The organism is Mycolicibacterium parafortuitum (genome assembly GCF_002086815.1).
Lineage (GTDB): Bacteria > Actinomycetota > Actinomycetes > Mycobacteriales > Mycobacteriaceae > Mycobacterium > Mycobacterium parafortuitum.
Map to the genome: position 1 here is coordinate 55,127 of NZ_MVID01000023.1, position 55,313 is coordinate 110,439.

Consider the following 55,313-nt stretch of genomic DNA (forward strand, 5'->3'; position numbering starts at 1 on the left):
GATGCGCAGCCCGAGCAGGGGCGCTTCGTGGGTGGCGGTGACGTGCTGCCCGATCAACGCGCGAATGCTGTCCGCGTAGCCGGGGTCGCCGTCGTTCAGTGCGCCCGACGGCGTCTCGACGGTCGGCATCACCTCGCAGGTCAACACCGGGTTCTCGGCAGAGTTCAGGTGAGCAAACGAGAACTGCACGTACCCGCCGTTGAAGTGCACCGATTGCAGGTGGTAGCCCACCAGCCGCGACAGCAGTGCGTTGTACTCGTACTCTGTCCGGCTATGCCGTGATGCGGTCGATCGATCCTGTTGGTTCATCTGCCGATGAGCTCGCCGTCGGTAGTCGCGTTCAGAGTCTCAGCCATCTATGTATCCCGCATTGTCATTGCGTATCGAACCATAAATTGTATTAAGACAGTAACTTAACGATCCGTCCTTGTGTGCGTCAGCTAAATCTGTGAACAAGTTGTAAAGGAAACGAGCCGTGCTCGGCTCAGAACGGCGGCAGGTCGGCGCCGTTGCTAGGCGGTAACGGCTTTCCTTCGCGGCGGTGTTTCTCCGCCGCAGCGGCGTCGGCAGCGCGTTGCCGTTCGAGGGCGCGGCGCATCGCGTTGTGGTCGCGTTCGGCGTTGATTCGCGCGGCGACGTCGGCGGCGCGGGTGCGCGACCGAGTGGGCATGCGTTTCTCGCGGCACTCTGCGGGCGGCGGCTGAGCCGTCGGGGGTAGCGCGGCGGTGGTGACCCCCCAGGCAGGGAAGAAAAGTCGGCTGCCGGGCACGGTGGTGTAGGTGTGCCCGGTCGGGGTGGTCCAGATCAGGGTGCCGTCGGGGAGCTGGGTGTCACGCCAGCCGTCGACGAAGGTCTTGGCCAGGTGGTGGGTGCGGCATTTGCAGCTCAGATTGGACGGATGGGTGGGTCCGTAGGGCCACGGCACGACGTGGTCGATGTCGCAGCGCTCGGCGGGCACATCGCAGCCCGGGAATCGGCAGAACAGATCACGGGCACGCACGAACGCGGCCAACTTCGCCGACGGTTGATAGTGCGGTTCCGCTTCGGGGCCGGGGGTCCACAGCGGCTTGATGCGGGCGCCGCCGCGCAGGGCCTCCGCCAGAGCCGGAGTCGGCATGATCGTGGCGCCGGGCAACAACGCCACCCCCGAATCCGCCGGCGGGGCGGGCTCAGGAGCCTCCTCCTCTTCCCCCGAGTTCTCGACGTCCTGCGGTTGCCGTGTGGCGTGCAGGCGTTCTTGTTCGCGGTCTTCGGCGGCGATCAGCTCGTGCGCCGCGGCCAGCGCGGCAGGGTCGGCGAGCACCGAGATCACGATCGGCGAGACCGGAGCAGCGGTAGGTGCCGGGCACGTCGGGGACCCACACCGGCAGGCAAGCACCGTGTCCCCGCGCAGGTACGCCCCGACCGCATCGGAGCGTCGCACCCCCGCGCTGCGCGGATCCTCAGCACACAACCCGTTGAGCATCGCGGTGACGCGAGCCTTGAACACCGCGGCGTCCCCGGCCATCACGTGCCCCCAGATCGCCACGATCTCATTCGGGTCGTCGGCCGCGCCGATATGCATATCGCGGGTCTTGACCACCTCACGAGCCCGGCGCACCGCATCCGGGTCGTGCCGATCGATGACCGCATCGAGAGCTTTGCCCAGGCGGTCGTCCGACAACGGCCCCCACCGGGTGGCCTTCTCGGCGATGTCGGCGTCCACCTCGGACAGCACTCGATCGTCGGTGATCAACGACGTGCGCCAGGTGATCTCCGAAACCACCGCGGCGCCAGCCGGCCCTGCGCGAACAGTGCAGCGACCTTCGGTAGCCGCTCGCGCAGCGCGACCGCGATCCGCATCTGCCCCGACGCCCGTCGTGTCGACATCGACAGCGCCGCGCCGACCACCCCGGCACAGTCGGCCCACGAGTCGTACACGTAGTAGTCGCGAACCTCGTCGTAGGTCACCGTGGCGTGCACCAGTGCCGCGATCGCCGCGGCCTTGCGGGCCGCCGCCCGAGCCTCGTCGCGCGCGGCCCGTTCGATCTCATCCACGAGCTCACCCGGAGCCCTTGCGGCGAATTCCCGATCGAACATATGTGCGATTCTACCCTCGCACACCGACCTCGGACGCACCGATCCTGCCACCTGGGGATCAATTCCTGCCTGGGGAAATGTCTGGGCTGACCTGCTGGTTTAACCAGTCAGACCACCAAGAATCACCACCGCAGGGAAGAAGAGCGATCATGAAGAACCTGACCATCGCCACCACCGCCGCCGCCGCTCTGTCCGCCGCGTTCCTGGGCCTGGCCGCCCCCGCCCTGGCCGCCCCGTCGGGCACCGGCGACGCGCAATCCACCATCGCCCAGCTCGAATCCCAGGGCAACCGGGTGATCGTGAAGAAGCTCTCCGACGCCCCGCTGAAGGATGCCAACGTCGTCGGCGTCAACCGGGGGCCCGCCATCCGCGGCACCGTCCAGGACAACTTCAACGACCGGCTGTACCAGAACACCATCACCGGGCACGTCTACTACGTCAACGTCCGCTGACTTCCCTGGGCAGTAAGGCCACCTCCGCGCGGAGGTGGCCTTACTGTTTGCGGGCCCAGGCGTGCCACGTTCGTGACCGGTTTGCGACTGCCGGCGGGCAAGGTGGTACCGATGACGGCGTTCGGCGTGCTCGTGGCATTGGCCGCTGCAATGTGTCTCGGTTATGCGATCGGGTACCGCCGGGGAGCGCGGACCCCTCCGTGGCGCAAGCGCATGAGCCGTCCCGCGCTCGCCCGCCAGGCGGCCGGCTTGATCACGCTGGCCGCGCTGAGCCAACTGCAGCGCGTCGCGCACCGACGGCTACCGATGCGCCCGCGAAGCCGAGCGCGGTAGGTTTCCCGAATGCCGTTGCGCTACGTCGACCCTCACCGCCGACGCGGTCCTCAGTACGACAAAGGGGTCCGCATCGGACGGTCTCCGATCGGGCAGTTCATGGCGCGCCACATCGCCCGGCGAACCGACCCCATCCTCTTCCGCCTCACCAACGGCCGGATCAACATGGGCCCGATCGTCAACGCGCCGCTGCGGACGACGGGCGCGAAGTCCGGTAAGCCGCGCGAGGTTCAGCTGACCTACTTCCACGACGGCTCTGATGTCATCCTCGTCGCGTCGAACTTCGGCCAGGACAAGCACCCACAGTGGTACCACAACCTGAAAGCCAACCCGGACTGCACTTTCGGCCAGGAGCCCTTCACCGCCGTCGAGGTGACAGACCCTCAGGAGCGCGCGCGCCTGTACGGTCTCGCGGAGCGCGTGTACGCCGGTTACGGCGACTATCGCGAGATGACGGCGGCCACCGGACGCGAGATCCCGGTGTTCCGGTTGAAACCGCGGTGACACGTCATTTCGTGTAGGGCTCCAGCAGCGAACCCCAGCCGTAATCCAGCTTCTCGTACTCGTCCTCGCACAGTTCGGCACGGTCGGACGGCAGCTCACCGTCGTCGACGATGCCCGCGTTCCCCGTAGGGTCGGCTCCGTAGGCCCAGCACAACAGGTTGTACATCCGCGTCTGATTCAGCGAGTGGCCACCCGCGAAATCGGAATCGCCGACCTCACCCTGTTGTTCGGCGAAAGCCCGGAATTCGCCGGCGAAATCGCGGATCACCTTCACCGAATCCGCGTCGACGACACCGTCGTCGTCCGGTGACAGCATCACGAACGCCGCCAACTGATCCGCGACATCTTCCTCGCGGCCGGTGATCGGCAGATCGTAGACGTCGATCAGCATGTGTCCCAGCTCGTGATAGAAGCTGCCCACTTCGGCGTTCAACGCCGCGTCGACCGGATCGGGATCTCCGTCCCGGGCGAACACCGACTCGGCGAAATCCGCATCCTCGTAGCAGAGCACGATGGCCTGCTCGTTGGGATCGTAGAACGCGTTCGCCTCTCCGCATTCCTGGCCGAGGAGCTGGAAGTCGTTGGGCAGGTTGAACATATCGTTCACCGATGCCGCGAGATCCTCGAGAAGCCCGGTGGATTCCATCAGCTGCCGGCCGTTCTGCGCCTCCGGGGTGGTCGCGTCCTCGTACGTGGCCGTCATGTCACCTTCGTCGGCCCATTCGTCGAGCACCGTGTCAGCCGTAGTGGACGAGGCCGCCGCGCCGGAATCCGTCGTGGCGCCGGCGTCCTGATCGGAACTTGCGCCGCATCCCACAACCACCAACGCGGCAGCCGATGCCGCAGCGATGCGCCAAGCGATCACGTACGTCCCCCTCAGTGTTGCCGCGCAGCCCGGCAGTTTGCCGATGATGCTAGCCGCCGATCTGCGCGCGGATGACGTCCCTGCCGATCAGGCGTCGACGGCGATCGTTTCCGGCGTATAGCGAAGGTCGATTTCGCGACCGGACCCGGGAGTCACATCCCAAACTTGGCGCGCGCCTCGTCGGTGACCGGGGTGAACAGGTTGACGAGATTCCCGTCGGGATCGCGGAACAGCAGCGCGCGATTTCCCCACGGCATCGTCGTCGGCACCGTGACCACATCGCCGACGCTGCCCCCGAGTCGCTCGTACTCCGCGTCCACGTCATCGACGAGGAATTCGACTATGGCGCTTCGGTTGGCGGCCGGCTCAGCCGATCCCGGCCCGAACAGCGCGACGGTCTTGTCGCTGCCGATGGCGAGTGTGCCGACCGGTGTCGGGATCTCCGCGAACAGCTCGTTGCCCCAGACGGCGGCGGTACCGGTGACCATCTCGTAGAAGGTCACCAGACCGCGCACGTCTGCGGTGATGATGCGGGTCGACACGAACTTCATCAGACATCTCCTCGGGGTGCTGCGGGGAAGATGCCGATGCTAGGCGCGCGCACCGACAGGTCGACGGGGCGTGACGCCAGGCGGTGATGCTCGGTCACTCGATCGCGGCGCGGACAATCTCGGTGACGCGCTTTTCGGTGACCTCGTCCAGGTCATCGAAGAACCAGGCGGCAGGTATCAACTGTCCGTCCCTGCCCCCGGCGGGCTTCAGTGTCGCTTTTTCGCTCAACCCCAGGCTCATCAGGTCGTCATTGCGGATGAAGACGATGACAGGGGTGCTCGCGGATCTGGCATAGCCCGGCATGCCGTACCAGATTCGGGGCTTGAGTTCCGGTGCCGCGGCAAGGATTACATCGTGCATGCGCTGCATGATTCCCTTCCTCGGCTCGTCCATTGCGGCGATCTTGTCGAGGACCTGCTGGAGGTTCTTGTCGTCTTTGCTGACCACTGTCATGTCCTTCCGTAAGCCGATATCGACTGTCGGCGAGATGGTGTCGGCGCACCCAAAGGTGCAGCACCCCATCCGGACATGTTCTGAACGAGAACCCTCCGCGACGATTCAGGCGATGAACACCTGGAAGCGCGCACGCACATTAACACGCTGGAGATCGAATCGGCCACGGGTTCAGCGTGGTCCGGGACTACGACTTTGAAGCGCTACCCGAGCTCTAGCGTGATTGCCGAAACCCAGACAGGTCGACGCGAAGACGAGCGCAGCCGCGCCACCTAGAGTCGGCCTCGTGACGGAAGCTGCTGTCAGGCGACGCTATGCCGAGGTTTCTGACGTCTACACACGGATGTTCGGCGCCGTCGCAAGTGTCCATCCTGACGACCTCCGATTCCTAGAACGCAGTTTCAGGCGGTGCGACGGGACGATCCTCGATGCCGGCTGCGGACCCGGCCATCTGACCGGTTACTTGACGAACCTCGGACTCAAAGCGACGGGTTTGGATCTGGTCCCCGCGTTCGTCGAAACCGCCCGCGCAAACTGGCCTGAGGTCGACTTCGCCGTCGGCTCGATGTATCCCCTCGACCTACCGAGCGGTTCGCTCGGCGGGATTCTGGCGTGGTACTCCCTGATCCACTACGAACCCGCCGTCGTCACAGAAGTTCTTCGATCATTTCGTGCCCCGCTGTGCGACAACGGAATTCTTGTGATCGGCTTCTTCGAGGGTGATGACGTTGAACCCTTCGAACACAAGGTCACAACCGCCTATAGGTGGCCCGTCGACACATTGTCAGAGATGCTGTCGGTGGCCGGATTCGTCGAGGTGGATCGCTTACGTCGGCCGGGTACCGATCAGGTCAGATCGCACGCCGCTCTCGCTCTCCGGGCCCGATGAGATCAAGACGTTGAACGGGAGTCCGCCTAAACGTTGAACCTGAACTCGACCACGTCACCGTCCTGCATGACGTAGTCCTTGCCCTCCATTCGGACCTTGCCCGCGGCCTTCGCCGCGGCCATCGACCCGGCCGCCTTCAGGTCCTCGAACGAGACGACCTCGGCCTTGATGAAGCCCTTCTCGAAATCGGAGTGGATCACCCCGGCGGCCTTCGGCGCGGTGTCGCCCTGGTGGATCGTCCAGGCGCGCGCCTCTTTCGGGCCCGCGGTCAGGTAGGTCTGCAGCTTCAGCGTGTGGAAACCCGCCCGCGCCAACGCATCCAGGCCCCGCTCGGTCTGGCCGATCGATTCGAGTAGCTCGGCCGCGGACTCTTCGTCGAGCTCCTGCAGTTCGGCCTCGATCTTCGCGTCGAGGAATACCGCATCGGCGGGTGCGACCAGCTCACGCAGCTCGGCGATCCGCTTCTCGTCGGTCAGCACCGACTCGTCGGCGTTGAACACGTACAGGAACGGCTTGGAGGTCATCAGGTTCAGCTCGCGCAGCAACGTCACATCGGTGCCCGCGGAGAACAGCGTCTTGCCGGTGTTGAGCACCTCGCTGGCCGCGACCGCGGCGTCGTAGACCGGGCGGCGGTCCTTGTGCGTCCGCGCTTCCTTCTCCAGCCGCGGCAACGCCCGCTCCAGGGTCTGCATGTCGGCGAGGATCAACTCGGTCTCGATCACCTCGATGTCGGACTTCGGGTCGACCCGCCCGTCGACGTGGACCACGTCATCGTCGGCGAACACGCGCACCACTTGGCAGATCGCGTCACTTTCGCGGATGTTGGCCAGGAACTTGTTGCCCAGCCCCGCCCCTTCGGACGCACCCTTGACGATGCCGGCGATGTCGACGAACGTCACCGGTGCGGGGACGATCTTCTCCGAGCCGAACATCTCGGCCAGTTCGTTCAGCCGGGGATCAGGGAGCGCCACCACCCCCTCGTTCGGCTCGATCGTCGCGAACGGGTAGTTCGCTGCCAGCACGTCGTTGCGTGTCAGCGCGTTGAACAGAGTCGACTTGCCCACGTTCGGCAGTCCGACGATTCCGAGATTCAGTCCCACGGGGTCCACAGTGTAGGGAATGTGATCGGCACGCCACCGTTCCCTTGCAACGTCACATAGCGACAGCCGGTACGGTCGACATGTGTCAGGACAGCGTGCGCGATCGGCCGTGGCCGCCGATCACCGCTCCGTGCACCCCGATATCGCAGGGATTCCGTGGTGGGGCGCCATTCTGAGTGCGGTTGTCGCATCAGCCATCGGCTTCGCCTTCGATGCCGGTTCCGGCAGCGGCCAGCTCACCACAGCGTTCTCCACGCTGTATGTCCTCGGCTGTCTGATCGCGGTCCTGGCCGTCCAGCAGGCCAGCCTCTTCACAGCTGTGATCCAGCCGCCCCTGGTGCTGTTCGTCACAGTGCCCGGCGCGTACCTGATGATGCACGGCAGCCAGATCGAGGGCATCAAGGATCTGCTGATCAACTGCGGCTACCCGCTGATCGAGCGGTTCCCGTTGATGTTCTTCACCGCCGCGGCGGTGCTGCTGATCGGGCTGGCGCGGTGGTACTTCGCCAAGTCCGCGCCCGCCGCCCCGGCGTCCGGCGACGAGTCACCCCGGCCGCGACGCGGCGGTGGGCTCGCCGAAAAGGTGTCGGCACTTGTCGGCGGGATCACCAAGGGCGCGCAGAAGGCGGATGCTCCGCCGAAGCGGGCGCGTCGGGCCCCCGATCGCCGTCGCGCCGGTGCGGCCAAGGCCGCCGCGAGCAGGTCTGCGCGCGACGGACGAGACCCGGCGAGGCGCGATGCGCCACGGCGGCGGCCGCGACCGGCGGAGACCGAGATCATCGAGCCCGTCGTCGACGACGTTGCGCCCCGGCGCCGCCGTCCCAGAACAGACGACCGCCCCGCCGGCGAGCCGCGCCGCCGTGCCCGGCCCTCGTCCTCGGCCCGCGAGTCGCGGGAACCGCGCGAGCCCCGCGAACCGCGGCAGCCGCGGGAACGCCGGGCCCGGTCCGAACGCGACGACCGCTACGAGCGTCCCCGGCCCGAGCGTCGCCGCCCGTCACGCTACGACGATCGCCCCACCCGCTACGGCGACCACGAGCCGTTCGATCCGTACACCGCCGACGCCGGCTCGCATCACCCGGTCTCGCGGGTGCGCTACCGCGGCGAGGAGTCCGGGGAGCGGGCCGAGTACCGCAACCGCAGGCGCGATCCCCGCGAAGCGGACCACTGGGAGTACGACATCTAGGAGATCGCGCGCAGGAATCCGCCCGCCGCGTCGACCGCGGGACCCGAACTGCCCGCGTCGCCGACGAACACCGCGAGCGCGAGGTCGCCGCGAATCCCGACGAACCAACCGTGTGCCCGTTGTTCGTCGGCCTGGGAATTGACGTACTCCGCGGTGCCGGTCTTGCCGAGCATGTCGGGGATGTCCTGGAGCTGGGTGGCGGTGCCGCCGGTGATCGTCTCGCGCATCATCGCCCGCACCTGCTCGTCGACGCTCGGCGGCAGCGGCTCCGGGGTGGTGTCCGAAACCCCGGGCGCTCCCTCGACGATCGCGGGCGCGGGCACCGACCCGCGAGCCAGCGTCGCGGCGACCAGCGCCATCCCGAACGGTGACGCGGTGACCTTGCCCTGTCCGATGCCCTCTTCCACGCGCAGCGCGGGCGTGTCCGCGACGGGCACCGAACCGGTGACCGTCGTCATGCCGGGGGCGACGTAGTCGATCCCGAGGCCCAGCTGCGCGGCGGCCTTGGTGAGACCGTCCGCCGGCAGCCCGACCGCCAACCGTCCCATCGTGGTGTTGCACGACTTCGCGAACGCGGTGTGCAGCGGGACGTCGCCGAGTTCGAAGTTGTCGTCGTTGGGGATCTGCCTGCCCTCGATGTTCTCGGTGCCCGGGCAGCCGACGATGCTGTCCGGGGTGACCTGGCCTGCCTGCAGCGCGGCCGACACCGTCACGGTCTTGAACGTCGAGCCCGGCGGATAGAGGCCGGTCAGCGCGATGGCGCCCTGCGCGTCGGCGGGCGCGTTCTGCGCGACGACGAGCAGGTTGCCCGTCGACGGCTGGATCGCCACCAGCGCGGCGGGGGTGGTCAGCGGCGCCAGCGCGGCCTCGGCGGCCAGCTGCATGCCGATGTCGAGGGTGCTGGCGATGTCGCCGACCGGCGACGCATCCTGGCCGCCGACATGTTTGGCACCGGCCGGGGTTTCGGCGAGGACCGCCCAGCCGGTCGCGGCGTCGGTGCGCTGCTGCCACAGCTCACCCAGCCCCGCCAGGGTCGGCGACGTCAGGGCACGATCGGTGGCCAGCAGCCGGGTCTGCGGTCGCAGCGTCACGTTCGCCAGTGCGGAAAGCGGCTCCTGGATCGGCGCCAGGTCCTCCTCGCGCAGCGTGATCGCGGTGACGGGCTTGCCCGCGGCCTCGGCGAGATCCTCGGCCAGCGACTGCGCGGTGATGGTCGGCGCGATCGGATTGAGCAGGGCCGCAACGGCGTTCACGTCGGCGCCGGGCGCGAGGTCGACGACGGTGACGATGTGCTGGGTGAGCAGTTCGCCGCCGGTGCGGTCCAGGACGCGCGCGGCCGGCTGCGGGGCCAGGTTGGTGTAGGACAGCGGGCCCGCGTCCAACCCGGGCGCGACGGTCGCCGGGTTCCAGTCGACGACCCAGTCGCCGTCCTTCTCGGTCGCGGTGCCCTCGGTGGTGTAGGTCCACTCGTTGGCCTTCTCGGGACCGAACTTCCAGGTGGCGGCCAGCGTGAACCGCGCCGAGTTCTCCTCACGCGAGACCGTCGGCACGTCGAAGCCGACCTCGTTGCCGAGGCTGGAGAAGAGATCGGTCAGGGTCGCGGTGGCGCCGGCGGAGTCCGACGTCAACGCCGCGGCGGCTGCCGCGTCGCCGCGGCCGAGAGCGTCGGCGAAGCCGCGCACGGTGTCGGCGAGGCGGTCCTCGGCGTCGCCGCAGCCGGCGAGCACCAGCAGCAGGACGGCCAGCAGCGCTCCGCCGGCCCTGCGACGCACGAGGTTCACGCGCGCGCCGGGCGGATCTCCCGCGGCAGGGCGAAGACGAGCGTCTCGTTGGCGGTGGTCACCGGCTGCACGGTGTCGTAGCCGTAGTCGGCCAGCCGGTCCAGCACGCCGCGCACCAGGATCTCGGGCACCGAGGCCCCGGAGGTGACGCCGACCGTGGTGACCCCGGAGAACCAGGCCGGGTCGATGTCCTCGGCGTAGTCGACCAGATGGGCGGCGGCGGAACCGGCGCCGAGGGCGACCTCGACGAGGCGCACCGAGTTCGACGAGTTCTTCGAGCCCACGACGATCACCAGCTCGCACTCCGGCGCCATCGCCTTGACCGCGACCTGACGGTTCTGGGTCGCGTAGCAGATGTCGTCGCTGGGCGGGTCCTGCAGCGTCGGGAACTTCTCGCGAAGCCGGCGCACCGTCTCCATCGTCTCGTCGACGCTCAGCGTGGTCTGCGACAGCCAGATCACCTTGTTCGGGTCGCGCACGGTGACCTTGTCGACGGCGTCGGGGTTGTCGACGACCTGGACGTGGTCGGGCGCCTCACCGGCGGTTCCGACGACCTCCTCGTGACCCTCGTGGCCGACGAGCAGGATGTCGTAGTCGTCGCGGGCGAAACGCTTGGCCTCGTTGTGCACCTTGGTGACCAGCGGGCAGGTGGCGTCGATGGTCTGCAGATTGCGTGCCGCCGCCTCCTCGTGCACCCACGGCGCGACACCGTGCGCGGAGAACACCACGATGGCCCCCTCCGGGACCTCGTCGGTCTGCTCGACGAACACCGCACCGGCCTTGGCCAGCGTGTCGACCACGTAGCGGTTGTGCACGATCTCGTGCCGGACGTAGACGGGGGCGCCGTGCTTCTCCAGAGCGCGTTCGACGGTCTCCACGGCGCGGTCCACGCCCGCGCAGTAACCGCGGGGTTCGGCGAGGAGAACGCGTTTACCTGCCGTCCGTTCGACTACTGAGCTCGCGGCACCAGGGATGCCCATGTTGACAGTCGGCGGCATGAGTCCAGGGTACTTACCGGCCGGCCGAACCGCCCAGCCGTAGGCTGTGCGCATGTCAACTGCACCGTATGGCGTCCGGCTGCTCGTGGGTGCGGCAGTGACCGCCATCGAGGAGACCCGCAAGCTCCCCCAGACCATCCTGATGTACCCGATGACGATCGCCAGCCAGATCGCCCAGCTGGTCATGAAGATGCAGCAGGATGTCGCGGAGATGGTGATCAAGGGCGACGAGACGCTGGAGTCGATCTTCCCGCCCAAGGACGAACAACCGGAGTGGGCGACGTTCGACGAGGACCTCGGGTCCGGCGGCAGGGACGGCACGGACGGCGGTGACAGCGGGGATCTCGGGGACGTCGTCGACCTTCCCGTACGCGACGGGGAGCGGCTGACCGAGGGACGGTTCGCGCTGTTCAGCGGGGATCCCGACATCGCGAAGCCCGAATCGGTGACCGACGAGCCCGCGGCGGCCGCCGACGCCCCCGACATCGCGGCCGAGATCGAGTACGACTCGCTGACGCTGGCCCAGCTGCGGGCCCGGCTGACGTCGCTGCGCGTGCCGGATCTGGAAGCACTGCTCGCCTACGAGGAGTCCACCAAGGCGCGCGCGCCGTACCAGACGCTGCTGGCCAACAGGATCACGCGCGCGTCGGCGAAGTGACCTCGGCGAGGGCAGACGGCGACCCCGGACAATCGGCGGACAATCCGTTCCCGGTCCGCGGGGTGGCCATCCGCGTGGCCGGGTGGATCGACAAGCTCGGCGCGGTGTGGGTCGAGGGCCAGATCGCCCAGCTGACGCTGCGCCCGAACTCCAACACCGCGTTCATCACGCTGCGGGACCCGGCAGCCGACATGTCACTGTCGCTGACCTGTCCGCGCGACCTGGTCGTCAACGCGCCGGTGAAGATGACCGACGGCACCCAGGTGATCGTCTACGGCAAGCCGAACTTCTACACCGGCCGCGGCACGTTCTCGCTGCGGGTCAGTGAGATCCGCGCGGTCGGGATCGGCGAACTGCTGGCCCGCATCGAGCGGCTGCGCCGCCTGCTCGATGCCGAAGGGCTGTTCGATCCACGGCTGAAACGACCCATCCCGTTCCTGCCGGGCACCATCGGCTTGATCACCGGCCGCGCGTCGGCCGCCGAGCACGACATCATGGCCGTCGCCTCCGGCCGATGGCCCGCCGTGCGGTTCGCGGTGCGCAACACCGTGGTGCAGGGGCCCAACGCGGTCCCCCAGATCGTCGAGGCCCTGCGCGCGCTCGACGCCGACCCGGAGGTCGACGTGATCGTGCTGGCGCGTGGCGGCGGCAGCGTCGAGGATCTGCTGCCGTTCTCCGACGAGACGCTGTGCCGCGAGATCTCCCGGTGCACCACGCCGGTGGTCAGCGCGATCGGACACGAACCCGACAACCCGCTGTGTGACCTGGTGGCCGACCTGCGTGCGGCGACGCCGACCGACGCCGCGAAACGGATCGTGCCCGACACCGCCGCCGAACAGGCCCTGATCTCGGATCTGCGGCGCCGCAGCGCCCGCGCGCTGCGCAACTGGGTGAACCGCGAGGCGCACGTCGTCGCGCAACTGCGCAGCCGGCCGGTGCTGGCCCGGCCGCTGGCGGCCATCGACGCCCGCGCCGACGAGGTGCACCGCGCCCGCGCCGCGGCCCGGCGTGACATCACCCGGCTGTTGACGAGGGAATCGGAGCGCATCGGGCACCTGTCGGCACGGCTGTCGACGCTGGGTCCCGCGGCGACGCTGGCACGGGGTTACGCGGTGGTGCAGACGATCCCGGACTCGGGTGAACCGCAGATCCTCGGATCGGTCGCCGATGCCCCGGCGGGCACCAGGCTGCGGGTGCGGGTCGGCGACGGCGCGATCACAGCGACGAGCGAGGGGGAACAGTGAAGCCTATTAGTCAACTCGGGTACGAAGAGGCGCGCGACGAACTGATCGATGTCGTGGAGCAGCTGGAGCACGGTGGCCTCGACCTCGATTCGTCGCTGAAACTCTGGGAAAGAGGCGAACAGCTGGCGAAACGGTGCGAAGAACACTTAGCCGGCGCTCGGGAGCGAGTCGAGAAGGCACTGACCTCGAACACCGACGAGGATGGGTGAACCGGGAGCGGGTTTTCCACTCAGCTCTCGAAATTGGAACACGTTTCAGTTAGTCTGCCCGCATGGGTGATGCCTCGCTGCGCACAGAACTGGGCCACGTGCTGGTCACCGGCGGCTCCGGGTTCGTCGGCGCCAACCTGGTCACCGAACTCCTGGAACGCGGCCTGCGGGTGCGCTCGTTCGACCGGGTGCCGTCACCGCTGCCGGAACACCCCCGGCTCGAGGTGTCCGTCGGTGACATCACGAACGCCGACGATGTCGCCCGTGCGGTGGGCACCGGCGCAGACACGGTGGACACCGTGTTCCACACCGCGGCGGTCATCGACCTGATGGGCGGCGCGTCGGTCAGCGAGGAGTACCGGCAGCGCAGCTTCGCGGTGAACGTCACCGGAACCGAGAACCTGGTGCGGGCCGCGCAGAAGGCAGGCACCAAACGGTTCGTCTACACCGCGTCCAACAGTGTCGTGATGGGCGGGCAGCGCATCGCCGGCGGCGACGAAAACCTGCCGTACACCCAGCGTTTCAACGATCTCTACACCGAGACCAAGGTGGTCGCCGAGAAGTTCGTGCTGTCGCAGAACGGAGTGTCGGGCTTGCTGACATGCTCGATCCGGCCCAGCGGGATCTGGGGTCGCGGCGACCAGACCATGTTCCGCAAGGTCTTCGAGAGCGTGCTGGCCGGCCACGTGAAGGTGCTGGTCGGCAGCAAGAACGTCAAACTCGACAACTCCTATGTGCACAACCTGGTGCACGGCTTCATCCTGGCCGCCGAGCACCTCGTCGACGGCGGGACCGCACCCGGTCAGGCGTACTTCATCAACGACGGCGAGCCGATCAACATGTTCGAGTTCTCCCGGCCGGTGGTGGAGGCCTGCGGGCAGCCGTGGCCGTCGCTGTGGGTGCCCGGCCGGCTGGTGTGGGCCGCGATGATGGCCTGGCAGTTCCTGCACTTCAAGTTCGGGCTGCCCAAGCCACTGCTGGAACCGCTTGCGGTGGAACGCCTTTACCTGGACAACTACTTCTCCATCGCCAAGGCCGAACGCGATCTGGGCTACCGCCCGCTGTTCACCACCGAACAGGCGCTGGCGCAGTGCACGCCGTACTACGTGGAGTTGTTCGAGCGGATGAAGACCGAGACGGGGGCCCCGGCCGTCCAGGCCGCCGCCCCGGTCCCGCCGAAGGGCTGACACACTCGGCGCATGCCGGAGTTTCGCTTCACCGAGCGCGCCGGCGCGCGCCTGCGTTATCTGGACTCCGGCGGTGACCACCGGGGGGCGCCGGTGGTGTTCGTGCCCGGGTTCACCTGTGTAGCAGACGATTACGCCGAGATCCTGCCCGTCCTGGGCAGGCGGGCTGTCGTCGTCGAACTGCGGGGCCACGGCCACAGCCACGCGAGGTCCGGCCCTTTCGACTCGGACACCCTCGCCGGTGATGTCGGCGCCGTGGTCGACGACGTCACCAACGGTCCGGTGCACGTGATGACGTTCTCGCGCGGGACCCCGTACGCGCTGCTGTGGGCGCTGGCCAACTCGGACCGGGTGCGCTCGGTGTCGATCGGCGACTACGTACCGCAGGAGATCGCGCTGTCCGACGACGTCGTCACCCGCCTGCTCGACGGGCGCTGGCGCGGAACGCCGGTCGGTGACCGTGTCGACCGCGAGGCCGGATTCGCGACGATCCGCGCGGCGCGGGCGCAGTCGTTGTGGGAGCCGATGACGCGCTGGCAGCCGCCGCTGCTCGTGGTCCGCAGCCCGAACGCGCCGATCGTCGACGACGCGGCGTGGGCGCGCTACCGCACGGACTTCCCCACCGCGACGCTGCACGAATTCGCCGACTCACCGCACGACATCTTCCGGCCGGACCGCGGCCGGTACCCGCGACTGGTCCGCGGGCACATCGACGCGGCGGATGGCGCGGGATCGCCGTAGCGCGTGGCCCCGATCGGTTCCGCTCGGCGACCGAGAGGAGGACGATCGAATCATGAGCGAACCGCAGAGCCCTCAAGCACCGGATGCGGCCCCCCAGGGGACTGTGCCGCCACAGTCGGCGACGCCGCCGCCGGGCCCCCCGCTGCAGCCACCGCCCCATCAACCGCCGCCCTACGGCGCGCCGAACCGGCCCAACCGCGTCACCCATATCGCGGCCTGGATCGGCATCGTCGCCGGGTCGCTGTTGATCGTCGCCATCATCTTCCTCCTGGGCTTCGTGGTCGGCCAGAGCGCAGGCGGGGACGACGACCGGGACTGGCACCGCGGCGACCGGCCCTTCCACCACGGCGGATCCTGGGGCCCCGGCATGTACGGCCCCGGCATGCAGGGTGGCCCCGGTGGGCCGGGCGGGATGATGCCGGGCATGCAGGGCGGCGGCATGATGCCCGGCATGCACGGCGGGATGATGCCCGGGATGCAGGGCGGCGGCATGATGCCGGGGATGATGCCCGGCGGCATGATGCCCGGCGGCATGATGCCCGGCATGCAGACACCGTCGACGACCGAGCCGTCGACGAGGCCGCCGGCTCCGCCGCGGCCCTGACCGCGCGACCCTGCTCAGCGGTGCTCGGCGGGCAGGCCGACCAGCTCCGGGACCGCGGCGGCCTCGATCGGCCTGCTGAAGTAATAGCCCTGGGCGAGGTCGCAGTTGCTGTCCCGAAGCCACGCGACGGTGGCCTCGTCCTCGACCCCCTCGGCCACCACGACGCTGCCCAGGTCGTGGGTGAGGTCGATGACGGCACGGACCACCACCGCGGTGCGCGGGTCACTCGTCACCGTCGAGATGAACTGGCGGTCCAGCTTGATCTCGTCGATCCGTAGTTCGCGCAGATAGGACAGCGCCGAGAAGCCGCTGCCGAAATCGTCGATCGCCACCCGGATGCCGAGGCCGCGCAATTGGGCGAGCACCCCGGTCACCACGTCGAAGTCGTGCAGCACGAGATCCTCGGTGATCTCCAGGGTCAGCAGGTCCGCAGGCAGACCATGACGCCCCAGTGCCTGGCCGAGAGCGGCCGGCAGCCCAGCGTCCCGCAGGAACGGGGCGAACAGGTTGACCGCCACCGGCATCGGCACCCCGCCGGAGATCCACCGCGCCGCATCAGCCAGAACCTTGTCGAGCACCGTGTCGGTGACCGGGCGCATCAGTCCGTGCTGGCGGACCAGGGGCAGGAAGGCATCCGGGCTCAGCAACCCCAGCCTGGGGTGCAGCCACCGCAGCAGCGCCTCCACCCCGACGACCGACCCGGAACGCAGGTCCACCTTCGGTTGGTAAACCATGCGGAGTTCGTCGTCGTCGAGGGCGCGGCGAAGTTCCCCGAGCAACCGGATCTTGGCGGCGCCGTCGGGCCAGTTCTGCACCGAACCGCTTTGGGGTGCAACGATATCCGGCTCGGCAGACTCGCAGGAGGCATCGAAGACGTGCACCCGCGAGGACCGAGACCGCTTAGCCGTCCGCATCGCGGTCTCGGCGCGGCCGACCAACGTGTGCGGCGCGATCTGCGCCTCCCGCGTCGCGGCCGCCGCAACCCCGACGCTGGGGCGCAACAAGATCTGTTCCCCGTGCACCAGGAAGGGTTCGTCGAACGCGTCGACGACGTGTTCGGCGATCAGCTGCGAATCGTCGTGCTCGCCTTCGAGCAGCAGCGCGACTTCGTCGCCCCGCATCCGGGCGACCGTGTCACCGGCGCGCGCGCAGTCGGCGATCCGTTGCCCGACCTTGACCAGCAGCCCGTCCGCTTCGGGATGGCCGACGCTGTCGTTGACCAGCTTGAAGTCGTCGAGGTCGAGGAACACCACCGCGACCCGGTGTCCGTGGCGGGAGCTCAGCATCAGCGCGTGCGCCAGCCGGTCGTAGAACAACGTCTGGTTCGCCAGTCCGGTCAACGGGTCGCGGAAAGCCTGCTCGGCGGCGGCCCGCAACAGCTGCCGGTTCTCCCATGCCGCGACCATCTGCCGCAGGCACACCGCGACGACGATGACCGGGACGAGGTAGCGCTCCAGACCCGACATGATCAGCAGCGGTCCGATCGTCCCCGCCAGCAGCAGCGGCACGTAGGGCGCCCACAGCGCGGTGTTCGACGGCACCAGCACGCTCGGCATCCGTGGGGGCGCGTTTCCGCGGCTGAGCACCGAGGCGAGGCAGATCGCGACGAGCGCGCCGGCCCAGCCCAGATCGATGAAGCTGCCCGTCTGATAGCTGCCCGCCGCGACGGCGTACGAGAACGCGCTGTCGGTGACCGTCATCAGGGCGAACCCGAGCACGAGCAGCGCGGGCACCGCACGATGGGCCGCGTCGACACGGGCCAGCACCGCGACGGCCACCGCGAGGATCACGATGTCGGCGACGGGATAGAAGAACGCGAGCCCGAGCGCGAACTTGTCGTCGCGATACGTGTCATAGACCGGCTGCAGCGCGAAGATCCACGCCAGAAGGAATGAGCACAACGCGACGGTCAGAGCGTCCAGCGTGATCCGCAACGTGGCCTGGCGCCGGGACCACACGTCGAACTGCGCCATGCCCAGCACCGCCGGGATCGCGAGAACACTGAAGGCAAGATAGAAGACGTCCGCCGGGGACGGATACGGATCGATGTGCAGCACGTGCTCGCAGATCAGCCAGATCAGGTCCGCGACCGCCCAGGCGCCGATCGCGGCCGCCATGGTGGCCCACGCGCGGCGCTGCCGCCCCTCCGCGGATTTCGCCGCCATCCCCGCACACGTCGCGGTGAAGCTGGACAGCGCCAGGATGAGGGCGTCGTCGACCAGATGCAGCCAACCTTTGCCCTGGCCGGCGGCCAGGGCCACCGCCAGCGCGCCCGTGAGCACGAACGGCACCGCCACAAGGCCCCCCGGAACCCGGGGTCGTCCATCGTTCACGGCGCTCCCATGCCCGCTGACACCGCTGACGATCCGACGCTAGCCCAGATCGAATGCGCTCAGGCGCCGTTTGCTCGCCGTGGTCCTCGGCGATCCGGCTCAGTGCGCTTGGGCAGCCTGCTTGATCGCCGCGAGGGTCGCCGGGATGCCGGTCCGTGCCGCCTCACTGCGGTTGGCGATCTCGGCGTCCGCGGTCTCGCCGTAGCGTTCGCGAAAACCCGCCACCCCCTTGGGTAACAACTCCCAGGATTCGGTGAGACGGGTGCCGCCGTCGGCCTCGGTCATCTCATAACCCCAGTACACCCAGCCGTGGTTGACCTCCCAGGCGAACTTGCGGCCGGGCTCGGCGGCGACGACCTGCGAACGCGTCTCCCACGTCCGTTCCGGGGTCTCGTTGCGCCCCGTGAACCACGCGCCCTCCTGTGGGCCGGCCCCCTCGTCCCACCAGCACGCCGCGCAGATCGGGCTCCACTGCCCCATCCGGGTGATGTCGCTGATCAGCGCGTAGACCTGATCGGGCGTCGCGGCGACCTGGATCGACTCGGACCTCTTCAACTCGGTCATCGGCCCGAGTCTGCCAGTCCGGCTCCGGCTATTGCGCTTTCGGGTTCGGGGTGTGACTTTAGAACGCGTTCCTGTCGTCGTCGAAAGGCCAACTGGATGAACAACGGTAGCGGGCGGACGGCGGTCATCGTCGGCGGAGCCTCCGGCATCGGCTGGGCGAGCGCCCAAGCCCTCGCCCGGCAGGACTGCCACGTCACGATCGCCGACCTGAACGCCGACGGCGCCGCCGAACGCGCGGCCGAGCTGGGCCCGGGGCACTCCGCCGCCGCTGTCGACGTCACCGACGAGGACTCGGTACAACGGCTCTTCGACGGGGTCGGCCCGCTCGACATCGCGGTGAACTGCGCGGGTTTCAGCAACGTCGGGCTGATCACCGAGATGCCCGCCGCGGATTTCAGAGCCGTCATCGACGTGTGCCTCAACGGTGCGTTCATCGTCACCAAACACGCCGGCAGGCACCTGCGCCCCGGCGGCTCGCTGGTGCAGATCAGCTCGCTCAACGGCAGGCAGCCCGCCGCCGGGATGAGCGCCTACTGTGCGGCCAAGGCCGGGCTGTCGATGCTGACCCAGGTCGCCGCGCTGGAGATGGGACCGCGCGGCATCCGGGTCAATGCCGTGGCTCCCGGCTTCGTGCACACCCCGCTCACCGCCGCGGCCGCGTCGGTGCCGGGTGTGGTCGAGGACTACGTGGACAACACCGCCCTTGGGCGCGCCGGCACTCCCGAGGACATCGCCGAGGCCGTCGTCTATCTGTGCTCGCCCGGGTCGTCGTGGCTGACAGGTGAGGTGCTCGACATCAACGGCGGCGCCCATCTGAAGCGCTATCCGGACGTGATGGGCCACGTGATGCGGTTGATGGAGCCCTCCACGTGAGCTTCACCGGCAAGCAGGCGATCGTCACCGGCGGTGGGTCGGGCATCGGCGCGGCGCTGTGCCGCGCCCTCGACGATGCGGGTGCGCACGTGGTCTGCACCGACATCGACGAACTCGCCGCGAACCGGGTGGCGGCCACGCTCAGTCCGCGGGCCCGCGCCGCGAGGTTGGACGTCACCGACGGCGCAGCCGTGCAGCAGGCGGTCGACGACGTCGTCGCGCGCACCGGGCGGCTGGACCTGATGTTCAACAACGCCGGGATCGTCTGGGGCGGTGAGACCGAACTGCTCACCCTCGACCAGTGGAACGCGATCATCGACATCAACATCCGCGGCGTCGTGCACGGCGTCGCGGCCGCGTATCCGCAGATGCTGCGCCAAGGCCACGGTCACATCGTCAACACCGCGTCGATGGCCGGCCTGGCCGCCGCGGGGCACCTGACGAGCTACGTGGCCACCAAGCACGCGGTGGTGGGGCTGTCGATGGCGCTGCGGTCGGAGGCCGTCCCGCGCGGGGTCGGCGTGCTGGCCGTGTGCCCGGCCGCCGTCGAGACCCCGATCCTCGACAAGGGCGCGGTCGGGTCGTTCGCCGGGCGCGACTTCTTCCTCCGCAATCAGGGCGGCCGGGCCTACGACCCGGACCGGCTCGCCGCCGACGTGCTGCGCGCGATCGAACGCAACAAGGCCATCGTGGTCAAACCCGCTGTGGCGCATGCGCAATGGGTGCTCTCACGGATGGCGCCGGTGATGCTGAACCGGCTGGCGATGAAGTTCTTGGCGACACCGAGTCCACCGCGGGTCAACACCGGATAGTGTGCGCCCATGAGGGACGACTTCACCGTCACGCAGAAGCGTGCGCTGGCGGTGCTGACGGTGGTCGCCCTCGCTTTCGCCGCGTACTTCCTGCGCGGCTACCTGCTGCTGATCGCGGTCGCGGCCGTGCTGGCCTACCTGTTCCGGCCGCTGTACCGACGGCTGCGCGGCCGGTTCAACGTGGGCCTGTCCGCGACCATCACGCTGCTGGCGTTGATCGCGACGGTCGCGCTGCCGCTGTCCGGTGTGGTGTTCCTGGCCTTCCTGCAGATCAGCCAGATGGTCACCGGCATCGGCCACTGGGTCGAGGAGACCGACTTCACCGCGCTGGCGCATCGGCTGCTGAACTCGGCCAACGAACTGCTGGCCCGGGTCCCGTTCGTGGACTTCACCCTCACGCCCGAGTCGGTGCGCGACGCGATGACGACGGTCGGCCAGAAGGGCGGGGAACTCGCGCTGAACTTCGCGCGGGAATCGGCGGGCAGCATCGTCTCGACGGTGACCGGCCTGATCATCTTTCTCTACGTGTTCCTGGCGCTGCTGACCAACGGGCCCAAGGTCGTCGAGCTGTTCCGCGACCTGAACCCCCTCGGCGAGGAGGTCGCCGACATCTACCTCGCCAAGGTCGGCGCGATGGTCAAGGCCACCGTCCAGGGGCAGTTCATCATCGCGGTGTGCCAGGGTGTGGCCGGGGCGGCCTCGCTCTACATCGCCGGCCTGCACGACGGCTTCTTCATGTTCGTGATTTTCCTGACCGTGCTGTCGTTCATCCCGCTGGGCGGCGGGATCGTGACGATTCCGGCGGGCATCGTCATGGTGGTGTTCGGCAACCCGGTGGGCGGCATCTTCGTGGTGCTGTTCCATCTCCTCGTGGTGACCAACATCGACAACGTGCTGCGGCCGTTCCTGGTCCCCCGCAGCGCGCATCTGCAGCCGGCGCTGATGCTGCTCGCGGTCTTCGCCGGGCTGCAGATGTTCGGGTTCTGGGGCATCGTGCTGGGACCGGTGCTGATGATCGTGATCGTGACGACGATCAGCGTCTACCGGGTGGTGTATCGGGACGCGCCGATGGAGTCGATCACCGGTACCGGCGGGGAACCCGAGGACGACGCGGCGGCGCGGAAGGTCCCGTGGTGGCGCCGGATTCTGCCGGGACGCCCGAAGCAGTCCTCCGAAGCCGCTAAACCAGCCGCTCGGTGAGGAACTCGACGACCCGCTTGCGCGCCTCGTAGGCCGGGTGCCCCGCGAACTCGCGGACCTCCAGCGTCAGCACCGAGTGCGCGCTGCGCCCGAACCCGTGCTCGTTGCCTTTCTTCGAGTCGATCTCGATGACCTCGAACGCGTCGCCGAGACGCTTCTTCAGCGTCGCGAACCTCGCGCGCGGGGCCAGCGGGTCCTCGCTGAACCGCAACCCCAGCGCACACAGCCCCTCTTCGGCCGCGCGCCGTTCGACGATCTGCAGCTCGGCCTCCGAGAGCCCGGGGTCGGCGCGATGCCTGGCGGTGATCCCGAGCGGTAGCGACGGCTGGCTCAGGACCGGGGCGAGCACGCTGTCGTCGACGGCCGCGGCCAGCGCGAATCCGCCACTCCAGCATTCGCCGATCACGCCGACACCCTTGCCGGGTGTGCGTTCGTTGAGGTCGCGGGCCAGCGCACGCAGATAGTGCGCGACCGGCCGGTCGGCGTTGGTCGCGAACGCGGCGAATTCCTTTGCCACACAACCACGAATCATCACCGGCACGGCGCCCGGACGCACCGACGGTGCCCCCGGGGTGCCGTACAGCGACGGCGCCGCGACGGTGAAACCGTTGTCCACCAGGTGGTTACCGAGCGCGAGCACACCGGGGTGCAGACCGGGCATCTCCGGGATCAGCACCACGCCGGGCCCGGCGCCCTTGCGGTAGACGTCGTAGGTGTATCCGGCCGCGGTGAACGGCTCCGCGGACCATCCGGTCAGGTCCGCTTCCGGAGCCGCACCGGCGGGGACATCCGATTTGCGCCTGCTCATGGCGTCTCCTGGCGTCAGGTCACCGTCAACGGCGGCTGCGATTGCGTCGCCGCAGCCAGCGTACGGTACTCGTCGGTACCCCCGGCCCCGCTCACGGCAAGTTGCGCGGGCCCGGTCGGGCCGGGCACCTCGGCCGTCCACACCGGCTCGTTGAGCTTGCCGTCGCGCTCGCCGCCTTCGTAGACCACCCATCGCACGCCGTCGACGTCCTGCACTCCGGTGGGCACCAACTCCGGGCTGAACGACGCGACCAGCTTGTCCTCGTCGGCGTTGGACTGGGTGAGGCTCATGTACATGCCGCTGGGCGTCAGGTATCCGACGACAGAGCCGACAGCGCGCGCCGGTTGCCCGGTCACCGGATCCCGGCGGCCGGCTTCGATGCCTTTGCGGCTGCCGGAATTGGCCTGCCATCCCTCGGGCAGCTGCGGAACCCGGATCGGGATCTTCAGGGCGTCCGCATCCGCCTGCAGCCCGGCCGGTGCGTCGTACTGCGGGGCCGGACCGACACCGGGCCCTTGCGGGGCGAACGAGCACATACCCAGCAGCCCGGCGAGCACGACGCAGGCGACGACCAGCGGACCGACCGACCAGAACATGTCCCGGCCGTCCTGCAGAAGGCGGGCTTTGGCGGGTTTCGCGACCGGGACGGTGTAGGTCGTGTCCTTATCGCCGGCACCCGGCTGGCCCGGCTCGGGCGGCATCGTCATGCCCGCCAGTATCCCAGCTCCCGATTGTGATCCCGCTAATGGGAGAATCACGCGCATGACGACTCCTGATGCTCTTCGCGCAAGCGGCTCATCGTCACGCCGCGAAGCACCCGACCGCAACCTTGCCCTCGAGCTCGTCCGCGTGACGGAAGCCGGCGCGATGGCCGCAGGCCGCTGGGTCGGGCGCGGCGACAAGGAGGGCGGCGACGGCGCGGCCGTCGACGCGATGCGCCAGCTGGTCAACTCGGTGTCGATGCGCGGTGTCGTGGTCATCGGTGAGGGCGAGAAGGACAACGCCCCGATGCTCTACAACGGCGAGGAGGTCGGCAACGGCGACGGCCCCGATTGCGACTTCGCCGTCGACCCCGTCGACGGCACCACTCTGATGAGCAAGGGCATGCCCAACGCGATCTCGGTGCTGGCCGTCGCCGAGCGCGGCGCGATGTTCGACCCGTCGGCCGTCTTCTACATGAACAAGATCGCCGGCGGTCCCGATGTCGCCGACTTCATCGACATCACCTCGCCGATCGCGGCCAACATCCAGCGCATCGCGAAGGTCCGCAAGGCCTCGGTGTCCGATGTGACGGTGTGCATCCTGGACCGGCCGCGCCACTCCAAGCTGATGGACGAGGTGCGCTCGGCGGGCGCCCGGATCCGGCTGATCTCCGACGGCGACGTCGCCGGCGCCATCTCGGCCTGCCGGCCCGAGTCCGGCACCGACCTGCTCGTCGGCATCGGCGGCACCCCCGAGGGCATCATCGCCGCGGCCGCCATCCGCTGCATGGGCGGTGAGATCCAGGCGACCCTGGCGCCCACCGACGACGACGAGCGTCAGCGCGCCATCGACCGCGGGTACGACCTGGAGCGCGTGCTGACCACCAAGGACCTCGTCGCCGGTGAGAACGTCTTCTTCTGCGCCACCGGTGTCACCGACGGTGACCTGCTCAAGGGTGTGCGCTACTTCGGCGGTGGCTGCACCACGCAGTCCATCGTGATGCGGTCCAAGTCCGGCACCGTCCGGATGATCGAGGGCTACCACCGGCTGACCAAGCTCAACGAGTACTCCGCGGTCAACTTCACCGGCGACAACACCGCCGCCTATCCCCTGCCGTAACCCGATTCCCAACGAGACGAACAGGAAGCCAGATGGCCGACAAAGATGTCGAATACCGCATCGAGCACGACACCATGGGTGAAGTGCGGGTCCCCAAGGACGCGTTGTGGCGTGCCCAGACCCAGCGCGCGGTGGAGAACTTCCCGATCTCCTTCCGGCCGTTGGAGCGCACCCAGATCCGCGCGCTCGGCCTGCTCAAGGGCGCGTGCGCACAGGTGAACAAGGACCTCGGCCTGCTGGCTCCGGAGAAGGCCGACGCGATCATCGCCGCCGCGGCCGAGATCGCCGACGGTAAGCACGACGACCAGTTCCCGATCGACGTCTTCCAGACCGGCTCGGGCACCAGCTCGAACATGAACGCCAACGAGGTCATCGCCTCGATCGCGGCAGCCAACGGCGTCACGGTGCATCCGAACGACGACGTGAACATGTCGCAGAGCTCCAACGACACGTTCCCGACCGCGACCCACATCGCGGCGACCGAAGCCGCGGTGCGCCACCTGATCCCGGCGCTGGAGGTGCTGCACGAGTCGTTGGCCACCAAGGCGCGCCAGTGGCGGACCACGGTGAAGTCCGGCCGCACCCACCTGATGGACGCGGTACCGGTGACCCTCGGCCAGGAGTTCGGCGGCTACGCCCGCCAGATCGAGGCCGGCATCGAAAGGGTCAAGGCCACCCTGCCCCGCCTCGGTGAGCTCGCCATCGGCGGCACCGCGGTCGGTACCGGCCTCAACGCCCCCGACGGCTTCGGACCCAAGGTGGTCGAGGTGCTCGTCGACCAGACCGGCATCGCCGAATTGCGGCCCGCGCTGGACAATTTCGAGGCCCAAGCCGCCCGCGACGGCCTGGTCGAGGCGTCCGGTGCGTTGAAGACGATCGCGACGTCGCTGACCAAGATCGCCAATGACATCCGCTGGATGGGCTCGGGCCCGCTGACCGGCCTGGGCGAACTGCAGCTGCCCGACCTGCAGCCGGGCAGCTCGATCATGCCGGGCAAGGTCAACCCCGTCATCCCCGAGGCCGTCACGCAGGTCGCCGCGCAGGTGATCGGCAACGACGCGGCCGTCACCGTGGGCGGGCTGTCCGGGGCGTTCGAGCTCAACGTGTACATCCCGATGATGGCGCGCAACGTGCTGGAGTCGTTCACGCTGCTGGCCAACGTGTCGAAGCTGTTCGCCGCCAAGTGCATTGACGGTCTGGTAGCCAACGAGGACCGGCTGCGCGAGCTCGCGGAGTCCTCACCGTCGATCGTGACGCCGCTGAACTCGGCGATCGGCTACGAGGAGGCCGCCAAGGTCGCCAAGCAGGCACTGGCCGAGAAGAAGACGATCCGGCAGACGGTCATCGACCGCGGCCTGATCGGCGACAAGCTGTCCGAGGAAGAGCTCGACAAGCGGCTCGACGTGCTGGCGATGGCGAAGGTCAAGCCGGGCGACTGACGAGCGCTTGCGCGAGGAAGCGACAAGCACGAGCGCGAACTTCGTCCCCGGGAGATCTGCCAAACGCCTGACGAATCGTCAAGACAGGCACAAGATTAGAGAAAGCCTCTAATTCCCAGGTACGAAAACAGGAGTCGCGGTGACCGCCACCCTCGAACCCTCGTCGTCTGCCGCCCTGGTCACGACGGCCACCAGCCAGCCCGCCCTGAAGACCGGTTTCGTCATGCTCGGACTGGCGTCTCTGGTGGATCTGTCGAAAGCCAAGCGCGGGTGGGGTGCCGACCGCATGCTGGCGGTGTCCGGCGCGGCGGCCGCCGGCTGGTTCCTCGTCGAGGGCCGTCGGCACCGCTAGCCGGTCACGCCCGCTCGCGACTGCCGTAGAGGACGCCCGGCGGCAGCGGGCCGAGCATCTGGGACACGGTGACCAGGTGGTAGCCGTCGGCGCGCAGCCGCGGTATCAGCTCGGCCATCAGGTCGACGGTCTCGTGCACGGTGTCGTGCAGCAGCACCACCGCGTTCGGCCGGATCTGCGCGAGCAGTGCGGCGCGGGTCGCGGCGGCGTCGTTCGCCCAGTCGCGCGGGTTGACGTCCCAGTTGACGACGGCCATCCCCTGCCTGCCGGCTTCGGCGAGCACCTCGTCGTCGACGGCACCGAAGCCGGCACGGGCCAGCGCCGGCCGCTGCCCCGTCACGGCCGCGATCACGTCCGCCGCCCGGCGGAACTGGTCGGCGACGGCATGCGGCGGCAGGGTCGTCATGTCGGGGTGCGACCAGGTGTGGTTGCCGACTTCCATCCCCGCGTCGGCGATCCGCCGGGTCGCCCCCGGATCGGCGGCCGCCTTCTCCCCGATCAGGAAGAACGTCGCCTGCGCGTCGTGAGCACGCAGGATGTCCAGCAGCCGGTCGGTGTCGGGACCGGGCCCGTCGTCGAAGGTCAGCGCCACGCACTTCATCCGCGCGCAGTCGACCGGGTCGGCGTGCGCGGGCGCCGCGGCGACCCATGCCGTCATCAGCAGGGCCGCCGCGAACGCGCACCACGTCCTCATGTCAGGGCAGCGCGTTGGGGCTGATCTCCTCCAGCATCTCGGTGACCAGCGCGGCGATCGGCGACCGCTCGCTGCGCAGCAGCGTGATGTGGGCGAACAGCGGGTGCCCCTTGAGCTTCTCGATCACCGCCGCGACGCCGTCGTGGCGGCCGACCCGCAGGTTGTCCCGCTGGGCCACATCGTGGGTCAGCACCACCCGGGAGCCGGCACCGAGCCGGGACAGCACGGTGAGCAGCACGTTGCGTTCCAGCGACTGCGCCTCGTCGACGATCACGAACGAATCGTGCAGCGACCGGCCCCGGATATGGGTCAGCGGAAGCACTTCCAGCATGCCGCGGGAGAGCACCTCCTCCAGCACGGCCGGGCTGGCGAGGCCTTCGAGGGTGTCGAAGACGGCCTGCGCCCACGGCCCCATCTTCTCGCTCTCGCTACCCGGCAGGTAGCCGAGGTCCTGGCCGCCGACGGCGTAGAGCGGACGGAACACCACGACCTTGCGCTGGGTGCGCCGCTCCAGCACCGCCTCCAGACCCGCGCACAACGCCAGCGCGGACTTGCCGGTGCCCGCCTTGCCGCCGAGCGACACGATGCCGACCGACTCGTCGAGCAGCAGATCGAGTGCGACGCGTTGTTCGGCGGACCTTCCCCGGAGGCCGAACACTTCGCGGTCACCACGGACCAACTGCACCTTCTTGTCGGGATTCACCCGGCCGAGAGCGTGAGAGGTGCTGCCCAACAACCGAACTCCGGTGTGGCACGGAAGGTCGCGGGCGCTCTCGAGGTCGATCTCCCCGTCGGCGAACAACTGGTCGATGTCCTCGCCCGCGACCTCGAGCTCGGCCATGCCGGTCCACCCCGAGGTCACCACGTCCTGGGCGCGGTACTCGTCGGCGAGCAGGCCGACCGCACCGGCCTTGACCCGCAGCGGGATGTCCTTGCTGACCAACGTCACGTTCTTACCCTCGGCGGCCAGGTTGGCGGCGACGGTCAGGATGCGCGCATCGTTGCTGTCGTTGCGGAAGCCCGCGGGCAGCACCGTCGGGTCGCTGTGGTTCAACTCGACATGCAACGTACCGCCTTGTGTCCCAACGGGAATCGGCTCGTCGAGGCGTCCGTGCTCGAGGCGCAGATCGTCGAACAGGCGCAACGACTGCCGCGCGAACCACCCGAGTTCGTGGTGGTGGCGCTTGGCCTCCAGTTCGCTGATGACGACCAGCGGGACGACCACCTCGTGTTCGGCGAAACGGGTGATGGCCCAGGGGTCGGACAGCAATACCGAAGTATCGAGCACGTAGGTCCGGGTGATCGAATCAGTCACGTAGCGCTCCTCGAGGCTGCGCGTGTTCATGCGACCCCACACGAACTACTCGGTGGACACACGCGGTCTCAGGACCGGGGCCGGCCCTCCGTGAATCTGGACCGCCCGGATAGCAGAGCATGTCGCTAGCCATCGGAATCGACGCTACTCCCGCCCCGGCAATGCGGGCTTGCAGGCGCGCCGAGCGTGTGAGTCGAGCGCGTTAAGAGCTGATGAACTGCTGGAGCTTGGGCTCCTCGGCCAGTCCCCACGCGGTGATGCGATCGGCGATCACCGAATTCAGCGCGGCACGGTCGAAGATGCCTCCGTCGGCCACCGCGGCGACCTTGTCCTGGTACGCGTCGATGTCACCGCCGACGACATCCAGACCCGCGGCGCGCGCCGCGATCGCGTCGATCGTCTCGTCGCGGTTGTAGTCCAGGCAGTGGGCGACCAGGTTGGCGAAGAACACCTCGTGGCGCTCCTCGTCCTTGGCGATGCGCCCGATCAGACCTTTCAGGGTCGGCTCGGTGACCTGTGCCTCCAGGTTGCGGCAGAACACCGCGTGCGCACGCTCCCAGAACGCCATGAACGCCAGCGTCTCGATCTGGCTGTAGGTGTCGGCGCGGTAGCCCTTCATCACGTGCTCGACCCGGACGTCCTCGTTGGCGGCGGGGTCGATCTCGCGGGTCACGACGAGGTAGTTGCGCAGCGCGATCGCGTGCAGATGCTCCTCGGCGGTCCAGCGGCCCATCCAGCGGCCCCACTTGTCCTCGAGGATGAAGTGCTCGACGAGCTCGCGGTGGTACCCGGCCAGATTGTCCTTGGTGATCAACAGGATCTCGAGGGCGTCGGTGACGTGCTTGGGCAGCGTCACATCCGACGGCTCCCAGTCCCGCCCGCCGAGGAAGGCGAAGTTCTCGCCCTGGTCGAACGGGACGTAGTCGTGGGCGAACCAGATCTCTTCGGAGTCGAGATGACGCCGAAGCTCCTGCAGCACCACGGGCTCGAGTTCGAGGGTCAGCGCATTAGCGACAGGTTTCTGTGCCATGCGGTTACAGTAACCCAATTCTGTGGGGATCGTAAAATTACCGGCCCCGACACTCCGGGGCTGTCAGAGAGTCAGACCGGGGTACAGCGGATTGGCGTCCAGCAGCTCGGATGCGGCGGCGTGCACGCGCTCGGCGACCCCGTCGGCGATCGTGTACTTGGCCTTCGACGGGCCGTTCGGGCCGGCGGCGGGCTGGGTGTTGCTGAGCACCTCGACGACCAGTTCCGCGACGCGGTCGAACTCGTCGGTGCCGAAGCCACGCGTGGTCAGCGCCGGGGAACCGAATCGGATCCCGCTGGTGTACCAGGCGCCGTTCGGGTCGGCCGGGATCGCGTTGCGGTTGGTGACGATGCCCGAATCCAGCAGCGCCGACTCGGCCTGGCGGCCGGTCAGACCGAACGAGGTCACGTCGAGCAGCACCAGATGGTTGTCGGTGCCGCCGGTGACGAGCGCGGCATCGCGCTTGACGAATCCGTCGGCCAGCGCCTGGGCGTTGTCGGCGACCGCCTGGGCGTACTCGCGGAACGCGGGTTGACGCGCCTCGGCCAGCGCGACGGCCTTGGCGGCCATCACGTGCGACAGCGGTCCGCCCAGCACCATCGGGCAGCCCTTGTCGACGGCGGGTGCGAATTCCTCGGTGGCCAGCACCAGACCGCCGCGCGGCCCGCGCAGCGACTTGTGCGTCGTCGTGGTGGTGACGTGGGCGTGCGGCACCGGGTCCTCGTCACCGGTGAACACCTTGCCCGCGACCAGGCCGGCGAAGTGCGCCATGTCGACCATCAGCGTCGCACCGACCTCGTCGGCGATCTCGCGCATCTTGGCGAAGTTGACCCGGCGCGGATACGCCGAGTAGCCGGCGACCAGCACCAGCGGCTTGAACTCGCGGGCGGCCGCGGCGACGGCGTCGTAGTCGATGAAGCCGGTCGTGGGATCGGTCCCGTACTGGCGCTGGTGGAACATCTTGCCGGAGATGTTGGGCCGGAACCCGTGGGTCAGGTGGCCGCCGGTGTCCAGCGACATCCCGAGCAGCCGCTGGTTGCCGAGCTTGGCGCGCAGCTTCTCCCAGTCGGCCTCGGACAGGTCGTTGACGTGCTTGGCGCCCATCTCCGCCAGACCGGGGGCCTCGACCCTGGTGGCCAGGATGGCCCAGTACGCGACCAGGTTGGCGTCGATGCCGGAGTGCGGCTGGGCGTAGGCGTAGGGCGCCCCAAACAGCTCGCGGGCGTGTTCGGCGGCCAGCGCCTCGACGGTGTCGACGTTCTGGCAGGCGGCGTAGAACCGGTGCCCGACGGTGCCCTCGGCGTACTTGTCGGAGAACCAGGTGCCCATGGTCAGCAGCACCGCCGGCGAGGCGTAGTTCTCGCTGGCGATCAGCTTCAGCGAATCCCGTTGGTCGGCAAGCTCTTTACGTGTCGCGTCGGCGACTCGCGGCTCGACGGACTCGATCACCCGCAGCGCGGCCCGATAGGCCTCGCTCGCGGTGGCGGCGTACTCGGCGCCCTGACCTGAGGCGGACGTGGAAGTCATGGTGGTGAGCCTATCGGTCAGGCGGCCCGCAACGACGACGGGATCAGCGGCTCGTCGAGCAGCGTGCCGAACCGTTCGGTCAGCGTGACCCCGTCGGGCCGGGCGTCCAGCCAGCCGCGCAGCAGCCGGTACCCCTCCACATAGGTGCTCGTGTAGGCCCGCCACAGGGGCGAGGACAGGAACCGCAGCATCTGGCGGGCCCGCTCGTCGTTGACCAGCAGCCATTGCTTCAGGAACGCGACGACGTCGTCGACGTCGCGGTGTTCGTCGTGCAGCATCAGCGCGGCGTCCTGGCGGACGTCTGCCAGCGCGGCCGTCGCCTCCGAGATCGTCGCCGCGCGCTCACCGTCGAACCGCAGCCCGAGGTCGGCGTAGATGTCGGAAGCCCAACCGCCCCAATCCGGCCCGACCGCGGCGTAGAGCGCGAGATCGGCCAGCCCCTCGGCCATCAGGCACTGCGGGGTGTTGACCAGGAAGATCGTCTGCTCGGCCTGACCCTTGCCCTCGACCAGGCCGGCCTCTTTGCGGCAGTGCTCGGTGTGGTGGCCCGGATAGGACTCGTGGGCCACCAGCCGGGGCAGGTTCGACATCTGCTGCTTGAGGTCGGCGTTGACCGCGACGGTCGACTGGTAGTCGCCCTTGTAGTAGTTGAACCCCGACCACGGCTTGTCGGTCACGACCTCGTAGGTGATGGTCTCGCGGGGCGGCAGCGGGAAGGTCGCGCGCACCCGGTCGCGCAGCGCGCTGGAGAACGCGTGGATGGCCTCTTCGAGGCGCTCCGGCGGGATCTCCTCGGAAGCGCGGTAGGCCTGGATCCGCTCGGCCAGCGGGCCGGTGCCTCCCAAGGCGTCGTCGAGCTTGGCGTGGGCCTCCCGGTAGCGGTCCGGATCGCCCTTGCCGATGCGGACGTCGAAGTACGCCTCGACCTCGTCGACGAACCCGACCTCCTCACCGGCGAATTTGCGGCCCGCGCAGGCCAGGGCACGCAGGTGCGCGCCGACGAACGCGGCGCGCGGCTCCGCCAGCCCGGCGGGCAGTTCGGCGAGCAGCCGCTCGGCCTGGCGGACCAGATCGGCAGGATCGGGCTGGGGTTCGGAGGCCACGATCTGCCGCAGCGCCGGGTCGCCGGTGAACGAGTCGACATAGCCTTCCTCGACCCTGTCGAAGCGCAGCCCGAGCATCAGGTATTCGCGGATCAGCCGGCTTGAATCCATACCTAGGTCCATGTCTGCATACGCTAACTGCAAGACTGTGCGCATGGCGCGGCTGAGCGAACCCAGCCCCTACGTGGAGTTCGACCGGACTCAGTGGCGGGCACTGCGCATGTCGACACCGCTGAAGCTGACCGAGGACGAGCTTGTCCGGCTGCGGGGTCTCGGCGAGAAGATCGACCTTCTCGAGGTCGAAGAGGTCTATCTGCCGCTGGCCCGGTTGATCCATCTTCAGGTCGCGGCCCGTCAGGCCCTGTTCGCGACGACCGCACACTTCCTGGGCGAACCGCAGCAGAACCCGGACCGCCCGGTGCCGTTCGTGATCGGCGTCGCGGGCAGTGTCGCGGTGGGCAAGTCGACCACCGCGCGCGTGCTGCAGGCGCTGCTTGCGCGCTGGGAACACCACCCCCGCGTCGACCTGGTCACCACCGACGGCTTCCTGCACCCGAACGCCGAGTTGGCCCGGCGGAACCTGATGCACCGCAAGGGTTTCCCGGAGAGCTACGACCGCAGGAAACTGATGAGGTTCGTCACCGCGGTGAAGTCGGGATCCGACGTCGCCTGCGCGCCGGTGTACTCACATCTGCTCTACGACATCGTGCCGGGTGAGAAGCAGATCATCGAGCACCCCGACATCCTGATCCTGGAGGGCCTCAACGTCCTGCAGACCGGTCCGGCGCTGATGGTGTCGGACCTGTTCGACTTCTCGGTCTACGTCGACGCGCGTATCGAGGACATCGAGAACTGGTACATCTCGCGGTTCCTGTCGATGCGCGAAGGCGCGTTCGCCGATCCGGCGTCGCACTTCCACCACTACTCCACGCTGACCGACGAGGCGGCCGTGTTCGCCGCCCGCGACATCTGGCATTCGATCAACCGGCCCAACCTGATCGAGAACATCCTGCCGACGAGGCCGCGGGCGACGCTGGTGTTGCGCAAGGACTCCGATCACTCGATCAACCGGCTGCGCCTGCGCAAGCTCTGACCCTAGAGTCGCCGCAAACCGACGTACTGCACGGTGCCGATCGCCGCGGTGTAGAGCGCGATGGCGAGCAGCAGGCCGACACCCCAGCCGGTCAGTGGCCAGATCCCGGCGACCTCGGCGCCGACGAAGCCGACGGTGAACAGCGCGTTCGCGGTGATGGTCGCGATCGCGCCCGGACGGACGCGGTCCAGCCCGGCGAGCCGGTACACCACCACGCCGTAGACCAGGGAGAAGACGCCGACGCCGTACTGGACCGCGACCGGGATTCCGGTCAGCGACGACAGCCAGCCGGCCGCCGCGACGAACGGAATCCCGGTGATGCCGACGAGCACCGCGTCCAGGCGCATCGCGAATCGGAGCAGTCCGCTGCGGTTGTCGGTGGCGGGAAGTGTGGTTGTGGTCATCGAACATTCCTTTGTTGAAGGGTTTCCTGGGCGCCGGTACCGGAGTCGACGCCACGACCTCGTGTGGCGGCGACTCCGGACCGGGGTCATGTGGGGATGCGGCGCACCCCGAGGTACTGCAGCCAGGCGAAGCCCACCGTGACGACGGTGAACGCGACGGTCACCGCGACACCGAACGCGGTCAGCGGCAGCAGGCCCGCGGCCAGCACGACAGCGACTCCGATGCTGAACAGGACGCTGCCCGCCAGGACCGTGACGCCGGCACGGCGGATGTCGGGCACCCGGGCCAGGCTGTAGAGGGCCACGCCGTAGGCGACCAGAGCGGCGCCGGCGATCCACTCGGCGGTCGCGGTCAGCCCGGTCAGCCGCGACAACGGGTCGGCGGCCATCGCGACGAAGAGCCCGACGCCGCCGCACACGGTCGCGTCGGCGCGCATCGCGAACCGCAGCAGCTGCGTATCCGACTGCGGGGCCCGGGGGTGGCGGGTGGTGACGGCGGTCATGTCACCTACGGTGCGCACCGCGCACTGCCAGGTCTGCCCCTGACGCTGCCAGGTACTGCCAGCCGCAGGTCAGCGCGCTGTGACGAGGTTGCTCCGGAGGTCGGTGGCGATCACCCGGGCGGCCGCGTTCTGCCAGTTGTGCAGGGAACGCTGCGGCACCTCGGTGACGAGCCACTGCCAGGCCCGGCGTGCGACCGGGTCCAGACCGGCCGGTGTCGCGTTCTGGGCGTAGGCCCGCACCCCGGCGACGTACGGGAAGTACAGGGAGTTGTAGTGCCGCCACTGCTCGGTGGTGCCGAAATCGGCGCCGTCGCGCGGTTTGAGGTTCGCGATGCGCTCGGCGAGCAGCGCCCGCAGCTCGTTGGCCCGCTCCAGAGGCTGGTCCGGCGCGCCGCGCCGCTCGAGCCGCTCGTCGATCGTCGGCAGTGCCGTCAGCGGGCTGGCGACGAGCTTGGACAGATCCCCGAAATGCCCGAGTGCGCGACGGGTGACCCGGACGAACGTCTCCTCGTCCATGTCGTCGAGCGGATTGGCCGACCGCCGCGGCAGCGCCGCCTCCGTGCCGCGCAGCGCGGCCCGGTCCGCGCGCAGGCCCGGCGATTGCGAGAACACCACCCGGTCCAGCAGTCCGGCCAGTGGGTCGGCCAGCACGTTGATCGCGATCGCGACGGCGAGCGTGGTGAACACCAGCACCACGAGGGTGGGGCTCTCCCCCGCGGCCGCCAGCGCGACGAGCAGTTGTGCGCCGAACAGCACCGCGACCACGGTGGTGCCGACGAACGAGCGCAGCATGTCGCGGCGCAGCGCGTGGCCCTCGTCGAACGCGTCGCCGATCGCGACCGCGACCCCGAGCAGCGCGACGTCGAATCCGGTGGACGCCAACGCCAGCCAGCTCGGCACCAGGCCCAGCGGGATCACCAGGATCGCGTTGCCGAGCGCGAAGAACAGCGTCGCGATCACGACGAAACCGACGACCGGGCGGGGCTGCGCGCGCCGCAGGACCGCGTGCACCATCGCCCCGAGCGCGGGCACCGACACCGCGGCGAACAGCACCCAGTGGCCCAGTCTCAGTGGGCCCTCGACTCCACCCGCCATCCACGCGCCGAGGAACGCGACACCGGCCACCACGCCGACCAGACCGGCCTCACCGGCGCGGCTGCGCCACGAGTCACGGGGCTGCGAGAGTTCGAGCAGCACCGCGAACCACGCGATCCCGGGCACCGCGACCAGATAGATCTCAACCTGACTGAGGGTGGCCGAACCGGTCGTGACCCGCACCGCGTCCAGCGCGACCACCAGCGCGAAACCGGTCAGCCCGACCGCGGCACACACCAGCACGGCTTTGCGCGGATCACGCGCGAGCAGATACAGCCCTAGCCACCAGCTCAGTGCGAACACGACCGCGGACAGGGCAACCATGGCCGGCGCTCTCTTACCGGCCGTACCGTCGGTGCCGGGCGCTGTAGTCGCGCAGCGCGCGCAGGAAGTCGACGCGGCGGAACTCCGGCCAGTACGCCTCGGTGAACCACATCTCCGAATATGCGCTCTGCCACAACAGGAATCCGGACAGCCGCTGCTCACCCGAGGTGCGGATCACCAGGTCCGGATCGGGCTGGCCGGAGGTGTACAGGTTCTCCGAGATCGCCTCGGCGGTGACGGATTCGACGAGCTGCTCACCGGTGGCGCCGTTGGCCAGCTCCTTGCTCAGCAGCGCGCGCACCGCGTCGACGATCTCCTGACGCCCGCCGTAGCCGACGGCGACGTTGACGTGGAATTTCCCGCCGTTGCCGTCGGTGGAGGACACCGCGTCGCGCAGCCGCCTGGCCGGTTCCTGGCCGAGCAGTTCCAGGTCGCCGACGGTGCGGACGCTCCACTGCTTGGCCGGCGCGCAGATCTCCTCGACGACCTCGGTGATGATCTCGATCAGCGCGGCCAGCTCGTCGGCATCGCGCTGCAGGTTCTCGGTCGACAGCAGATACACCGTCGCCATCTCGATGCCGGCGTCCTGGCACCAGCGCAACATCTCGGCGATCTTGCGGGCACCGGCCCGGTAGCCGTAGGCGACGTCGTCGTGACCTGTCTCACGGGCCCATCGGCGGTTGCCGTCACACAGAACGGCAATATGCCTGGGTAGCTCTGATCGCTTGAGCGACAACCCCTGACGCAGCCGCAGCTCGTAGAGCCGGTACATCGGCTCCTTGAGGCGCCGCGGAATGAGGTCCACGATAGTCCAGACTACTGTGGCGCACAGTTGCCCCAATGCCACTCACCGGAGATGAGATGCCGACTTCTCTTGAACCGTGGTACACCGCTGAGCCGGATCGAGAACCCGAGGACTTCCCCGAAGCCGTCGCCGAGGGCGTCGCGCAGTTCTTCGGTAAACCCCGGCTGCGCGGCTGGATCCACGTCTATTCCGCCGTCATCGCGGTCATCTGCGGAGCCGCGCTGGTGGCGGTGTCCTGGTCGCTGCAATCGACCCGCGCCGGGATCGCCACGCTGATCTACACACTGACGATCGTGGCGATGTTCACCGTCAGCGGCACCTATCACCGGGTCAACTGGAAGTCGGTGACCGCGCGTAAATGGATGAAACGCGCCGACCACTCGATGATCTTCCTGTTCATCGCCGGCAGCTACACGCCGTTCGCGCTGCTGGCGCTGCCCGAGAACGACGGCTGGGTGCTGTTGTGGATCGTGTGGTGCGGCGCGCTGGCCGGGGTCGCACTCAAGATGCTGTGGCCTTCGTCACCACGCTGGCTCGGGGTGCCGCTATACATCCTGCTGGGCTGGGTCGCGGTGTGGTTCATCGGCCCGATCATGCAGGGCGCGGGGGTGGCCGCGGTGGTGCTGCTGATCGTCGGCGGCGTGCTGTACAGCATCGGCGGCGTCCTCTACGCCCTGAAATGGCCGAACCCGTGGCCGGCGACGTTCGGCCACCACGAGTTCTTCCACGCGTGCACCGCCGTCGCGGCCATCTGCCACTACATCGCGATGTGGTTCGCCGTGTTCTCCGGCTAGAGCTGGGTCAGGTTCTGCGGGCCCCAGTAGGCCTTCATCGACGTGATCAGGCCGTCGGCGTTGAAGGTCATGATCTCGATCGGCTCGATGCGCATCGCGCCGCCCACCGTGATCGCGAACAGGAACGCGGCCTCGTGGCCGCCGGCCCGGAACGTCAACAGTTCGGTCTTCACCTCGGCGCCCGAGATGTTGTTGTAGAAGCCCGCGATGGCCTTCCGGCCGATGTGCACCTCGCCGCCACCGACCGGGTCCTCCAGCGTGGCGTCCTCGGCGTAGAGCGCGGCGACCTCGTCGGCGCTGCCGCTGACGACCGTGTCGAGATAGCGCTGGACAAAACCTTGCAGGACATCGGGCTCGAAGCTCATGACCGGCCACGCTACACGGAGGGGCCCATTGCGGTCGCAAGTTCCTCGACGGTCGTGACCGGAAGGTCACACACCCGTCCCCGGCACACGTAGGCGGCGTCGGCATCGCGCACCCGGGGCCGGTCCCGGAGCAGCGCAGAGGAATCCGTCGCACCGCCGATCACCACCGCGCCGCCGGGCGCCAGGGCGCGGGCCGCGGCCAGCAGTGCGGAGTCCGGACTCTCGCAGGCCACGGCGATCTGGATCGGCCCGCGCACCGCCGCCTCGGCGACCGCAAGCCAATGCCCGGCCGCACGCGGGGAACGCGCCAACAGCACCGCCGCACTCGACAGCGTCGCCTCCGCCGCCGAGGCGTAGCGCGGTGCGGCGTCCTCGTCAGTGAGATGAGCTGCCAGCTGCAGGGATTCGGCGATCAGCGAGGCACCCGACGGGGTGGCGCCGTCCACCGGGTCCGACGGCCGCAGCAGCAGCTGCTCGGCGTCGTCGGCGACGTCGTACCAGCGGCCGGGCTCATCCGGCTCGGCGAAGTGGCGCACCGCGAGGTCGAGCAGCGCGGTGGACGCATCGAGCCAATGCCGGTCTCCCATGGCCTGATACAGCGTCAGGAGTCCGGTGGCCAGTGCGGCATGGTCCTCCAGGATCGCCACGGCGTCCCCGACCACCCCGCCGAGACTGGAGCGCCGCAGCCGGCCGTCGACGACGTGCAGGTCCAGCAGCCGGCGCGCGCATTCGGCTGCGGCGTCGAGATAAGCCGGTCGGCCCAGCGCGAAAGCCGCCTCGGTGAGCGCGGTGATCGCCAGGCCGTTCCACGCGGTGACCACCTTGTCGTCACGCGCGGGCTGGGGACGCTCGCGCCGTGCGGCGAGCAGCGCGGCGCGGATCCGCTCGAACCGGTCGGCGTCCCCTGGGTCGCGGCGCAGCTGCAGCACCGATGCCCCGTGTTCGAACGTCCCATCGGCGGTGACCCCGAAAACTGTTGCCGCCCATTGTGCGTCGTCGGGCCCGAGCGCGGCGGCGAGGTCGTCGGGCGACCACACATAGGTGAGCCCCTCGACCCCGGCGGAGTCGGCGTCCAGCGACGAGACGAACATTCCGTCGCGGCGCAGCTCGTCGAGCAGGAACCGGGCCGTCTCGTCGGCGATCCGGCGCGGCAGCGGATCGCCGGTGCGCCGCGCCCAGTGCGCGTAGAACCGCAGCAGCAGCGCGTTGTCGTACAGCATCTTCTCGAAATGCGGTACCACCCAGGAAGAGTCGACGCTGTAGCGGGCGAACCCGCCCGCAAGCTGGTCGTAGATCCCGCCGCGGGCCATCGCGGTCCCGGTCCGTGCCGCCGCGGCCAGCGAGGCCGGCGAGCCGGTGCGCTCGTGATGGCGCAGCAGCGCCTCCAGCAGTGCCGACGGTGGGAACTTCGGGGCGCCGGACGGGGTGTTCGCGAAGCCGCCGCGCTCGGTGTCCTCGTCCATCAGCACCGCGGTCACCGCGTCGTCACACAGGCCGGGGTGCACGGGGGCGCCGCCACCGGGCAAACCTGCTGCCATAGCCCGTAATTCACCCGCGACGTGGTCGGAGGTCTCCTCCACCTCGGCGCGGCGGGTGCGCCACGTATCGGCGACCGCGGCCATCAGTTGAAGGAACGTGCCCTTCGGGTAATAGGTGCCGCAGAAGAACGGCCTGCCGTCCGGGGTCAGGAAACACGTCATCGGCCAGCCGCCCTGGCCGGTCATCGCGACGGTCGCGTTCATGTAGACCGCGTCCAGATCGGGGCGCTCCTCGCGATCGACCTTGATACACACGAAGTTTCGGTTCGCGACGACGGCGACCTCGGCGTCGTCGAACGATTCGTGGGCCATCACATGGCACCAGTGGCAGGCCGCATACCCGATCGACAGCAGGATCGGCACGTCGCGGCGGGCCGCCTCGGCGAGCGCGTCGGGCGTCCACTGCTGCCAGTGCACCGGGTTGTGCGCGTGCTGCCTCAGATACGGACTCGTCGCGTCCGCAAGGCGATTGGCCGAACCGTCAGCCGTTGGACTCACGTTTCGTTCCGTCGGCCGGGTCCTCGGTCGAGGGGTCGGTGTCTGCGTCCGCGTCGGCGCCGAAGGACTTCGGCAGCTTGCGCAGGTGCCGGTTCATCGACCACACCAGCCCGAAGACGGCCACCAGCAGCAGCACCACGATGATCAGCCCGACCGGGCTGGCCTTGCCGAAGTCGGGGCCGGTCTGGCGGGGTTCCTCCTGGGCGAGCAGCTCCATGCCCAGCAACATCAGATCACTCACGTATGTCCTTCGATCCCGGCGAACAGGTCGGTCTCGGGGAGCACCACCGGCACCCGGGACCTGGCCAGCTCGAACTCCTCGGTCGGCCACAGCCGCTGTTGCCACTCCATCGGAGTGGTGAAGAAAAAGCTCTTGGGGTCGATCTGGGTCGCGTGCGCCAGCAGCGCCTCATCGCGCTGCGCGAAATACTTCGAGCACTCGATCCGGGTCGTGACCCGCTTGTCGAGGACGTCGTCATCGGGATCCCACTTCTCCAGCCATTTGGCGAAGGGGCCCTCCTCGCCGTGCTTGGCGAACTCGTCCTGCAGCACCTGCATGCGCTGCCGCAGGAACCCGTGGTTGTAGTACAGCTTCAGCACGTTCCAGGGCTCGCCGGCGTCCGGGTACAGCAGATGGTCTCCGGCGGCCTCGTACGCGGCGACGGACACCTGGTGGCACCTGATGTGGTCCGGGTGCGGATAGCCGCCGTTCTCGTCGTAGGTCGTCATCACATGCGGTTTGAACTCCCGGATCACCCGCACCAGCGCCTCGGTGGGCCGCTCCAGCGGCTCGAGTGCGAAGCACCCGTCCGGCAGCGGCGGCAGCGGGTCACCCTCGGGCAGCCCCGAGTCGACGAAGCCCAGCCAGCGGTGCTCGACACCGAGAATCTCGGCGGCGCGGGCCATCTCGTCGATCCGGATCTCGTGGATCCGCCCGTGCACCTCCGGCAGATCCATCGCCGGGTTGAGGATGTCCCCGCGTTCGCCGCCGGTCAGCGTCACGACCATCACGCGCACGCCCTCGTCGACGTAACGCGCCATCGTCGCGGCACCCTTGCTGGACTCGTCGTCGGGGTGCGCGTGTACGGCCATCAACCGGAGTTCGCTCAACCTGGTCCTTCTCAGCTGTTCGCTCGCGTGGGGACTCACGCTTGGGTTCAACAACGCGCGTGGTCCTATAGTTCCAGGTCTAGTAGACCCATCCGACCGACGGGCATGCAAAACGAGATGATCGAGCGTCCCACCACCCGCTATGGCGGAAAACAGCTACCGCGGCGCACCCGCCGATGGATCGTCGTCGGTCTCTTCGCGCTGGTCATCGTCGCCGGCATCGTGATCGCCACGGTCGCGTTCAGCCGCTTCGGCACCGGCGACGTCAAAGGCGAGATGGCCGGATACCGGCTGGTGGACCCGCACACCGTCGATGTGACGATCAGCGTGACCCGTGACGACCCGGCGCGCCCTGTGGTCTGCATCGTGCGCGCCCGCAGCAAGGACGGCGACGAGACCGGGCGCCGCGAGGTGCTCGTCGGACCGTCGACCGAGAAGACGGTGCAGGTCACGGCCACGGTCAAGTCGAGCAGGCCCGCCGTCATGGGCGATATCTACGGGTGCGGCATCGACGTGCCGTCGTACCTGGTCAACCCCTGATAGGCGGGTATCCGTCGGAGATCGGCCTGCGAAATTCCGGATTCCCGGTATCGCGCCGGTGGTATGGTTGGCGGATACACGGTTCCTGCTGGGGCCGTGTATTGCTGCATTTTGGAGCTCAGAACCGAAGCTCGACTGCGGCAGTACACGTTCGACAGCCCCGCCCGTGGCGAAACCTCCACAACGCGACATCTGCACATCTTCACAAAAGCGACACAGCGCCAATCAACCAAGACAGGAGCGCGACATGACTGACACCCAGGTCACCTGGCTCACCGAGGAGTCCTACGACCGGTTGAAGGCCGAGCTCGATCAGCTGATCGCCAACCGCCCCGTCATCGCCGCCGAGATCAACGACCGCCGCGAAGAGGGCGATCTGCGCGAGAACGGCGGCTACCACGCCGCCCGCGAGCAGCAGGGCCAGGAAGAGGCGCGCATCCGCCAGCTGCAGGAGCTGCTGAACAACGCCAAGGTCGGCGAGGCGCCCAAGCAGTCCGGCGTCGCGCTGCCCGGCTCGGTCGTCAAGGTCTACTACGACGACGACGAGAACGACACCGAGACGTTCCTGATCGGCACCCGCGAGCAGGGCGTCAGCGACGGCAAGATCGAGGTCTACTCGCCGAACTCGCCGCTCGGCGGTGCGCTGATCGACGCGAAGGTCGGCGAGTCCCGTACCTACACCGTGCCCAGCGGAAACACCGTCAAGGTCACCCTCGTCAGCGCGGAGCCCTGGCACGGCTGACCGAGCCCTTCATGGCCCGGATCGCAGAGGACTTGTTCCTGCTGCTGCTGGACAACGCGACCGCGCAACCGGGACTCGATTCCCCGCGCCGGGAGCATGTGCTCGCCGCGGCGTCGCTGCTGGATCTCGCGCTCGGCTGTCGGGTCCGCCCGGCGGTCGACGGCGAAGCCGTCCCGGCCGGCCGGGGTGGCGAAGCCGTCCCTGCCGGCCGGCTCCTGGTGCTGGCCGCGCCCGGACCGGTCGACCCGCTCGACGCACCGGCCCTGGCGCTACTGCAGAGCCGGCCGCTGAGTCCGCGGACGGCGATCAAGAAGCTGTCCACCGACATCCAGAAGCGGCTGACCGACCATCTGGTGCAGACCGGTCAGATCCGCCGCACCGTGCAGTCGTCGCGGCTGTTCAGCAAGACTTACGCGTACCCGCTGACCAGCCGCGATCGTGTCGGCCCGGCCCGCACGGCGGTGATGGCCGCGTTGTTCGACCGCACCCCGCCCGCGCCGCCGACGGCGGCGATCATCACCGTGCTGCATGCGGTCGACGGGCTCGGCGCGTTGCTCAGCCTCAACGACCGCGGCTGGCGCTGGGTGCATGCCCGCGCGGGTGAGATCGCCGCGGGCAGTTGGGTCGACGAGTCGCCGACGGGGGTGCCCGAGGTCAACCTGGCGGTCACCGCGGCAGCGGTCCGGCAAGCGCTCGCGCAGCTGACCTGACCCCAGGTCAGAAACGCTAGGCGAGCGCCTGCTCGACATCGCCGAGCAGATCCGCGACGTCCTCGATGCCGACCGACAGCCGCACCAGGTCGTCGGGGACCTCCAGCTGCGAGCCGGCGGTCGACGCGTGCGTCATCGCACCCGGGTACTCGATCAGCGACTCCACCCCGCCCAGCGACTCGGCGAGGATGAAGATCTCGGTGCGCGCACAGAAATCGCGCGCGGCCTGCGGCCCGCCGCGCAACCGCACGGAGACCATCCCGCCGAAACCGCTCATCTGCCGGGCCGCCACGTCGTGGTTCGGGTGCGACGGCAGCCCCGGGTAGAGCACCGTGCCGACGGCGGGGTGCCCGTCCAGGAACTCGGCGATCGCCGCGGCGTTCTCGCTGTGCCGCTGCATCCGCAGCGGCAGCGTCTTGAGGCCGCGGATGGTCAGGTACGCGTCGAAGGGGCCCGGTACCGCACCCGCGCCGTTCTGCAGGAACGCGAACTTCTCGTCGAGCGCCTCGTCGTTGGTCAGCAGCGCTCCCCCGACGACGTCGGAGTGCCCGCCGATGTACTTCGTGGTCGAGTGCAGCACGATGTCCGCGCCGAGCGACAGCGGCTGCTGCAGCGCGGGTGAGGCGAACGTGTTGTCCACCAACACTTTTGCGTTCTTGGCCGCGCCGATCTCGGCGATCGCCGCGATGTCGGCGATCGACAGCAGCGGGTTGGTCGGCGTCTCGATCCAGATCAGCTTGGTGCGGTCACTGACGGCGGCGCGCACGTGGTCGAGGTCCGACAGCGCGACCGCGGTGTAGCTGATGCCCCACAGGCTGAACACCTTGTCGATGAGCCGGAACGTGCCGCCGTAGGCGTCGTCGGGGATCACCAGGTGGTCGCCGGGGCGCAGCACCGCGCGGAGCACGCAGTCGGTGGCCGCCATGCCGGAACTGAACGCCCGGCCGTAGGACGCACCCTCCATCGCCGCGAGCGCACCCTCGAGCACCGACCGCGTCGGGTTACCGGTGCGGGCGTATTCGAACCCGCCCCGCAGCCCGCCGACACCGTCCTGGGCGAAGGTCGAACTCGCATAGATCGGCGGGTTGACCACCCCGGTCGCCGGGTCGGGCCGGTAACCGGCGTGAATGGCCTTGGTGGCCGGCCCGTAGGCCCGGTAATGGTCGACCGCGCTCGTCTGCTCACCCATGCCGCCAGGCTAGCCGGGAGCCCGCCCTCGCCGGTCGAGGGGCACACAGACGGTGCCCATCAGCTTGTCGGCCAGCGTCTGGCGCTTGGCGTCCCACAGCGGGAACAGGAAGCCGATCCCGCAGATCGCCGCGTCCACCACATGGACCAGCTGACGCAGCAGCGAGGAGCCGGATCCGATTGGCCGCCAGGTGTTCTCGGCGACCACCCGGATCCGCGCCACCGACTTGCCGAGGCTCGCGCCCGTGCGGCCCTGCCGGTAGCCGAAATTCCATCCCAGATAGCCGACGCTGAACGCGAACGTCAGCGCGGCCAGCATCCCGCTCTGCGGTGCGTTGACCGCGGTACAGGACACCCCGCCGTGTTCGTAGGTGACGCAGTCGGTCACCGCGGCGCGGATGGCCGCGCCCTCCCACATCCCCCAGGCGACGAGCAGCGGCAGCGCGTCGAGCACCGCCGCCGCGGCCCGCCGCAGCCAGGACGCGTAGGCGTCTCTACGGGGTGGCAGAGGCTTACGGGGTAGCGGGAGCCACGGGTCCGCCGGTCAGCGACCGGTAGGCGTAGACGAGGTACAGCACCGCCAGTGGGACGGTCACGATCAGGCCGATGTAGCAGAGGAACGAGCCGACCGAGATCAGCACGTTGAAGATCAGCCAGGTCAGGAACACCTGCAGGAAGTTCGCCTTGGTGACCGCGATGCTGGCTTTGATGCCGTCGATCGCCGACAGGTTGCGGTCCACGATGAACACCGTGGTGAACAGCGCGAAGATCGACACGATCAGGCCCGGGATCACACACAGCAGCGATCCGATCGAGGTCGCCACACCGACGATCAGCGATGCGACGACGACCGCGCCGATGTTGCGCGGCCTGAAGAACGACCCGAACTCGACCTTCTGCCCATTGGCGATGTCGAGCACACCGGCCAGGTACGCCGCCGAAATCGCCCCTGCCACAACGAACAGCACGATCAGGCCGAGGAACAGGATGATCGTGGCGGCGGGGCCGAGATCCAGCGACATCCCGGAGCCGTCGGCTCCCGAGTACGACGTGTAGTCGGCCGGGAACATGCTGGTCAGGCCGAAGATGATCGCGCCGAGCACACCGATGATCAACGCGTAGACGATCGTCGGGATGATCAGCGGCCCGGCGTTCTTGCTGAATTTGTTGAACGCCCATCCGAAGCCGGCGCCGACGTCCACCGACGGACGGGTCGGCTGCGGCGGAAAGCCCTGTCCCGGCGGGGGATAGCCGCCGTAGCCGGGCGGCGGGGCCGGGTATCCGGGAGGAGGCGGCGGCGGATAGCCGCCCCCGGGAGGAGGCGGCGGCGGGTAACCACCCCCGGGCGGTGGCGGCGGGTAGCCACCGGTCGGAGGAGGCGGATACGCGCCACCAGCGCCGGGAGGCGGGAAACCACCACCAGGTGGGGGCGGCGGCGGGTAACCCTCGGGCGGAGGAGGCGGGTAGCCGCCGGGCGGTGGGTTCTCGGTCATCGACATCTCCCTAGAGTTCGCTCTCCGAGCCGGTAACAAGCGTGCACCCTACCGGAGGCAGAGCTCGGAGCAGCGGCTTCGCCGCGGATGCCGGGCGCCGTGTCAGTGCCGCGGCGACTCGTCGGACAGGTACCCGAGCAGGTCGTGGCGAGTCAGCACGCCGGCCGGCTTGCCCTCTTCGACGACCATCACCGCGTCGCATTCGCGCAGCATCTTCGCCGCGGCGCTGACCGGTTCGCCTGCGCCGATGAGCGGCAGCGGCGGGCTCATGTGCTTGGCGACGGCATCGTTGAGCTTGGCGCGGCCCTCGAACACCGCGGAGACCAGATCGCGCTCGGACACACTGCCCGCGACCTCGCCTGCCATCACCGGCGGCTCGGCGCCGACGACCGGCATCTGCGACACGCCGTACTCACGCAGGATCCCGATGGCGTCGCGGACCGTCTCCGACGGGTGGGTGTGTACGAGCGCGGGCAGCGCCCCGGACTTCGCGCGCAGCACGTCACCGACGGTGGACTCCGCGACCGAGCCGTCCAGCCGGGTGCGCAGGAAGCCGTAGGAGGACATCCAGCCGTCGTTGAAGATCTTCGACAGGTAGCCGCGCCCGCCGTCGGGCAGCAGGACCACGACGACGGCGTCGGGGCCCTCGCGTTCGGCGACCCGCACGGCGCCGACCACGGCCATCCCGCACGATCCGCCGACCAGCAGCGCCTCCTCGCGGGCGAGCCGCCGCGTCATGTCGAACGAGTCGGCGTCGGACACCGCGATGATCTCGTCGGGCACCGTCGGGTCGTAGGCCGACGGCCAGAAGTCCTCGCCGACCCCCTCGACCAGGTACGGGCGTCCGGTGCCGCCGGAGTAGACCGATCCCTCCGGGTCGACGCCGACGACCTTGACCTTCCCGCCGGACACCTCCTTGAGGTAGCGGCCGGCGCCCGTGATCGTCCCGCCGGTGCCGACCCCGGCGACGAAGTGGGTGATCTTGCCGTCGGTGTCGGCCCAGATCTCGGGTCCGGTGGTCTCGTAGTGGCTCTCCGGGCCCATCGGGTTGGAGTACTGATCGGGTTTCCACGCGCCGTCGATCTCCTCGACCAGCCGGTTCGAGACGCTGTAGTAGCTGGCCGGGTCGTCCGGGGCGACCGCCGTCGGGCACACCACGACCTCGGCGCCGTAGGCCCGCAGAACGTTCTGCTTGTCCTCGCTGACCTTGTCGGGGCACACGAAGATGCACTTGTAGCCCCGCTGCTGCGCGACGATCGCGAGGCCGACACCGGTGTTGCCGGACGTCGGCTCGACGATGGTGCCGCCCGGTTTGAGCGCGCCGCTGGCTTCGGCCGCGTCGATCATCTTGATCGCGATGCGGTCCTTGGAGCTGCCGCCCGGGTTGAGGTATTCGATCTTGGCGGCGACCAGGCCGGCGCCCGGCGGGACCACCGAGTTCAGCTGAACCAGTGGGGTGTTGCCGATGAGCTCACTGACGTGCCTGGCGATCCGCATGTGTCCATGGTGTCAGGCCCGCGGATCGACTACCAGGTGGCCTCTCGGATGTACTCGCCGATCTGTTTGATAGAGCGCGTCGCTTCCGGGACCGCGGGCGAGCCGAGCTGGAAGACATGCATCTGACCAGGCCAGATCCGCACCTCGACGGGTACGCCCGACTCGGCGAGCAGGCGCGCGGCCTTGCGTGCGTCGCTCAGCAGCACCTCGGAGCCCGACACGTGGATCAGCGTGCGCGGCAGGCCGGGCTCGATGTGGTCGAGCGGTTCGTAGACCTGCTCGGCGACGCCGTCGACGATGCGGCGGGACGCGGCGTCCTCGATCAGCTCGACCAGGGCGTGGAACGCCTTCGGCGGGAACATCGCGTCGGTGCGGGCGTTGGGGTGCTCGGCGCGGGCCTCGTTGTCGATCTCGAACAGCGGCGACATCGTCACGACCGCGGCCGGGGTCTCCCCGACGAAACCGTTGATGCCCTCGGCCTGCAGGCGTTCGGCGAGCGCGAGTGCGAGGTAGCCGCCCGCGGAGTCGCCGGCAAGCACGATCTGCTCCGGTTCGTAGCCCGTCTCGCGCAGCCACTTGTACGCGTCGTAGCAGTCGTCGAGTGCGGTGCCGACCGAGTGCTTCGGGATCATCCGGTAGTTGACCACCAGCGCGGGCGCGTCGGCGAACTTCGACAGCGCCGTGACCAGGCGGCCGTGGGTGTTGACGCCGCACGTCAGGAACGCCCCGCCGTGCAGGTAGAGGATCACGCCGCGGTTGCCGTCGGCGGGCAGCACGCCCGCGGCGCGCACGAGCTGCGCGGTGCAGTGCGGCAGTTTGATGGTGGCCCGGACGGTGCCCGGCGCGGGCTTGAGCACCCGGGCGGCGAAGTCGAGCACACCCCACGGCCATGGAAGCTTCGGCGCATAGCTGCCAACGCTCAGGAAGGGTTTTATGGTGGCCATCGCGGCCAGATTCAGGATGCGTCCGGCGACGCTGGGGCCGTCCTCGACCACCTCGACCGGAGCCCCGTCCGATACCGGGAATCGACGGTTCTTACGCGTCCTAGCTGCGCTGATCGCAGCATGAGGAGTCGCTGGAACCTTGCTAGGCGCCGTCATTGCCACCACTTCCTACGCCGATGTAGAGCCGGGATAAGCCGAGTTATTCAGACAACCTCGTAACTTAGCTTGCCACGTGTAACCACTATCACAATTCATTAAACGTTTTTGGTACCGGAGTTGATACCGCACTGTGATCGCGGATTTGCGGTGCGGCCCCGTTCGACTATGCGAACCGGCACTAAACTCGCCGGTGTGGGGATACCGCGCCGCCGGTCCACGGTCGCACTCGCGGCCGCAGCCACCGTTGCCTCCACGGGCACGGTGTACGTCGGGGCGCGCAATCTGCTGACCGGTCAGGCCGACCAGGCGCGTCGCACCATCCCGAAATCGTGGGACATCCCGCCGCGCGCCGACGGCGTCTACTCCCCCGGCGGCGGACCGGTCGAACGCTGGCACCGCGGGGTGCCGTTCGACCTGCACCTGATGATCTTCGGGGACTCGACGGCCACCGGATACGGCTGCGTCGACGCCGACGAGGTGCCGGGAGTCCTGTTGGCCCGCGGCCTCGCCGAGGAGTCGGGCCGGCGAATCCGGTTGAGCACCAAGGCCATCGTCGGCGCGACGTCGAAGGGCCTGTCCGGACAGATCGACGCGATGTACGTCGCGGGGCCCCCGCCGGACGCCGCGGTGATCATGATCGGCGCCAACGACATCACCAAACCCAACGGCATCGGCCCGTCGGCGCGTCGGCTCGGGCAGGCCGTGCGCCGTCTGCGCGGCAGCGAGGCCGTCGTCGTGGTCGGCACCTGCCCGGACTTCGGGGTGATCACCGCGATCCCGCAACCGCTGCGCTGGGTCACGCGCAACCGGGGACTGCGGCTTGCGAGGGCCCAGGCCGCGGCGGTGCGAGCCGCCGGCGGCGTACCCGTGCCGTTCTCGGACCTTCTCGCGCCGGAGTTCTACAAGAAGCCCGAGCTGCTGTTCTCACCGGACATGTTCCATCCGTCGGCGGCCGGGTACGAACTCGCCGCCAAGCAGTTGCTACCCGCGCTGTGCAATGCGTTGGGCGAGTTCGTGACCGGCGTCCCCGCCGAGGCGGCGCTGGAATCCAGGACCGGCGACGACGGTTCGCTGTTTTCGCGGCTGGGCAGCCTGAGCCGGTTGTGGCGGCGTTCCACCGGGGTGCCCGCGCCGATCGTGGTCACCGCGAGTTAGGTTTGCGGGAACACGTTCTACCTGTTTCGAACCGTGAGGAGCCCGTTTCATGCCCGAAGCCGTCATCGTCGCCACCGCACGCTCACCGATCGGCCGGGCCAACAAGGGCTCCCTGGTCTCCATGCGCCCCGACGACCTCGCCGCCCAGATGGTGCGTGCGGTGTTGGACAAGGTGCCCTCGCTGGACCCGCGCGACATCGACGACCTGATGATGGGTTGTGCGCAGCCGGCCGGTGAGGCCGGCTACAACATCGCCCGTGCCGTCGCCGTCGAGCTCGGCTACGACTTCCTGCCCGGCACCACGGTGAACCGGTACTGCTCGTCGTCGCTGCAGACCACGCGGATGGCGTTCCACGCGATCAAGGCCGGCGAGGGCGACGCGTTCATCTCCGCCGGTGTCGAGACCGTGTCGCGGTTCGGCAAGGGTGCCGCCGACGGCGCACCGGACTCGAAGAACCCGGTCTTCGCCGAGGCGCAGGAGCGTTCCGCCAAGGCCGCTGAGGGTGCCGACGAGTGGCACGATCCGCGCGAGGACGGCCTGCTGCCCGACGTGTACATCGCGATGGGCCAGACCGCCGAGAACGTCGCGGCGTTCACCGGCATCAGCCGCGAGGACCAGGACCACTGGGGCGTGCGTTCGCAGAACCGGGCCGAGGAGGCCATCAACAGCGGGTTCTTCGAGCGCGAGATCGTGCCGGTGACGCTGCCCGACGGCACGGTGGTGTCCAAGGACGACGGCCCCCGCGCCGGAACCAGCTACGACAAGATCAGCCAGCTCAAGCCGGTGTTCCGGCCCAACGGCACGATCACCGCGGGCAACGCGTGCCCGCTCAACGACGGCGCCGCCGCGGTCGTGATCATGAGCGACACCAAGGCCAAGGAACTGGGCCTGACCCCGCTGGCGCGCATCGTGTCCACGGGTGTGTCGGGGCTGTCGCCGGAGATCATGGGCCTCGGCCCGATCGAGGCCGTCAAGAAGGCGCTGGCCAACGCGAAGATGAGCATCTCCGACATCGACCTCTACGAGATCAACGAGGCGTTCGCGGTGCAGGTGCTCGGTTCGGCGCGCGAACTCGGCATGGACGAGGACAAGCTCAACGTCTCCGGTGGCGCGATCGCGCTCGGGCACCCGTTCGGCATGACCGGCGCCCGGATCACCGCGACGCTGCTGAACAACCTCACGACCTACGACAAGACGTTCGGAATCGAGACGATGTGCGTCGGCGGCGGTCAGGGCATGGCGATGGTGGTGGAGCGGCTCTCCTGAGCCCGGCCGGGTCCTAGACTTCTGTTCCGATGACCACCATCGGAACGCCGCTGTCACCGCGCGCCACGAAAGTCATGCTGCTCGGCTCGGGTGAGCTGGGTCGCGAAGTGCTGATCGCGCTGCAGCGCCTCGGCGTCGAGACCATCGCCGTCGACCGCTACGACAACGCGCCCGGCCAGCAGATCGCGCACCACTCGCGGACCATCACGATGTCGGACCCCGATCAGCTGCGCGCGCTGATCGAGGCCGAGCGGCCCGACCTGGTGGTGCCCGAGATCGAGGCGATCGCGACCCCGGCCTTGGAGGCACTCGAGGCCGAGGGCGTGACGACGGTGATCCCGACCGCGCGGGCGGCGCGGCTGACCATGGACCGCGAGGGCATCCGGCGCCTCGCGGCCGAGACCCTCGGCCTGCCGACCAGCCCGTACCGGTTCTGCGATTCGCTGGCCGAGTTGGAGGCGGCGATCGAGATCGTCGGCATCGGCTATCCGTGCGTGGTCAAACCGGTGATGAGCAGTTCCGGCAAGGGTCAGTCCAAGATCGACGGTCCCGACGATGTCGCGCCGGCGTGGGAGTACGCGATGTCGGGCAGCCGGGTCTCCAACACCCGGATCATCGTCGAGGGGTTCGTCGACTTCGACTACGAGATCACGCTGCTGACGGTGCGGGCCCGCGGCGCCTCGGGTGAGGTCGAGACGCAGTTCTGCGAACCGATCGGGCACCGTCAGGTCAGCGGCGACTACGTCGAAAGCTGGCAGCCGCATCCGATGCCACCGACCGCGCTGGAGCGCGCCCGCGAGATCGCGCGCGCGGTCACCGAGAACCTCGGCGGGCAGGGCATTTTCGGCGTCGAACTGTTCGTCAAGGGCGATGAGGTGTGGTTCAGCGAGGTCAGCCCGCGTCCGCACGACACCGGCATGGTCACGATGGTCACGCAGTGGCAGAACGAGTTCGAACTGCACGCCCGCGCGATCCTCGGGCTGCCGGTGGACACCACGCTGAAGTCCCCCGGCGCGTCCGCGGTGATCTACGGCGGTGTCGACGCCGAGGGCGTGGTGTTCGACGGCGTGGACGAGGCGCTGCTGGTGCCGCAGACCGACATCCGGCTGTTCGGCAAGCCGGAGAGCTTCGTCAGGCGCCGCATGGGCGTCGCACTCGCCCACGCCGACGACGTCGACACCGCGCGCCGCAACGCCGCCGAGGCCGCCAGTCGGGTCCGGCCGCGGGCCGTTTAGCTCGCCTCTTTCGCCGACAGTGCGCTCAGATCGCCGATCTCGCGGAGTCGGGGCGCTGAGCGCACTCTCGCGGCATAGGCGCGCGCCACACGCCCGAGGATGTCGCCGGGGGTAGCCGATTTCACGACGCGGACCCGCACCCATTCGATCTCGTCGAGGTCCTCGGCGCGCCGGATGTCGTGGGCGAACTGCACCGGGTCGACGCGATGTTGGTCGCCGTCGTACTCGACCGCCAGCTTCAGGTCCTCCCACCCCATGTCGAGGTAGTAGCGCCGCCGGCCGTCGGCACTGACCACCGGGATCTGGGTGAACGGGCGCGGGAACCCGGCGCGGATCAGCAGCAGACGCAGCCAGGTCTCGCGCGGGGATTGCGCCCCCGGATCGTGGAGGGCCAGCGCGTCGGCCAGTTGCCGCATCCCGCGCTTCCCGGCATGTCTGGCGTGCGCCCACCGCAACACCTCGGCAACGTCGAAAGCCGCCGCGTTGCCCAGCGCGTCGAGCCGGGCGACCGCGACGTCGAGCGGCCCCCGGCGGCCCAGGTCGAAGACGGTCCGCTGCAGGGAGGTCACCGGCAGCCCGCGACGGCGGGTGATCTCGTCGGGGCGCAGGTCCTGCTTGTGCGTTCGGATGCCCTGCGGCGACCGGGCGTTCGACCAGATGAGTTCGATCGGCTGCGAAGCCTCGACGTATCGCGCGCCGTGCAGTGCCGCCGCGGTGAGCCCGGCCAGGATGCCGCCGCGGTGCGACCACAGCCACCCAGCCGTGGCCCGGTGATGCAGGCTCAACTCGACGCCCGGATGGGTGTACACATCCGGGTGGAGCGCCACGTACCTGGTGCGCAGCAGATGCTTACCGACGAGACCGGCCGAGACCGCTTCGCTTCCGATGAACGGCACCTGCATGCGTCGACCCTGCATGCGTCGACGATGGCGGGTCTGCGGTGTGTCGCGCAGCCACGAAATCGGCGACCTGTGCACAACTCCGCGACAGTGCGCTCAGATCGCCGATCCGCGGCCGGGCACGCACTGAGCGCACTCTCGCGGCCGCGCCGCCCGTCCCGCGGACGCGAAAAAGGGCGCCCACGTTCGTGGACGCCCTTTCTCTGGCGATACTGCTAGTCGTTGTTGAAGTAGCTCAGCAGACGCAGGATCTCGAGGTACAGCCAGACCAGGGTGACGGTCAGGCCGAGCGCGATGCCCCAGGCGGCCTTCTCCGGGGCGCCGGCGCGGACCATCTGGTCGGCCGCGTCGAAGTCGATCAGGAAGCTGAACGCGGCCAGGCCGATGCACAGCAGCGAGAAGCCGATGGCGAGCATGCCGCCGTCACGCAGGCCGAGGCCCGCTCCGCCACCGACGCCGAACAGCGCCAGGACCAGGTTGAGCAGCATCAGCGCGACGACACCGAACAGGCCGGCGACGATCATGCGGGTGAACTTCGGGGTGACGCGGATGGCGCCGGTCTTGTAGACCACGAGCATGCCGAAGAACACGCCGAGGGTGCCGACGATCGCCTGCGCGATCATGCCGACGCCGCCGACGGAGGCGATGTTGGCGATCACGAACGACACCGCACCGAGGAACAGGCCCTCCAGCGCGGCGTAGCTCAGCACGATCGCCGGGTTGTCCTGCTTGCGGCCGAAGGTCGCGACCAGCACCAGCGCAAGACCGCCGAGCGCGCCCACCAGGGTGAACGGCATGGCCAGGCCGACGTTGCCGCTGACGAGGAAGTACGACACGACCGCCACGGCGGTCAGGACGCCGAGCGTCATGCCGGTCTTCATCACGACGTCATCGATCGTCAGCGCGCGGGAAACACCCCGCTGCTGCTGATCGGGGTACTGCTGCGCCGTGTACGGATCGGCATGGACAGTCTGGGTACCGTAGCCGGCGGCTCCGGTACCGAACTGCGCGTAGCCGCCCTGCTGCTGTTTGGGCAGTGAGCGGAATACCGGGTTGCTGCTTTCGCGCACCGTCGGTTCCTTCCTGTGTTGTAACTCGAGTGGTCTCGCCCTGTGACGATCACAAAGGCAACGTTCGAGCTTCCCGGGCAGTTCCCGCTGAAGTCATTTTCAGCGAAGCCACTTCCCAGGGCGTTCACAGGAAACCTTACCCGGGCATCCCCGGAGACGGGAGACGATCTACATTGCATTCCGTGGACGAAAACGAGGATGTCCTAGTAACAGTCAGTGGCGGCGTCGGCCGGATCGTGCTGAACCGGCCGAAGGCGATCAATTCGCTGACCCATCCGATGGTCACCGTGATCGCGAAAGCGCTCAAGACCTGGGAGAACGATGACGCCGTCAGGGCGGTCCTGGTCACCGGCGCCGGCGAGCGCGGGCTGTGCGCCGGCGGTGACGTCGTCGCGATCTACCACGACGCCAAGGCCGGCGGGACCGCGTCGCGCGAGTTCTGGCACGACGAGTACCTGCTGAACTCCTACATCGGTCGGTACCCGAAGCCCTACGTCGCGATCATGAACGGCATCACGATGGGCGGCGGGGTCGGGATCAGCGCGCACGGAAGCGTGCGGGTGGTCACCGAGACCACCAAGATGGCGATGCCCGAGGTCGGTATCGGCTTCATCCCCGACGTCGGCGGCACCCACATCCTGGCGCGCACGCCGGGACTGCTGGGAGTGCATGCGGCGCTGACCGGCGCCCCATTCTCCGGTGCGGACGCGATCGTGATGGGCTTCGCCGATCACTTCGTCCCCCAGGACAAGGTGGAGGCGTTCATCTGCGCGGTCGAGGCCGACGGCGTCGACGCCGCGGTCGCCGCCTACGCGCAGCAGCCGCCGCCCAGCGCGCTGGAGGCGCAGCGGGGGTGGATCGACGAGTGCTACGCCGGCGACACCGTCGCCGACATCGTGGCCGCGCTGCGCGCACACGGCGCCGAGGAGGCGCGGGCGGCCGCGGACCTGATCGCGTCGCGCTCCCCCGTCGCCGCGTCGGTCGCGCTGGAAGGCCTCCGCCGGGCCGCGAAGCTCGCCACACTGGAAGACGTGCTGCGCCAGGAGTTCCGGACCTCGGTCGCGTCCCTGCGCACGCACGATCTGGTCGAGGGCATCCGGGCGTTGCTCATCGACAAGGACAAGAACCCGCAGTGGTCGCCGGCGACGCTGGACGAAGTGACCGCCGAGGACATCGAGGCGTATTTCGTCTCCGCCGATCCCGACATCGAATTCGAGGAGCAGTCATGACTTTCGAGACCATCCTGGTCGACCGCGACGGCCGCGTGGCCACCATCACGCTGAACCGCCCGAAGGCGCTCAACGCGCTCAACACCCAGGTGATGAACGAAGTCACCACTGCCGCAGCCGAACTCGACGCGGATCCGGGTGTCGGCGCGATCATCGTGACCGGCAACGAGAAGGCGTTCGCCGCGGGCGCCGACATCAAGGAGATGGCGAGCCTGTCGTTCGCCGACGTCTTCTCCTCGGATTTCTTCGCCGCGTGGGGCAAGTTCGCCGCGACCCGCACCCCGACGATCGCCGCGGTCGCCGGCTACGCGCTCGGCGGCGGCTGTGAGCTCGCGATGATGTGCGACATCCTGATCGCCGCGGACAGCGCGAAGTTCGGTCAGCCCGAGATCAAGCTCGGCGTGCTGCCGGGTATGGGCGGCTCACAGCGACTCACCCGCGCGATCGGCAAGGCCAAGGCCATGGATCTGATCCTGACCGGCCGCAACATGGACGCCGAGGAGGCCGAGCGGGCGGGCCTGGTGTCGCGCGTCGTGCCCGCCGATGCACTGCTCGACGAGGCCAGGTCGGTCGCGCAGACGATCGCGGGCATGTCGCTGTCGGCGTCGCGGATGGCCAAGGAGGCCGTCGACCGCGCGTTCGAGACGACGCTCACGGAGGGCCTGCTCTACGAGCGGCGGCTGTTCCACTCCGCGTTCGCCACCGACGACCAGACCGAGGGCATGACCGCGTTCGCCGAGAAGCGGTCGCCGAACTTCACGCATCGCTAAAGTTCATGCGTGACCGAGACCGCGTCCACCGCTGAGCACGACCCTGCGCCGACTGAGACGGCCCCTGAAACCGGGGCCAACCCCCAGACACGCGCGCAGGTCCGGCGCAGCTGGTGGGTCCGGCACTACACCTTCACCGGCACCGCGGTCGGCCTGGTTTTCCTGTTCCTGTCGCTGACA

59 protein-coding genes and 1 pseudogene (2 of these 60 running past the window's edge) are annotated in these 55,313 nt (G+C 68.8%); 28 read left to right on the forward strand and 32 right to left on the reverse strand.

What is annotated here, in order from left to right; translation table 11 throughout:
- Together BST38_RS21500 and BST38_RS21505 are read right to left on the reverse strand one after the other, a co-directional pair.
- On the reverse strand, positions 1 to 309 hold the 5' portion of the coding sequence (locus BST38_RS21500) for a hypothetical protein (protein ID WP_083145512.1). It extends 141 nt beyond the left edge of the window; only the first 309 of its 450 coding nucleotides appear in the window; the start codon lies at positions 307 to 309; its stop codon lies off the left edge, out of view.
- 175 nt (positions 310 to 484) lie between these two features.
- Positions 485 to 2,079 (reverse strand): annotated as a pseudogene (locus BST38_RS21505) (HNH endonuclease signature motif containing protein).
- Between the two features lie 149 nt (positions 2,080 to 2,228).
- Between BST38_RS21505 and BST38_RS21510 the strand changes: the two are divergent.
- The 3 genes from BST38_RS21510 (at position 2,229) to BST38_RS21520 (ending at position 3,368) form a co-directional block, all read left to right on the forward strand.
- Positions 2,229 to 2,531, forward strand: a complete 303-nt coding sequence (locus BST38_RS21510) for a hypothetical protein (RefSeq protein ID WP_083145513.1) — start codon at positions 2,229 to 2,231, stop codon at positions 2,529 to 2,531.
- A gap of 72 nt (positions 2,532 to 2,603) precedes the next feature.
- A complete protein-coding gene (locus tag BST38_RS21515; RefSeq protein ID WP_237160868.1) occupies positions 2,604 to 2,864 on the forward strand; it encodes a hypothetical protein in 261 nt (86 codons plus the stop codon).
- A 9-nt stretch (positions 2,865 to 2,873) separates the two neighbouring features.
- Entirely contained in the window at positions 2,874 to 3,368 is a 495-nt protein-coding gene (locus BST38_RS21520) for a nitroreductase/quinone reductase family protein (protein ID WP_083145514.1), read from the forward strand.
- A gap of 4 nt (positions 3,369 to 3,372) precedes the next feature.
- On the opposite strand, the gene BST38_RS21525 is transcribed toward BST38_RS21520, so the two are convergent.
- The 3 genes from BST38_RS21525 to BST38_RS21535 form a co-directional block, all read right to left on the reverse strand.
- Positions 3,373 to 4,233 (reverse strand): DUF4344 domain-containing metallopeptidase, encoded by an 861-nt coding sequence (locus BST38_RS21525; RefSeq protein ID WP_083145515.1) that lies wholly within the window; start codon positions 4,231 to 4,233, stop codon positions 3,373 to 3,375.
- Positions 4,234 to 4,385: 152 nt separating this feature from the next.
- Positions 4,386 to 4,784: a VOC family protein gene (locus BST38_RS21530; protein WP_083145516.1), complete on the reverse strand. Its 399-nt coding sequence runs from the start codon at positions 4,782 to 4,784 to the stop codon at positions 4,386 to 4,388.
- A gap of 94 nt (positions 4,785 to 4,878) precedes the next feature.
- Entirely contained in the window at positions 4,879 to 5,238 is a 360-nt protein-coding gene (locus BST38_RS21535; protein WP_083145573.1) for a DUF1801 domain-containing protein, read from the reverse strand.
- Between the two features lie 286 nt (positions 5,239 to 5,524).
- On the opposite strand from BST38_RS21535, the gene BST38_RS21540 reads away from it, so the two are divergent.
- The gene (locus BST38_RS21540; RefSeq protein WP_083145517.1) at positions 5,525 to 6,127 is read left to right on the forward strand and encodes a class I SAM-dependent methyltransferase; all 603 of its coding nucleotides are present in this window, start codon (positions 5,525 to 5,527) and stop codon (positions 6,125 to 6,127) included.
- A 26-nt stretch (positions 6,128 to 6,153) separates the two neighbouring features.
- Here the strand turns inward: BST38_RS21540 and ychF are convergent, their stop codons facing one another.
- Positions 6,154 to 7,227, reverse strand: a complete 1,074-nt coding sequence (gene ychF, locus BST38_RS21545) for a redox-regulated ATPase YchF (RefSeq protein ID WP_083145574.1) — start codon at positions 7,225 to 7,227, stop codon at positions 6,154 to 6,156.
- An 82-nt stretch (positions 7,228 to 7,309) separates the two neighbouring features.
- Between ychF and BST38_RS21550 the strand changes: the two genes are divergently transcribed.
- On the forward strand, positions 7,310 to 8,413 hold the full coding sequence (locus BST38_RS21550) for a DUF6542 domain-containing protein (RefSeq protein WP_083145518.1): 1,104 nt from the start codon (positions 7,310 to 7,312) through the stop codon (positions 8,411 to 8,413).
- On the opposite strand, the gene BST38_RS21555 is transcribed toward BST38_RS21550, so the two are convergent.
- Together BST38_RS21555 and BST38_RS21560 are read right to left on the reverse strand one after the other, a co-directional pair.
- Positions 8,410 to 10,194, reverse strand: a complete 1,785-nt coding sequence (locus tag BST38_RS21555; protein WP_237160869.1) for a penicillin-binding transpeptidase domain-containing protein — start codon at positions 10,192 to 10,194, stop codon at positions 8,410 to 8,412. The two genes, BST38_RS21550 and BST38_RS21555, sit on opposite strands and share 4 nt — an antisense overlap.
- Entirely contained in the window at positions 10,191 to 11,192 is a 1,002-nt protein-coding gene (locus BST38_RS21560; protein WP_083145519.1) for a 4-hydroxy-3-methylbut-2-enyl diphosphate reductase, read from the reverse strand. The genes BST38_RS21555 and BST38_RS21560 overlap by 4 nt, the downstream gene beginning before the upstream one ends.
- Before the next feature lie 52 nt (positions 11,193 to 11,244).
- Between BST38_RS21560 and BST38_RS21565 the strand changes: the two genes are divergently transcribed.
- From BST38_RS21565 to BST38_RS21590, 6 genes are all read left to right on the forward strand, one after another.
- Positions 11,245 to 11,850, forward strand: coding sequence for a lipid droplet-associated protein (locus tag BST38_RS21565; protein WP_083145520.1), 606 nt, complete (start codon positions 11,245 to 11,247; stop codon positions 11,848 to 11,850).
- Positions 11,847 to 13,094, forward strand: a complete 1,248-nt coding sequence (gene xseA, locus BST38_RS21570; RefSeq protein WP_083145521.1) for an exodeoxyribonuclease VII large subunit — start codon at positions 11,847 to 11,849, stop codon at positions 13,092 to 13,094. The genes BST38_RS21565 and xseA overlap by 4 nt, the downstream gene beginning before the upstream one ends.
- Positions 13,091 to 13,303, forward strand: a complete 213-nt coding sequence (locus tag BST38_RS21575; protein WP_083145522.1) for an exodeoxyribonuclease VII small subunit — start codon at positions 13,091 to 13,093, stop codon at positions 13,301 to 13,303. Before xseA ends, BST38_RS21575 begins: the two co-directional genes overlap by 4 nt.
- Positions 13,304 to 13,365: 62 nt before the next feature.
- Entirely contained in the window at positions 13,366 to 14,490 is a 1,125-nt protein-coding gene (locus BST38_RS21580) for a 3-beta-hydroxysteroid dehydrogenase (RefSeq protein ID WP_083145523.1), read from the forward strand.
- 12 nt (positions 14,491 to 14,502) lie between these two features.
- Complete coding sequence (locus BST38_RS21585) at positions 14,503 to 15,231, forward strand: alpha/beta fold hydrolase (protein WP_083145524.1); 729 nt, start codon at positions 14,503 to 14,505, stop codon at positions 15,229 to 15,231.
- Positions 15,232 to 15,283: 52 nt separating this feature from the next.
- Positions 15,284 to 15,835: a hypothetical protein gene (locus BST38_RS21590; RefSeq protein ID WP_083145576.1), complete on the forward strand. Its 552-nt coding sequence runs from the start codon at positions 15,284 to 15,286 to the stop codon at positions 15,833 to 15,835.
- Between the two features lie 14 nt (positions 15,836 to 15,849).
- On the opposite strand, the gene BST38_RS21595 is transcribed toward BST38_RS21590, so the two are convergent.
- Both BST38_RS21595 and BST38_RS21600 read right to left on the reverse strand, forming a co-directional pair.
- Positions 15,850 to 18,126, reverse strand: coding sequence for a putative bifunctional diguanylate cyclase/phosphodiesterase (locus BST38_RS21595; protein ID WP_237160870.1), 2,277 nt, complete (start codon positions 18,124 to 18,126; stop codon positions 15,850 to 15,852).
- Between the two features lie 141 nt (positions 18,127 to 18,267).
- Positions 18,268 to 18,732 carry an SRPBCC family protein gene (locus tag BST38_RS21600; protein WP_083145526.1) on the reverse strand — a complete coding sequence of 155 codons (465 nt, stop codon included), beginning with the start codon at positions 18,730 to 18,732 and terminating at the stop codon, positions 18,268 to 18,270.
- A gap of 96 nt (positions 18,733 to 18,828) precedes the next feature.
- Between BST38_RS21600 and BST38_RS21605 the strand changes: the two genes are divergently transcribed.
- Genes BST38_RS21605 through BST38_RS21615 form a run of 3 tightly spaced genes read left to right on the forward strand, consistent with a single transcriptional unit; the run spans position 18,829 to position 21,617 of the window.
- A complete protein-coding gene (locus tag BST38_RS21605; RefSeq protein WP_083145527.1) occupies positions 18,829 to 19,605 on the forward strand; it encodes an SDR family NAD(P)-dependent oxidoreductase in 777 nt (258 codons plus the stop codon).
- Positions 19,602 to 20,417 carry an SDR family NAD(P)-dependent oxidoreductase gene (locus BST38_RS21610; RefSeq protein ID WP_083145528.1) on the forward strand — a complete coding sequence of 272 codons (816 nt, stop codon included), beginning with the start codon at positions 19,602 to 19,604 and terminating at the stop codon, positions 20,415 to 20,417. Before BST38_RS21605 ends, BST38_RS21610 begins: the two co-directional genes overlap by 4 nt.
- Before the next feature lie 9 nt (positions 20,418 to 20,426).
- Positions 20,427 to 21,617: an AI-2E family transporter gene (locus BST38_RS21615; protein WP_083145529.1), complete on the forward strand. Its 1,191-nt coding sequence runs from the start codon at positions 20,427 to 20,429 to the stop codon at positions 21,615 to 21,617.
- Here the strand turns inward: BST38_RS21615 and BST38_RS21620 are convergent.
- Together BST38_RS21620 and BST38_RS21625 are read right to left on the reverse strand one after the other, a co-directional pair.
- Positions 21,598 to 22,425: a dienelactone hydrolase family protein gene (locus tag BST38_RS21620; RefSeq protein ID WP_083145530.1), complete on the reverse strand. Its 828-nt coding sequence runs from the start codon at positions 22,423 to 22,425 to the stop codon at positions 21,598 to 21,600. The two genes, BST38_RS21615 and BST38_RS21620, sit on opposite strands and share 20 nt — an antisense overlap.
- A 14-nt stretch (positions 22,426 to 22,439) precedes the next feature.
- Complete coding sequence (locus BST38_RS21625; protein ID WP_420872550.1) at positions 22,440 to 23,132, reverse strand: DUF4245 domain-containing protein; 693 nt, start codon at positions 23,130 to 23,132, stop codon at positions 22,440 to 22,442.
- 55 nt (positions 23,133 to 23,187) lie between these two features.
- Between BST38_RS21625 and glpX the strand changes: the two genes are divergently transcribed.
- The 3 genes from glpX to BST38_RS21640 all read left to right on the forward strand — a co-directional run bounded on the left by glpX (position 23,188) and on the right by BST38_RS21640 (position 26,037).
- The gene (gene glpX / locus BST38_RS21630; protein ID WP_083145531.1) at positions 23,188 to 24,246 is read left to right on the forward strand and encodes a class II fructose-bisphosphatase; all 1,059 of its coding nucleotides are present in this window, start codon (positions 23,188 to 23,190) and stop codon (positions 24,244 to 24,246) included.
- 32 nt (positions 24,247 to 24,278) lie between these two features.
- Positions 24,279 to 25,685, forward strand: a complete 1,407-nt coding sequence (locus BST38_RS21635) for a class II fumarate hydratase (protein WP_083145532.1) — start codon at positions 24,279 to 24,281, stop codon at positions 25,683 to 25,685.
- A 139-nt stretch (positions 25,686 to 25,824) separates the two neighbouring features.
- Complete coding sequence (locus BST38_RS21640) at positions 25,825 to 26,037, forward strand: hypothetical protein (protein WP_083145533.1); 213 nt, start codon at positions 25,825 to 25,827, stop codon at positions 26,035 to 26,037.
- 4 nt (positions 26,038 to 26,041) lie between these two features.
- Here BST38_RS21640 and BST38_RS21645 read toward each other — a convergent pair whose 3' ends face one another.
- From BST38_RS21645 to BST38_RS21665, 5 genes are all read right to left on the reverse strand, one after another.
- A complete protein-coding gene (locus tag BST38_RS21645) occupies positions 26,042 to 26,731 on the reverse strand; it encodes a polysaccharide deacetylase family protein (protein WP_083145534.1) in 690 nt (229 codons plus the stop codon).
- Between the two features lies 1 nt (position 26,732).
- Positions 26,733 to 28,076, reverse strand: a complete 1,344-nt coding sequence (gene phoH2, locus BST38_RS21650) for an RNA 5'-3' helicase PhoH2 (RefSeq protein WP_083145535.1) — start codon at positions 28,074 to 28,076, stop codon at positions 26,733 to 26,735.
- Between the two features lie 172 nt (positions 28,077 to 28,248).
- Entirely contained in the window at positions 28,249 to 29,076 is an 828-nt protein-coding gene (locus BST38_RS21655; RefSeq protein WP_083145536.1) for an acyl-ACP desaturase, read from the reverse strand.
- 63 nt (positions 29,077 to 29,139) lie between these two features.
- The gene (locus BST38_RS21660; RefSeq protein WP_083145537.1) at positions 29,140 to 30,603 is read right to left on the reverse strand and encodes a glycine hydroxymethyltransferase; all 1,464 of its coding nucleotides are present in this window, start codon (positions 30,601 to 30,603) and stop codon (positions 29,140 to 29,142) included.
- A 17-nt stretch (positions 30,604 to 30,620) separates the two neighbouring features.
- A complete protein-coding gene (locus tag BST38_RS21665; RefSeq protein WP_083145538.1) occupies positions 30,621 to 31,817 on the reverse strand; it encodes a DUF885 domain-containing protein in 1,197 nt (398 codons plus the stop codon).
- Positions 31,818 to 31,860: 43 nt separating this feature from the next.
- Here BST38_RS21665 and coaA point away from each other — a divergent pair, with 43 nt between their 5' ends.
- Positions 31,861 to 32,799, forward strand: a complete 939-nt coding sequence (gene coaA / locus BST38_RS21670) for a type I pantothenate kinase (RefSeq protein ID WP_083145539.1) — start codon at positions 31,861 to 31,863, stop codon at positions 32,797 to 32,799.
- 2 nt (positions 32,800 to 32,801) lie between these two features.
- Here the strand turns inward: coaA and BST38_RS21675 are convergent, their stop codons facing one another.
- The 4 genes from BST38_RS21675 to BST38_RS21690 all read right to left on the reverse strand — a co-directional run bounded on the left by BST38_RS21675 (position 32,802) and on the right by BST38_RS21690 (position 35,930).
- Positions 32,802 to 33,203, reverse strand: a complete 402-nt coding sequence (locus tag BST38_RS21675; RefSeq protein ID WP_083145540.1) for a hypothetical protein — start codon at positions 33,201 to 33,203, stop codon at positions 32,802 to 32,804.
- An 86-nt stretch (positions 33,204 to 33,289) separates the two neighbouring features.
- Complete coding sequence (locus BST38_RS21680) at positions 33,290 to 33,706, reverse strand: hypothetical protein (RefSeq protein WP_083145541.1); 417 nt, start codon at positions 33,704 to 33,706, stop codon at positions 33,290 to 33,292.
- A gap of 69 nt (positions 33,707 to 33,775) precedes the next feature.
- Entirely contained in the window at positions 33,776 to 35,125 is a 1,350-nt protein-coding gene (locus BST38_RS21685; RefSeq protein ID WP_083145542.1) for a hypothetical protein, read from the reverse strand.
- A gap of 13 nt (positions 35,126 to 35,138) precedes the next feature.
- Positions 35,139 to 35,930 carry a (2Z,6E)-farnesyl diphosphate synthase gene (locus tag BST38_RS21690; protein ID WP_083145543.1) on the reverse strand — a complete coding sequence of 264 codons (792 nt, stop codon included), beginning with the start codon at positions 35,928 to 35,930 and terminating at the stop codon, positions 35,139 to 35,141.
- A gap of 56 nt (positions 35,931 to 35,986) precedes the next feature.
- Between BST38_RS21690 and trhA the strand changes: the two genes are divergently transcribed.
- A complete protein-coding gene (gene trhA / locus BST38_RS21695) occupies positions 35,987 to 36,724 on the forward strand; it encodes a PAQR family membrane homeostasis protein TrhA (RefSeq protein ID WP_083145578.1) in 738 nt (245 codons plus the stop codon).
- On the opposite strand, the gene BST38_RS21700 is transcribed toward trhA, so the two are convergent.
- Genes BST38_RS21700 through mca form a run of 4 tightly spaced genes read right to left on the reverse strand, consistent with a single transcriptional unit; the run spans position 36,721 to position 40,235 of the window.
- On the reverse strand, positions 36,721 to 37,089 hold the full coding sequence (locus tag BST38_RS21700) for a nuclear transport factor 2 family protein (RefSeq protein WP_083145544.1): 369 nt from the start codon (positions 37,087 to 37,089) through the stop codon (positions 36,721 to 36,723). The genes trhA and BST38_RS21700 overlap by 4 nt on opposite strands.
- An 11-nt stretch (positions 37,090 to 37,100) precedes the next feature.
- Positions 37,101 to 39,125, reverse strand: a complete 2,025-nt coding sequence (locus BST38_RS21705) for a thioredoxin domain-containing protein (RefSeq protein ID WP_083145545.1) — start codon at positions 39,123 to 39,125, stop codon at positions 37,101 to 37,103.
- On the reverse strand, positions 39,109 to 39,366 hold the full coding sequence (locus BST38_RS21710; RefSeq protein WP_083145546.1) for a hypothetical protein: 258 nt from the start codon (positions 39,364 to 39,366) through the stop codon (positions 39,109 to 39,111). Before BST38_RS21710 ends, BST38_RS21705 begins: the two co-directional genes overlap by 17 nt.
- Positions 39,363 to 40,235, reverse strand: a complete 873-nt coding sequence (gene mca / locus BST38_RS21715) for a mycothiol conjugate amidase Mca (protein ID WP_083145547.1) — start codon at positions 40,233 to 40,235, stop codon at positions 39,363 to 39,365. The genes BST38_RS21710 and mca overlap by 4 nt, the downstream gene beginning before the upstream one ends.
- Positions 40,236 to 40,352: 117 nt before the next feature.
- On the opposite strand from mca, the gene BST38_RS21720 reads away from it, so the two are divergent.
- From BST38_RS21720 to BST38_RS21730, 3 genes are all read left to right on the forward strand, one after another.
- On the forward strand, positions 40,353 to 40,775 hold the full coding sequence (locus BST38_RS21720) for a DUF4307 domain-containing protein (protein ID WP_181792071.1): 423 nt from the start codon (positions 40,353 to 40,355) through the stop codon (positions 40,773 to 40,775).
- A gap of 247 nt (positions 40,776 to 41,022) precedes the next feature.
- A complete protein-coding gene (gene greA, locus BST38_RS21725; protein ID WP_083145549.1) occupies positions 41,023 to 41,517 on the forward strand; it encodes a transcription elongation factor GreA in 495 nt (164 codons plus the stop codon).
- An 11-nt stretch (positions 41,518 to 41,528) separates the two neighbouring features.
- Positions 41,529 to 42,227, forward strand: coding sequence for a GOLPH3/VPS74 family protein (locus tag BST38_RS21730; RefSeq protein ID WP_083145550.1), 699 nt, complete (start codon positions 41,529 to 41,531; stop codon positions 42,225 to 42,227).
- A 16-nt stretch (positions 42,228 to 42,243) separates the two neighbouring features.
- On the opposite strand, the gene BST38_RS21735 is transcribed toward BST38_RS21730, so the two are convergent.
- The 5 genes from BST38_RS21735 to BST38_RS21755 form a co-directional block, all read right to left on the reverse strand.
- Positions 42,244 to 43,416, reverse strand: coding sequence for a cystathionine gamma-synthase (locus tag BST38_RS21735; protein WP_083145551.1), 1,173 nt, complete (start codon positions 43,414 to 43,416; stop codon positions 42,244 to 42,246).
- 9 nt (positions 43,417 to 43,425) lie between these two features.
- Positions 43,426 to 43,923 (reverse strand): Rv1078 family RDD domain-containing protein, encoded by a 498-nt coding sequence (locus BST38_RS21740; protein ID WP_083145552.1) that lies wholly within the window; start codon positions 43,921 to 43,923, stop codon positions 43,426 to 43,428.
- A gap of 4 nt (positions 43,924 to 43,927) precedes the next feature.
- Positions 43,928 to 44,908, reverse strand: a complete 981-nt coding sequence (locus BST38_RS21745; protein WP_083145579.1) for a hypothetical protein — start codon at positions 44,906 to 44,908, stop codon at positions 43,928 to 43,930.
- Between the two features lie 102 nt (positions 44,909 to 45,010).
- Complete coding sequence (locus BST38_RS21750) at positions 45,011 to 46,405, reverse strand: cystathionine beta-synthase (RefSeq protein ID WP_083145553.1); 1,395 nt, start codon at positions 46,403 to 46,405, stop codon at positions 45,011 to 45,013.
- A 29-nt stretch (positions 46,406 to 46,434) separates the two neighbouring features.
- Positions 46,435 to 47,505: an alpha/beta hydrolase gene (locus tag BST38_RS21755; protein WP_083145554.1), complete on the reverse strand. Its 1,071-nt coding sequence runs from the start codon at positions 47,503 to 47,505 to the stop codon at positions 46,435 to 46,437.
- A 168-nt stretch (positions 47,506 to 47,673) separates the two neighbouring features.
- Between BST38_RS21755 and BST38_RS21760 the strand changes: the two genes are divergently transcribed.
- The 3 genes from BST38_RS21760 to purT are packed head-to-tail and all read left to right on the forward strand — an operon-like array spanning position 47,674 to position 51,165.
- Positions 47,674 to 48,663, forward strand: coding sequence for an SGNH/GDSL hydrolase family protein (locus BST38_RS21760; protein WP_110781841.1), 990 nt, complete (start codon positions 47,674 to 47,676; stop codon positions 48,661 to 48,663).
- Positions 48,664 to 48,712: 49 nt separating this feature from the next.
- The gene (locus BST38_RS21765; RefSeq protein ID WP_083145556.1) at positions 48,713 to 49,930 is read left to right on the forward strand and encodes an acetyl-CoA C-acetyltransferase; all 1,218 of its coding nucleotides are present in this window, start codon (positions 48,713 to 48,715) and stop codon (positions 49,928 to 49,930) included.
- A gap of 29 nt (positions 49,931 to 49,959) precedes the next feature.
- On the forward strand, positions 49,960 to 51,165 hold the full coding sequence (gene purT, locus BST38_RS21770; protein ID WP_083145557.1) for a formate-dependent phosphoribosylglycinamide formyltransferase: 1,206 nt from the start codon (positions 49,960 to 49,962) through the stop codon (positions 51,163 to 51,165).
- Here the strand turns inward: purT and BST38_RS21775 are convergent.
- Positions 51,162 to 52,082, reverse strand: a complete 921-nt coding sequence (locus tag BST38_RS21775; protein ID WP_237160872.1) for a putative endonuclease domain-containing protein — start codon at positions 52,080 to 52,082, stop codon at positions 51,162 to 51,164. The two genes, purT and BST38_RS21775, sit on opposite strands and share 4 nt — an antisense overlap.
- 197 nt (positions 52,083 to 52,279) lie before the next feature.
- Positions 52,280 to 53,134 (reverse strand): Bax inhibitor-1/YccA family protein, encoded by an 855-nt coding sequence (locus BST38_RS21780; RefSeq protein ID WP_083145559.1) that lies wholly within the window; start codon positions 53,132 to 53,134, stop codon positions 52,280 to 52,282.
- Positions 53,135 to 53,316: 182 nt separating this feature from the next.
- Here BST38_RS21780 and BST38_RS21785 point away from each other — a divergent pair, with 182 nt between their 5' ends.
- The 3 genes in view from BST38_RS21785 to BST38_RS21795 are tightly spaced (at most 9 nt apart) and all read left to right on the forward strand, a layout consistent with a single transcriptional unit that may run on beyond the window.
- Positions 53,317 to 54,363 carry an enoyl-CoA hydratase/isomerase family protein gene (locus tag BST38_RS21785; protein WP_083145560.1) on the forward strand — a complete coding sequence of 349 codons (1,047 nt, stop codon included), beginning with the start codon at positions 53,317 to 53,319 and terminating at the stop codon, positions 54,361 to 54,363.
- A complete protein-coding gene (locus BST38_RS21790) occupies positions 54,360 to 55,133 on the forward strand; it encodes an enoyl-CoA hydratase (protein ID WP_083145561.1) in 774 nt (257 codons plus the stop codon). Before BST38_RS21785 ends, BST38_RS21790 begins: the two co-directional genes overlap by 4 nt.
- Positions 55,134 to 55,142: 9 nt before the next feature.
- A protein-coding gene (locus BST38_RS21795; RefSeq protein WP_083145562.1) for an alpha/beta hydrolase crosses the window boundary here: on the forward strand, positions 55,143 to 55,313 show its beginning. The gene runs 1,563 nt beyond the window's last position; only the first 171 of its 1,734 coding nucleotides appear in the window; the start codon lies at positions 55,143 to 55,145; its stop codon lies off the right edge, out of view.

Bases quoted from the DNA above. Each gene is read 5' to 3' on its own strand.
- BST38_RS21665 (WP_083145538.1), bottom strand. From the start codon at position 31,817: ATGGATTCAAGCCGGCTGATCCGCGAATACCTGATGCTCGGGCTGCGC.
- BST38_RS21585 (WP_083145524.1), top strand. From the start codon at position 14,503: ATGCCGGAGTTTCGCTTCACCGAGCGCGCCGGCGCGCGCCTGCGTTAT.
- BST38_RS21620 (WP_083145530.1), bottom strand. From the start codon at position 22,425: ATGAGCAGGCGCAAATCGGATGTCCCCGCCGGTGCGGCTCCGGAAGCG.
- BST38_RS21530 (WP_083145516.1), bottom strand. From the start codon at position 4,784: ATGAAGTTCGTGTCGACCCGCATCATCACCGCAGACGTGCGCGGTCTG.
- coaA (WP_083145539.1), top strand. From the start codon at position 31,861: ATGGCGCGGCTGAGCGAACCCAGCCCCTACGTGGAGTTCGACCGGACT.
- BST38_RS21605 (WP_083145527.1), top strand. From the start codon at position 18,829: ATGAACAACGGTAGCGGGCGGACGGCGGTCATCGTCGGCGGAGCCTCC.
- BST38_RS21510 (WP_083145513.1), top strand. From the start codon at position 2,229: ATGAAGAACCTGACCATCGCCACCACCGCCGCCGCCGCTCTGTCCGCC.
- BST38_RS21560 (WP_083145519.1), bottom strand. From the start codon at position 11,192: ATGCCGCCGACTGTCAACATGGGCATCCCTGGTGCCGCGAGCTCAGTA.
- glpX (WP_083145531.1), top strand. From the start codon at position 23,188: ATGACGACTCCTGATGCTCTTCGCGCAAGCGGCTCATCGTCACGCCGC.
- purT (WP_083145557.1), top strand. From the start codon at position 49,960: ATGACCACCATCGGAACGCCGCTGTCACCGCGCGCCACGAAAGTCATG.
- BST38_RS21680 (WP_083145541.1), bottom strand. From the start codon at position 33,706: ATGACCGCCGTCACCACCCGCCACCCCCGGGCCCCGCAGTCGGATACG.
- BST38_RS21700 (WP_083145544.1), bottom strand. From the start codon at position 37,089: ATGAGCTTCGAGCCCGATGTCCTGCAAGGTTTTGTCCAGCGCTATCTC.
- BST38_RS21655 (WP_083145536.1), bottom strand. From the start codon at position 29,076: ATGGCACAGAAACCTGTCGCTAATGCGCTGACCCTCGAACTCGAGCCC.
- BST38_RS21615 (WP_083145529.1), top strand. From the start codon at position 20,427: ATGAGGGACGACTTCACCGTCACGCAGAAGCGTGCGCTGGCGGTGCTG.
- phoH2 (WP_083145535.1), bottom strand. From the start codon at position 28,076: ATGAACACGCGCAGCCTCGAGGAGCGCTACGTGACTGATTCGATCACC.
- BST38_RS21775 (WP_237160872.1), bottom strand. From the start codon at position 52,082: ATGCAGGGTCGACGCATGCAGGTGCCGTTCATCGGAAGCGAAGCGGTC.
- BST38_RS21735 (WP_083145551.1), bottom strand. From the start codon at position 43,416: ATGGGTGAGCAGACGAGCGCGGTCGACCATTACCGGGCCTACGGGCCG.
- BST38_RS21750 (WP_083145553.1), bottom strand. From the start codon at position 46,405: ATGCGGATCGCCAGGCACGTCAGTGAGCTCATCGGCAACACCCCACTG.
- trhA (WP_083145578.1), top strand. From the start codon at position 35,987: ATGCCGACTTCTCTTGAACCGTGGTACACCGCTGAGCCGGATCGAGAA.
- BST38_RS21625 (WP_420872550.1), bottom strand. From the start codon at position 23,132: ATGACGATGCCGCCCGAGCCGGGCCAGCCGGGTGCCGGCGATAAGGAC.
- BST38_RS21675 (WP_083145540.1), bottom strand. From the start codon at position 33,203: ATGACCACAACCACACTTCCCGCCACCGACAACCGCAGCGGACTGCTC.
- BST38_RS21520 (WP_083145514.1), top strand. From the start codon at position 2,874: ATGCCGTTGCGCTACGTCGACCCTCACCGCCGACGCGGTCCTCAGTAC.
- BST38_RS21730 (WP_083145550.1), top strand. From the start codon at position 41,529: ATGGCCCGGATCGCAGAGGACTTGTTCCTGCTGCTGCTGGACAACGCG.
- BST38_RS21580 (WP_083145523.1), top strand. From the start codon at position 13,366: ATGGGTGATGCCTCGCTGCGCACAGAACTGGGCCACGTGCTGGTCACC.
- BST38_RS21600 (WP_083145526.1), bottom strand. From the start codon at position 18,732: ATGACCGAGTTGAAGAGGTCCGAGTCGATCCAGGTCGCCGCGACGCCC.
- BST38_RS21535 (WP_083145573.1), bottom strand. From the start codon at position 5,238: ATGACAGTGGTCAGCAAAGACGACAAGAACCTCCAGCAGGTCCTCGAC.
- BST38_RS21790 (WP_083145561.1), top strand. From the start codon at position 54,360: ATGACTTTCGAGACCATCCTGGTCGACCGCGACGGCCGCGTGGCCACC.
- BST38_RS21685 (WP_083145542.1), bottom strand. From the start codon at position 35,125: ATGGTTGCCCTGTCCGCGGTCGTGTTCGCACTGAGCTGGTGGCTAGGG.
- greA (WP_083145549.1), top strand. From the start codon at position 41,023: ATGACTGACACCCAGGTCACCTGGCTCACCGAGGAGTCCTACGACCGG.
- BST38_RS21660 (WP_083145537.1), bottom strand. From the start codon at position 30,603: ATGACTTCCACGTCCGCCTCAGGTCAGGGCGCCGAGTACGCCGCCACC.
- BST38_RS21745 (WP_083145579.1), bottom strand. From the start codon at position 44,908: ATGACCGAGAACCCACCGCCCGGCGGCTACCCGCCTCCTCCGCCCGAG.
- BST38_RS21755 (WP_083145554.1), bottom strand. From the start codon at position 47,505: ATGACGGCGCCTAGCAAGGTTCCAGCGACTCCTCATGCTGCGATCAGC.
- BST38_RS21565 (WP_083145520.1), top strand. From the start codon at position 11,245: ATGTCAACTGCACCGTATGGCGTCCGGCTGCTCGTGGGTGCGGCAGTG.
- BST38_RS21760 (WP_110781841.1), top strand. From the start codon at position 47,674: ATGCGAACCGGCACTAAACTCGCCGGTGTGGGGATACCGCGCCGCCGG.
- BST38_RS21635 (WP_083145532.1), top strand. From the start codon at position 24,279: ATGGCCGACAAAGATGTCGAATACCGCATCGAGCACGACACCATGGGT.
- BST38_RS21590 (WP_083145576.1), top strand. From the start codon at position 15,284: ATGAGCGAACCGCAGAGCCCTCAAGCACCGGATGCGGCCCCCCAGGGG.
- BST38_RS21765 (WP_083145556.1), top strand. From the start codon at position 48,713: ATGCCCGAAGCCGTCATCGTCGCCACCGCACGCTCACCGATCGGCCGG.
- BST38_RS21645 (WP_083145534.1), bottom strand. From the start codon at position 26,731: ATGAGGACGTGGTGCGCGTTCGCGGCGGCCCTGCTGATGACGGCATGG.
- BST38_RS21720 (WP_181792071.1), top strand. From the start codon at position 40,353: ATGATCGAGCGTCCCACCACCCGCTATGGCGGAAAACAGCTACCGCGG.